This window comes from Nonomuraea sp. NPDC049309 (assembly GCF_043196965.1).
In the GTDB taxonomy this organism is placed as follows: Bacteria; Actinomycetota; Actinomycetes; order Streptosporangiales; family Streptosporangiaceae; genus Nonomuraea; species Nonomuraea fastidiosa.
The window spans coordinates 1-55216 of sequence record NZ_JBICSH010000011.1; the positions used below are offsets into that span (position 1 = coordinate 1).

The 55216-nt window shown below is 67.6% G+C and carries 46 protein-coding genes, 1 pseudogene and 6 CRISPR repeat arrays; of the genes and pseudogenes, 15 read left to right on the forward strand and 32 right to left on the reverse strand.

From position 1 onward, the window contains the following. The 4 genes from ACGFIM_RS38515 to ACGFIM_RS38530 form a co-directional block, all read left to right on the forward strand. Window positions 1–1137 (forward strand): hypothetical protein (locus ACGFIM_RS38515; RefSeq protein WP_393211549.1); only part of this gene is annotated, 1137 nt, incomplete at its 5' end. A gap of 46 nt (window positions 1138–1183) precedes the next feature. Then, window positions 1184–1735: a hypothetical protein gene (locus ACGFIM_RS38520; protein ID WP_393211552.1), complete on the forward strand. Its 552-nt coding sequence runs from the start codon at window positions 1184–1186 to the stop codon at window positions 1733–1735. Window positions 1736–1880: 145 nt separating this feature from the next. After that, window positions 1881–5318 (forward strand): ADP-ribosylglycohydrolase family protein, encoded by a 3438-nt coding sequence (locus ACGFIM_RS38525; protein ID WP_393211555.1) that lies wholly within the window; start codon window positions 1881–1883, stop codon window positions 5316–5318. Then, on the forward strand, window positions 5311–6093 hold the full coding sequence (locus tag ACGFIM_RS38530) for a carbohydrate kinase family protein (RefSeq protein WP_393211558.1): 783 nt from the start codon (window positions 5311–5313) through the stop codon (window positions 6091–6093). The genes ACGFIM_RS38525 and ACGFIM_RS38530 overlap by 8 nt, the downstream gene beginning before the upstream one ends. 253 nt (window positions 6094–6346) lie before the next feature. Here the strand turns inward: ACGFIM_RS38530 and ACGFIM_RS38535 are convergent, their stop codons facing one another. From ACGFIM_RS38535 to ACGFIM_RS38575, 9 genes are all read right to left on the reverse strand, one after another. Further along, entirely contained in the window at window positions 6347–6511 is a 165-nt protein-coding gene (locus tag ACGFIM_RS38535; protein ID WP_393211561.1) for a hypothetical protein, read from the reverse strand. Window positions 6512–6864: 353 nt separating this feature from the next. Then, complete coding sequence (locus ACGFIM_RS38540; RefSeq protein WP_393211564.1) at window positions 6865–8226, reverse strand: tyrosine-type recombinase/integrase; 1362 nt, start codon at window positions 8224–8226, stop codon at window positions 6865–6867. Further along, complete coding sequence (locus ACGFIM_RS38545) at window positions 8223–8414, reverse strand: helix-turn-helix domain-containing protein (protein ID WP_364068058.1); 192 nt, start codon at window positions 8412–8414, stop codon at window positions 8223–8225. The genes ACGFIM_RS38540 and ACGFIM_RS38545 overlap by 4 nt, the downstream gene beginning before the upstream one ends. Continuing rightward, window positions 8411–9736 (reverse strand): replication initiator, encoded by a 1326-nt coding sequence (locus ACGFIM_RS38550; RefSeq protein WP_393211630.1) that lies wholly within the window; start codon window positions 9734–9736, stop codon window positions 8411–8413. The genes ACGFIM_RS38545 and ACGFIM_RS38550 overlap by 4 nt, the downstream gene beginning before the upstream one ends. Before the next feature lie 246 nt (window positions 9737–9982). Further along, on the reverse strand, window positions 9983–10144 hold the full coding sequence (locus ACGFIM_RS38555; RefSeq protein WP_364068061.1) for a hypothetical protein: 162 nt from the start codon (window positions 10142–10144) through the stop codon (window positions 9983–9985). A gap of 12 nt (window positions 10145–10156) precedes the next feature. Beyond that, window positions 10157–10504 (reverse strand): hypothetical protein, encoded by a 348-nt coding sequence (locus ACGFIM_RS38560; protein WP_393211568.1) that lies wholly within the window; start codon window positions 10502–10504, stop codon window positions 10157–10159. Further along, a complete protein-coding gene (locus ACGFIM_RS38565; protein ID WP_393211571.1) occupies window positions 10501–11124 on the reverse strand; it encodes a DUF2637 domain-containing protein in 624 nt (207 codons plus the stop codon). The genes ACGFIM_RS38560 and ACGFIM_RS38565 overlap by 4 nt, the downstream gene beginning before the upstream one ends. A 5-nt stretch (window positions 11125–11129) precedes the next feature. After that, window positions 11130–12500 carry an FtsK/SpoIIIE domain-containing protein gene (locus ACGFIM_RS38570; RefSeq protein WP_393211574.1) on the reverse strand — a complete coding sequence of 457 codons (1371 nt, stop codon included), beginning with the start codon at window positions 12498–12500 and terminating at the stop codon, window positions 11130–11132. Beyond that, complete coding sequence (locus ACGFIM_RS38575) at window positions 12493–12828, reverse strand: hypothetical protein (RefSeq protein ID WP_364068065.1); 336 nt, start codon at window positions 12826–12828, stop codon at window positions 12493–12495. Before ACGFIM_RS38575 ends, ACGFIM_RS38570 begins: the two co-directional genes overlap by 8 nt. 144 nt (window positions 12829–12972) lie before the next feature. Here ACGFIM_RS38575 and ACGFIM_RS38580 point away from each other — a divergent pair, with 144 nt between their 5' ends. After that, the gene (locus tag ACGFIM_RS38580; RefSeq protein WP_364068066.1) at window positions 12973–13359 is read left to right on the forward strand and encodes a winged helix-turn-helix domain-containing protein; all 387 of its coding nucleotides are present in this window, start codon (window positions 12973–12975) and stop codon (window positions 13357–13359) included. 316 nt (window positions 13360–13675) lie between these two features. On the opposite strand, the gene ACGFIM_RS38585 is transcribed toward ACGFIM_RS38580, so the two are convergent. Continuing rightward, window positions 13676–13996, reverse strand: coding sequence for a hypothetical protein (locus ACGFIM_RS38585; RefSeq protein ID WP_364068067.1), 321 nt, complete (start codon window positions 13994–13996; stop codon window positions 13676–13678). Between the two features lie 936 nt (window positions 13997–14932). On the opposite strand from ACGFIM_RS38585, the gene ACGFIM_RS38590 reads away from it, so the two are divergent. From ACGFIM_RS38590 to ACGFIM_RS38625, 8 genes are all read left to right on the forward strand, one after another. Continuing rightward, on the forward strand, window positions 14933–15229 hold the full coding sequence (locus tag ACGFIM_RS38590; RefSeq protein ID WP_364068068.1) for a winged helix-turn-helix domain-containing protein: 297 nt from the start codon (window positions 14933–14935) through the stop codon (window positions 15227–15229). A 570-nt stretch (window positions 15230–15799) separates the two neighbouring features. Next, window positions 15800–16336: a CRISPR direct-repeat array (repeat unit 34 nt; unit sequence GTGGCATCCCGGCTCAAGGGCCGGGCCTCATTGC). A 763-nt stretch (window positions 16337–17099) separates the two neighbouring features. Beyond that, on the forward strand, window positions 17100–18269 hold the full coding sequence (gene cas7u, locus ACGFIM_RS38595; protein ID WP_393211580.1) for a type I-U CRISPR-associated RAMP protein Csb1/Cas7u: 1170 nt from the start codon (window positions 17100–17102) through the stop codon (window positions 18267–18269). A gap of 4 nt (window positions 18270–18273) precedes the next feature. Continuing rightward, a complete protein-coding gene (gene csb2 / locus ACGFIM_RS38600; protein ID WP_393211583.1) occupies window positions 18274–19662 on the forward strand; it encodes a type I-U CRISPR-associated protein Csb2 in 1389 nt (462 codons plus the stop codon). After that, window positions 19659–22571, forward strand: a complete 2913-nt coding sequence (gene cas3u, locus ACGFIM_RS38605; protein ID WP_393211586.1) for a type I-U CRISPR-associated helicase/endonuclease Cas3 — start codon at window positions 19659–19661, stop codon at window positions 22569–22571. The genes csb2 and cas3u overlap by 4 nt, the downstream gene beginning before the upstream one ends. Further along, window positions 22568–23509: a hypothetical protein gene (locus tag ACGFIM_RS38610; RefSeq protein ID WP_393211589.1), complete on the forward strand. Its 942-nt coding sequence runs from the start codon at window positions 22568–22570 to the stop codon at window positions 23507–23509. Before cas3u ends, ACGFIM_RS38610 begins: the two co-directional genes overlap by 4 nt. A 190-nt stretch (window positions 23510–23699) precedes the next feature. Next, window positions 23700–24620: direct repeats of the CRISPR family, unit length 37 nt; unit sequence GTGTCACCCGGCCTCAGTAGCCGGGCCTCATTGCGGC. A 767-nt stretch (window positions 24621–25387) separates the two neighbouring features. Next, window positions 25388–26087: direct repeats of the CRISPR family, unit length 29 nt; unit sequence GTGCTCCCCGCGCACGCGGGGATGGTCCC. A 438-nt stretch (window positions 26088–26525) separates the two neighbouring features. Next, the gene (locus ACGFIM_RS38615) at window positions 26526–28409 is read left to right on the forward strand and encodes a hypothetical protein (RefSeq protein ID WP_393211592.1); all 1884 of its coding nucleotides are present in this window, start codon (window positions 26526–26528) and stop codon (window positions 28407–28409) included. After that, a complete protein-coding gene (locus tag ACGFIM_RS38620; protein WP_364069506.1) occupies window positions 28409–28999 on the forward strand; it encodes a hypothetical protein in 591 nt (196 codons plus the stop codon). The genes ACGFIM_RS38615 and ACGFIM_RS38620 overlap by 1 nt, the downstream gene beginning before the upstream one ends. 4 nt (window positions 29000–29003) lie before the next feature. Then, window positions 29004–29306, forward strand: a complete 303-nt coding sequence (locus ACGFIM_RS38625) for a hypothetical protein (protein WP_364069504.1) — start codon at window positions 29004–29006, stop codon at window positions 29304–29306. A gap of 174 nt (window positions 29307–29480) precedes the next feature. Further along, window positions 29481–30666: a CRISPR direct-repeat array (repeat unit 29 nt; unit sequence GTGCTCCCCGCGCACGCGGGGATGGTCCC). A gap of 68 nt (window positions 30667–30734) precedes the next feature. Here the strand turns inward: ACGFIM_RS38625 and ACGFIM_RS38630 are convergent. From ACGFIM_RS38630 to ACGFIM_RS38680, 11 genes are all read right to left on the reverse strand, one after another. Then, window positions 30735–32108, reverse strand: a complete 1374-nt coding sequence (locus ACGFIM_RS38630; RefSeq protein WP_378785325.1) for a tyrosine-type recombinase/integrase — start codon at window positions 32106–32108, stop codon at window positions 30735–30737. Then, complete coding sequence (locus ACGFIM_RS38635) at window positions 32105–32311, reverse strand: helix-turn-helix transcriptional regulator (RefSeq protein ID WP_393211597.1); 207 nt, start codon at window positions 32309–32311, stop codon at window positions 32105–32107. The genes ACGFIM_RS38630 and ACGFIM_RS38635 overlap by 4 nt, the downstream gene beginning before the upstream one ends. Window positions 32312–32505: 194 nt before the next feature. After that, the gene (locus ACGFIM_RS38640; RefSeq protein ID WP_378785329.1) at window positions 32506–33828 is read right to left on the reverse strand and encodes a DUF3987 domain-containing protein; all 1323 of its coding nucleotides are present in this window, start codon (window positions 33826–33828) and stop codon (window positions 32506–32508) included. Further along, window positions 33825–34736, reverse strand: a complete 912-nt coding sequence (locus ACGFIM_RS38645; protein ID WP_393211600.1) for a bifunctional DNA primase/polymerase — start codon at window positions 34734–34736, stop codon at window positions 33825–33827. The genes ACGFIM_RS38640 and ACGFIM_RS38645 overlap by 4 nt, the downstream gene beginning before the upstream one ends. A 28-nt stretch (window positions 34737–34764) precedes the next feature. Continuing rightward, a complete protein-coding gene (locus ACGFIM_RS38650; RefSeq protein ID WP_378785332.1) occupies window positions 34765–34986 on the reverse strand; it encodes a hypothetical protein in 222 nt (73 codons plus the stop codon). 142 nt (window positions 34987–35128) lie between these two features. Beyond that, window positions 35129–37267 carry a cell division protein FtsK gene (locus ACGFIM_RS38655; RefSeq protein WP_393211604.1) on the reverse strand — a complete coding sequence of 713 codons (2139 nt, stop codon included), beginning with the start codon at window positions 37265–37267 and terminating at the stop codon, window positions 35129–35131. Further along, a complete protein-coding gene (locus ACGFIM_RS38660; RefSeq protein WP_378785336.1) occupies window positions 37264–38352 on the reverse strand; it encodes a DUF2637 domain-containing protein in 1089 nt (362 codons plus the stop codon). Before ACGFIM_RS38660 ends, ACGFIM_RS38655 begins: the two co-directional genes overlap by 4 nt. Beyond that, window positions 38349–38570, reverse strand: a complete 222-nt coding sequence (locus ACGFIM_RS38665; protein ID WP_378785338.1) for a hypothetical protein — start codon at window positions 38568–38570, stop codon at window positions 38349–38351. The genes ACGFIM_RS38660 and ACGFIM_RS38665 overlap by 4 nt, the downstream gene beginning before the upstream one ends. Before the next feature lie 166 nt (window positions 38571–38736). Next, window positions 38737–39003 (reverse strand): WhiB family transcriptional regulator, encoded by a 267-nt coding sequence (locus tag ACGFIM_RS38670; protein ID WP_378785339.1) that lies wholly within the window; start codon window positions 39001–39003, stop codon window positions 38737–38739. Then, window positions 39000–39197 carry a hypothetical protein gene (locus tag ACGFIM_RS38675; RefSeq protein ID WP_378785341.1) on the reverse strand — a complete coding sequence of 66 codons (198 nt, stop codon included), beginning with the start codon at window positions 39195–39197 and terminating at the stop codon, window positions 39000–39002. Before ACGFIM_RS38675 ends, ACGFIM_RS38670 begins: the two co-directional genes overlap by 4 nt. Before the next feature lie 87 nt (window positions 39198–39284). Beyond that, window positions 39285–39452: a hypothetical protein gene (locus tag ACGFIM_RS38680; RefSeq protein WP_378785343.1), complete on the reverse strand. Its 168-nt coding sequence runs from the start codon at window positions 39450–39452 to the stop codon at window positions 39285–39287. Between the two features lie 462 nt (window positions 39453–39914). On the opposite strand from ACGFIM_RS38680, the gene ACGFIM_RS38685 reads away from it, so the two are divergent. Further along, a complete protein-coding gene (locus ACGFIM_RS38685; protein ID WP_378785345.1) occupies window positions 39915–41120 on the forward strand; it encodes a hypothetical protein in 1206 nt (401 codons plus the stop codon). Window positions 41121–41124: 4 nt separating this feature from the next. Here ACGFIM_RS38685 and ACGFIM_RS38690 read toward each other — a convergent pair whose 3' ends face one another. The 3 genes from ACGFIM_RS38690 to ACGFIM_RS38700 form a co-directional block, all read right to left on the reverse strand. Continuing rightward, complete coding sequence (locus tag ACGFIM_RS38690) at window positions 41125–42039, reverse strand: phosphotransferase enzyme family protein (RefSeq protein ID WP_378785347.1); 915 nt, start codon at window positions 42037–42039, stop codon at window positions 41125–41127. 3 nt (window positions 42040–42042) lie between these two features. Continuing rightward, window positions 42043–42528 (reverse strand): GntR family transcriptional regulator, encoded by a 486-nt coding sequence (locus ACGFIM_RS38695; RefSeq protein WP_378785348.1) that lies wholly within the window; start codon window positions 42526–42528, stop codon window positions 42043–42045. Window positions 42529–42680: 152 nt separating this feature from the next. After that, a complete protein-coding gene (locus ACGFIM_RS38700) occupies window positions 42681–43004 on the reverse strand; it encodes a hypothetical protein (RefSeq protein ID WP_378785350.1) in 324 nt (107 codons plus the stop codon). 135 nt (window positions 43005–43139) lie between these two features. On the opposite strand from ACGFIM_RS38700, the pseudogene ACGFIM_RS38705 reads away from it, so the two are divergent. Continuing rightward, window positions 43140–43319, forward strand: a pseudogene (locus ACGFIM_RS38705) (winged helix-turn-helix domain-containing protein); the annotation flags it as partial. A gap of 218 nt (window positions 43320–43537) precedes the next feature. Beyond that, window positions 43538–43994: direct repeats of the CRISPR family, unit length 29 nt; unit sequence GGGACCATCCCCGCGTGCGCGGGGAGCAC. Between the two features lie 126 nt (window positions 43995–44120). On the opposite strand, the gene cas2e reads toward ACGFIM_RS38705, so the two are convergent. The 8 genes from cas2e to cas3 are packed head-to-tail and all read right to left on the reverse strand — an operon-like array spanning window position 44121 to window position 53272. After that, a complete protein-coding gene (gene cas2e, locus ACGFIM_RS38710; protein ID WP_378785351.1) occupies window positions 44121–44471 on the reverse strand; it encodes a type I-E CRISPR-associated endoribonuclease Cas2e in 351 nt (116 codons plus the stop codon). Continuing rightward, on the reverse strand, window positions 44468–45424 hold the full coding sequence (cas1e, locus tag ACGFIM_RS38715) for a type I-E CRISPR-associated endonuclease Cas1e (RefSeq protein WP_378785353.1): 957 nt from the start codon (window positions 45422–45424) through the stop codon (window positions 44468–44470). The genes cas2e and cas1e overlap by 4 nt, the downstream gene beginning before the upstream one ends. A gap of 3 nt (window positions 45425–45427) precedes the next feature. Then, window positions 45428–46117, reverse strand: coding sequence for a type I-E CRISPR-associated protein Cas6/Cse3/CasE (gene cas6e / locus ACGFIM_RS38720; RefSeq protein WP_378785355.1), 690 nt, complete (start codon window positions 46115–46117; stop codon window positions 45428–45430). After that, entirely contained in the window at window positions 46117–46821 is a 705-nt protein-coding gene (gene cas5e, locus ACGFIM_RS38725; protein ID WP_393211615.1) for a type I-E CRISPR-associated protein Cas5/CasD, read from the reverse strand. Before cas5e ends, cas6e begins: the two co-directional genes overlap by 1 nt. Next, on the reverse strand, window positions 46818–48017 hold the full coding sequence (cas7e, locus tag ACGFIM_RS38730) for a type I-E CRISPR-associated protein Cas7/Cse4/CasC (RefSeq protein ID WP_393211618.1): 1200 nt from the start codon (window positions 48015–48017) through the stop codon (window positions 46818–46820). Before cas7e ends, cas5e begins: the two co-directional genes overlap by 4 nt. Beyond that, complete coding sequence (casB, locus tag ACGFIM_RS38735) at window positions 48014–48664, reverse strand: type I-E CRISPR-associated protein Cse2/CasB (protein WP_393211621.1); 651 nt, start codon at window positions 48662–48664, stop codon at window positions 48014–48016. Before casB ends, cas7e begins: the two co-directional genes overlap by 4 nt. Continuing rightward, on the reverse strand, window positions 48661–50364 hold the full coding sequence (casA, locus tag ACGFIM_RS38740) for a type I-E CRISPR-associated protein Cse1/CasA (protein WP_393211624.1): 1704 nt from the start codon (window positions 50362–50364) through the stop codon (window positions 48661–48663). The genes casB and casA overlap by 4 nt, the downstream gene beginning before the upstream one ends. Then, a complete protein-coding gene (gene cas3, locus ACGFIM_RS38745; protein ID WP_393211627.1) occupies window positions 50354–53272 on the reverse strand; it encodes a CRISPR-associated helicase Cas3' in 2919 nt (972 codons plus the stop codon). The genes casA and cas3 overlap by 11 nt, the downstream gene beginning before the upstream one ends. 671 nt (window positions 53273–53943) lie before the next feature. Further along, window positions 53944–54826: direct repeats of the CRISPR family, unit length 29 nt; unit sequence GTGTTCCCCGCGCACGCGGGGATGGTCCC. Window positions 54827–55216 lie beyond the last annotated feature (390 nt).

A 55216-nucleotide genomic window follows, 5' to 3' on the forward strand; every position in this document is an offset into this window, starting at 1 on the left:
TTCCACGCGGCGTCGAGCAACGCGAAGTCCGCTCAAGCTCTGCTGAACCACACACCAGCCGGGTGGAAGCAGTCAGTCCTGTCGTACATGCTGACTGACCGCCTCGGCGCGTTCCACTTCCACGGCAACACCGACCCGTTCGCAGAGGCGCTGCGCAAGGCGACGACGGGAAAGGACTCGGTATCTCTGTCCCTGACCACTGAGGCTCTGAACACCCTCAAGGTGCACGCCGACAAGGTGTTCCGGCCGGATGACAACGACCGGCTCACCATTGCCGACCGCAAGCTGTACGACGAGTTGAGCTTCCTCAGGCGGCCTGTCGGCAGCGCCCTCGCCTCGCATATCGATCAGGTGTACGGCACCTACATCACCAAGTCCGAAGGGTTCGACGGCTTGAGCAAGGCCGAGCTGGATCGCCTGCTGGTGCTGGTGAGCAGCGATAGAGACGCCGCGGTCGAGCTTCAGGCCGCCGAAGCGGCTCGTGTAGTCGATCGGGTCAACGACCATTACCCGACCAGCGGCGACAAGGGGATCAAGGAGCAGCTCATCCCCGAGGCCAAGGTGTTCGGCCACCTGGTGGAAGCACGCAGGCTGGCTCTACTGGCCAACGCTTGGGACGAGGAGCAGACGAAGAAGGATGTGAAAGACACGCTGAATTCCGCGTTCGCGCTGTTCACTTCGCCCATCGGCGGCCTCGGCACGAAAGTCGCGGGAGAACTCGGCGGGCTGGTCGGCGGGAAAGGCGCCGAGGTCGCGTTCGACAAGCTCTCGGCCTACATCGTCAATCGCATGATTCAGACCAGTGTCACCTCAGGCGAGGCTCTGCGTACCGCCGCCGATCAGAATGAAATGGTTGACTGGTTGATGCAGAGTGCTGTCATCAGTGCGAGGATCGCTACGGGCGAGTGGTCAGAAGAGGCTATGAGGGACGCCAAGGGCTCCACTTATGTCACCGACGATCAGCCGCCGAAGCTCAAACCCATCCATGAAATCATGGCCGACCCCAAGACGTTCGACGACTTCATGGAATGGGCACGTCGGCATTCCGCCATCGAGAGCACCTCGAACGAGTTGGCCAACACTGTGCGCACAGCCCGCGATAAAACGCACGACAACCTCAACATCACTGGATATTGATATGCCATCTCGAATAGTCCGACCGTCTCGCGGCGCAGTCGTCGGCTTGGCACTGTTCCTCGCGCTGATTGCCGGCTGCACCGACGCCGATCCTGCACCTTCGCCCAGCCCAGAGGCCACGGCTTCGATCAGTCCGGTTGTGGACTCCTCACCCTACTGGTGCGACTTCCTTCCTCAGCAGGCAGTCCGGGAGATCACCGGCCTCGATGTGGCGATCGAGGAGCGTAAGACCGGCGTACCTACGACCCACGGGCAATGCGCGCTTCGCAATGACTATGACCGGCTTTCTCTCCTGTGGTCGATAAGAGACGGCGACAACGTCCTGGACACCGCACGCGAGAACTTCGGCGAACACCAACTAGCGGCTCTCCCGAAAGACCTCGGCACTGGACTTATTGCTTATACCGAGCGTATGCCACGCACGAGGCCGTACTACACGATGATGCTGTTCCGATGCGGAGACAAGCGACCGTGGATCAGTGTGGACCTGTCCGAAGTGAGGAATGGGCGAGACCCCGTGAGTGATTTGACGCAGTTGCTCACTATCGCCCGGAAACGTTACGGGCAGCTGCACAAATGTACACCCGAGCCAGCCTAACCAAGTGGAAGTGGCCCGGCGTCCGGTGTAAAACCGATCGAGGCAATCACCTTGGCAACCAGGGTTGCCGTACAACGCTTCTGAAACGCTCGTCTACCCGGGACGGGACACCACATTGCAACTCACAACCGCACAGGGCTGACCCATGCCGATCTTTCCAAACGGCGCAGCCCGTTCCATCGTCGCGCACGACCGCTCGCTCGAACTCTTCGCCAACCGCTTCGAGCTCACCCGCCACGTCGTCACCCTCATCAACGACGACCCACCACCCGAACGGATCCTCTACCTCCACGGCCTCGGCGGCAACGGCAAATCACTCCTCCTCCGCCACCTCGAAAAACGCTCCTGCCTGCGCACCGACCGCTGGGAGGACATCCGTGACGCCGACGACACCGAACTGCTCGACCGCCTCGCCGAACACGGCCGCCCCGTCCCGGTGGCCAGGATCGACTTCGGCGCGCGGCCGGCGGGCGAGAACCGGCCTCAGGAGGCGTTCTCCGGGCTGTTCATGCTCAAGCGCCAGCTCGCCCGGCACCGCATCGCCACCCCGCGCTTCGATTTCGCCGCCATCACCTACCTGCACAAGCTCGGCTTCGACATCGCCCACCGGATCCCCGAGCTGTTCCCCCGCAGCGAAGTCGACATCGCCCTCGACATCGCCGACGCCATCCTCACCCTGCCGATCCTGCGCGTCGGCCACCACCTGCTGCAGCTGCTCAACTCGCGCCTGGACGAGACCTTCACCCGCCGCCGCATGCGCCGCCGCCTCTCCCACGAAGACGCCGACCACATCCTCAGCCTCGTCCCCGAACCCGACCTGCTCCACGAACTACCGCGCTTCTTCGCCCAGGACCTGAACGAGGCCACCGCCGACCACGCCCGGATCGTGCTGCTCTTCGACACGCATGAGGCGTTCTACGGCGAAGCCATCGGTGACGCCGACAGCCTCATCCACGCCGACAAACTCATGCGCGATGAATGGCTGCGCTGCCTGCTCGGCCACCTCGACCTCGGCGCCGGAATCATCGCCATCGTCGCCGGCCGCACCCGCCCACCATGGCCCAACGCCCCCGTCTACCCCATCCCCGACCAGTACATCGACCACCGCCTCGTCGGCCATCTGACAACAGCCGACGCCACCCAGTACCTCACCCTCGCCGGCATCACCGACCCGGCAACCCACGAGGCACTGATCAGCTACGCCTCCACCGCGCCCAACGAGGTACACCCTTACTTCCTGGGCCTGTGCGCCGATGTGGCCCTGGCCGCCGGCCCCCGCCTCAACCCCGGCGACTTCGCAACCCCGATCGACAAAGAGCGCGACCTAGCCAGCCGACTCCTGCAATACACACCGGCTGAGGCCGAGTACGGCATCCTCGCCGTCAGCGCCTGCCGCGCCTTCACCGCCGAAACCTTCCACCACCTCGGCCAGGCCCTCGACTTCCCCTGCGACCGCAGCGCCTTCGCCAAACTGACGGCGTACTCCTTCATCTCCCCCATCCGAGGCGGCACGGCCAGCGGCACCGGCGCGTACACCATGCACTCCATCCTCCGGCGCTCCCTGCAACGCGTGCGCCCGGACGAGATCCGTAAAGCCCACGAGGTCCTGGCCCGGCACTACGGCGAGCGCGAGGAGTTCACCGCCGAGCTGGAAGCCGCCTACCACCTCAGCCACCTCGACTCCAGCGAAGGAGTCGCGGCCTGGGTCGCGCTGATGGACCGCAGCCTGGCCACCGGCCGCTTCGACCGCTGCCGTGCCCTGGCCACCCTCCTCAGCGACCTGCGCATCGACAGCGACGAGGACAAAGGCCGCTGCCTGTACCGGGTCGCCCGCGCCCACCTCGGCCTCGGCAACTGGGCCCAAGCCGAAGCCCTCATCGACGGCCTGCCCTTCAGCTCCGCCCACGCCGTCCTCGTCCGCGCCGAAGTGGCCTTCTGCCGCGGCGACTTCGACCACGCCGAACACCTCGCCCAAGCAGCACTCGCCCTCACCGGCGACGACGCCCGCGAAGGCTTCCTGTTCCGCCTCGCCGAAATCGAGCTCTACCGGGGACGCTTCGCCTCCGGCCGCCGGCACGCCACCGAAGGCATGAACACCTCCGCAGACCCGGCGCCCTGGCTCAAGCTCCTGGGCGAGATCGAGTACTTCTCCGGCAACGTCGAACGAGCCCACACCCTCATCAACCAAGCCCTGCAGGACGTGGCAGCACGCCCCGCCCACCAGCGCGACCGAGCCCTGTACGCCGGCCTCCTCCAAGACGCCGCCCTCGTCGCCGAAGCCACCGGCACCTGGCAGACCGCCCTCGACAGCCAGACCGAAGCCCTCGCCATCCGCAAAGCCTCCGAAGACGCCCGCGGCATCGCCCAGTCCCTGCACGGCCTCGGCAAGGCCCACTGCGGCCTCGGGCAGACCAGGCAAGCCGCACACGCCCTCGCCGAAGCCGGCCGCATGGCCCGCGACCTCGGCGACGGCCTCCTGGCCGCCAAAGTCACCCACAGCGAAGCCGACATCCGCCGCGCCGAGAGCGACCACACCGGCGCGTGGGGCCTGACCGTGAAGGCATTGCGAGAGTTCGAGCACCACGGCACCCCGTACGACGTCGCCTCCGCCTGCCTCTCCCTGGCCCGCCTCGCCCCACCGGGCCGCAAACGCATCCAGTACGCCGACCGCGGACGCCGCGCCATCGTCTGGGGCGGCTTCGGCGTCCTCACCCAGCTCTTCCCGGACCAGATGACCCCGCCCGCACACCGCATCCTCAACGGCCTGATCGGTTTCTGCTGCGGAGACGCCCTCGGCGTCCCCTACGAAGGCAGACCACCGCAGGACATCCACCTCACCGACACGCTCCCCACCCGGGACGACTGGCCGCTCGGCAGTACGTCCGACGACACCGAGCAGCTCATCCTGCTCGCCCGCAACCTCATCGACACCGGCGGCTCAGAGACGGCCTTCCTCCAAGCCCTGGCCACGGCCCTGCCGACCATGCGCGGCGCCGGCCCCACCACCCGCAGAGCCGTGGAACGCTTCGCAGCCACCGGAGCAACAACGGCCGAGGGCGGCGCCACCAACGGCGCCATGATGCGCGTGCTCCCCATCGGCTGGGCCACACCCGCCACGGAGACGGCCCGCCGTCGCGACCTGGCCGTACGCATGACGAAGACCACCCACGCCGACCCACGCGCCATCGCCACCGCCTGCGCCGTAGCAGCGATGGGATCGTGGGCCCTGGAAAACTGCCCCACCGAGGACCTCATCACCATCGCCCGCGAAGAACTGGACCACTTCGAGAGCCCCATGCCCACAGACTGGGCACCCGGCCCGGACGGCGTGACCCTCGACGTCATGGACACCTTGGGCGCGATCCTCCACGTCCTGCGTCTCCACGACGAACCGGTAGAAGCCATGCGGTACGCGGTCGGTCTAGGTGGGGACACTGACACCGTGGCTGCAATCGTCGGAGGCATCCTGAACTGCCGCCAGGACGCGGCGAACATCCCTTGGACATCGCAAGTCGCGCTTCCGCCAGAGCTGGACACCCTCGCCGAAGGGCTGCGCGCCATGCGGCAGGCCGCATATGGCTGACTTCTGGATCATCGGCCCCATCGCCTGGGACCTGGCGCTATACGTCGATCGCATCCCGCCCAGTGGCCATTTCGTCCAGGCGAGCGAGAGCGTCGAACGCCCGGGCGGCACCGGAGCCAATGTCGCCATCGCACTCAGCCGAGCCGGAGGCCGCGTCCACATGGTGGGTTACGTCGGGGACGACGCCGCCGGCCGCAACATGACGACGACTCTCACAGAGGCCGGGGTCAACGTCGACCACGTCCAGCTCCTACCAGGCCATACATCCTCAGTGGTCCTGCTCATCGAACCCGATGGCGAACGCACGATCATCGGCATCCACCCCGACCTGCTCCACACCATCACGATCCCCGTCAACGAGGTCTCCCCCGGCGACATCGTCTACTTCGCCGCCTGGCACGCCCCCTTCACCGCCCCCGCCCAGACCATGGCAGCCGCAGGAGCCCTCGTCACCAGCGTCCCCCCAGGCACAACCCCCGCCATGCGCTACCTGATCGGCTCCCGCAACGACTTCACCACCATCCCCGAGGACGCCACCGCCATCGTCACCGAAGGGGCCGGCGGCGTCACCGTCCACTCCTCCGGCCAGCGCACCCACTACCCCGCCATCCCCACCACAGCAGTGGACGTCACAGGAGCAGGCGACGCCTTCGCCGCCGGCTTCCTCTGGGAACTGGCCCAAGGACGCCCCCTCGCCGAAGGCGTGAAGCTGGGCCTTTCCTGGGCCGCGACTACCGTTCGGACGAAGTCGTCCATGCCGAACACGGGCCTGTAGCTATCCCAGCAGCACGTGGCATGCCCGGTTGCGGATCCGCTGCTCGGGCCGGGACGGCGGGAACATCTGGTCGCACCTGTTGCCGAACATCGAAAGCCTGCGCGGCGCGCGGTGAACGTGCCGACGTGCCTCGGCCCGCTTGGGACGGTGCACCCGGTGCTGCTGTCCCCCACGACTCCTCACCGGAGGCGGGAGCGGACGACGCACGGCTGGTGCGGCTCGTCGCCGATGCTTCCTGTCCTGTTTCGCAGCCTTAGGTGGACGCGGCCGGGCCTTCGCCTTCGCGGAGGGCGGCGGTGTTCGGGGAGGCGCGCTGGAAGGCGGGGAGGTCGGAGACGGCGTAGGCGTCGTCACCGGGGCCTCCGCAGTGGGCATCGCGGCGGTTGCTTTCTGCGGCGAGGAGCCGTTGGCCTGCCATGAGATCGACCAGACGCCGGCGCTGATGCACCCGAGCAGCCCGGCGACGATCACGGCCCTCGGCAGCCGCAGACGCCGGCCGCGAGGACCGGGCGGGGTCGGCGTGGCGTACCGTCTCCAGCTGAGCGAGTCGGACAAGGCGGTGGACCGGCGCCGGTCACGCATCGGCAGTCCGTACGGCGGGCGCCCCACGCGGCGCGGCTCTTCGGAGGTTCTCGGATCGCTGGTCATGGTCCTCCTCTCGCTGCCCGTGCACGTCAGCGTGGCCCAGCACGACGGGCACCTGTGGGAACGACTCGGGTATCGAAGGTCAAGGCCCCGGCCGGACCGGGGCCAAAACTGGTGAGAACGGGATCAGCCGTTCAGAGCATTGTGGATCTTGCCGTTGATCCGGTCCTGCTGCCCGTCGATGCATTTGGCATAGACCCGCAGGAGGACGTCGACGCTGTGACCGGCGCGCTTGGCGACCTCGACGGCCGGGACTCCGGCGTTGAGCCAGAGCGAGACGGCCGCGTGACGCAGGTCGTACGGGCGGGCGGCCAGCGACGAGGCGACCTGCTCCGGCGTGAGGGCGAGCCTCCGTGCCTCCTGCCAGACGTAGGAGTGCGCCGAGCTGGAGTAGGTGCCGCCGGTGCTCGTATGGAAAATGCGCCCGTCGTCGGCGGTGCCGTACGTCGCGATGTGCTCCCGCAGCATCGTGACGAGGACGGGCGGGATCGGGATCTCGCGCGTCTCCCTGTCGGCGCGGTGCTTGAGGCTGCGCGACTCGTGGGTCTCGCCGGAGTTGGTCCACCGTTTCGTGCCCTGCGGCCGGGCCTTCTCCAGCACGATCAACCCCCATCCCTCCTTGGGCAGCGTGCAGTTCCGCAGCCGCAGGTCGGCGGCCTCCTCCGGCCGGAGCGCCGCGTAGTACATGCAGGCGAACATCGCCTTGAGCCGCGCCCCTCGCTTGCGGCCGACCTTGGCCACGGCCTGCAGAAGCATCCGGGCTTGAGCCGGATTGACGACGGTGCGGGGATCGACGGAGGTGACCGCCTTTGGCACGTTCCATTTGATGCCGTCGAGCGGGTTGCTGCTGAACACCTTCTGCTCCACCGCATGCTCCAGCAGGTGATGCAGGACGGCTCGCTTTCGGCGCACCGTGTTCGCCCCTGCCGGGGTTCCGGAGAACGTGACCGTGATGGCATCGAGCGCCCTGCGCAGCACGTCCGCCTCCCCCAGCGCCGACAGAGGCAAAGACGCTCCTTCCAGCCAGCGCAACGCCGCGGCTTGCGACGGGTTCAGCGGGACGCGCCTGCTCTCCGGAAGGAGGGCGTGGATGCGCAGCACCTCGCGCAGTGCCTCGTCGGCGGGGCGGTACGGAGCGTCCTCGACCAAAGCGGGGATCAGCGTGAGCAGCGCGTACGCGTCTGTCTCGCGGGTCCGGGCCGCCGAGGAGTTCCAGCGCCGCAAGACGTACGCCTGCCCGAACTCCAGGAACGACGGCCCCTCCGGCTCGGCCGCCAGCATCGACACCGGCAGGCCGGTGGCGACGTCGAACTCCTCCCCTGCCTTCGCCGCCTGCCACAGGTCCGACATGAAGGCGTTGGCCAGCCCCTTGGTGCGGAAGCTCTTCGACCTCTGCTTGCCGGCCACCCGCCAGCGGGCGATGAACGAGCTGGCCCGGTCGGTGCGCTGCTGGACCTGGTCGAGCTTGACGTCGTACGTGGTCTTCACTTTCCCTCCCGCCGCGCGTTGAGCCAGGTCATGAGGTCGCTCCGCCAGATACGGAGCTCGTGGTTGGGAAGCTGGACGCAGGCCGGTGCCTGGCCGAGCTCCCGCCAGCGGTAGAAGGTGCGGCGAGAAACCCCGCCCAGTTCGGCGCAGACCTCCGGGACGGTCATCAGCCGGTCGTTCCTGGTCATCGAGGACCACCACCCACGCTCGGTAGGGGGACGCCGGTCAGCGCCGCCGCCAGGAGTTGCTCGCCCAGGGACAGGCCCTGTCCGGCGTACTGCCAATGCGCGACCACCAGGACGGTGTCCTCATCGAGGAGCGGCAGGCGCCCGGTGGTGATCTCCTCCGTACGCCGGTGCTCCTCGCGGGCAGCCCGCAGAGCGCCCAGGGTGGTGGAGTACCGGCGGCTCTTGGTGGAGAAGTGACCGCGGAAGCCGAGCATGTGAGCCCAGTGAGTGAGCCTCAGGTCGGCCAGCGCGACGTCGCTGCCCAGGCGCATGCAGGCGGCGATCAGGCGGCGGGCGTGGTCGCGAACGGGAAGGGCGTCGAGGTCGTCGAGCGGCTGGACGCGGCGGTCCAGGGTGCCGACGCATTCGGCAGCCTTGGTGGCGTACTTGGCGATGTACGCGGCCACGGCCTGCTCGGTGAGGTCGCCGTCCAGGCTGATACGGCGGATGTCGAGCTGCGTCCCCCAGCGGAAGGTCCGGCCCAGCGGTTTGACCTCCGCCGTCACGACGGCTGCCGCGTGACGGGCGGCCTCCTCAAGGGAGTCAGTCCAAGGTGGTGGCGGTGAGCTGGGCCCGTCCGGGCCGTCGAGGCGGATGACGGCGTGGAAGTGGACGACGCCGCGACGCTGGTATTCGGCGACCTTGGCGAACGCGATTCCGGCGTACTCGCCGAGCGCTTTGACGGTCAGGCCGTTGAGCCGGGCGAAGCGGCGGCGCAGCGCGAGCGTGAAGCGCCGCCACAGCTCGGGACTGATCGCGTTGAACAGGACCGAGCCGTCGTAGTCGTAGCAGTCCGGGCAGAGCGGTTCGCCCAGGCAGGGATCGTCGGCGCGGTGCCGTTGAGTGCAGGACATCGCCCGGCCGTGCGGGCAGGTCCCGGCGTCGCGGCGGGCGTGGCAGGGCAGGACCTTGCCGTTGTTCTCCCGTCGCGTGTGGACGGCTCCGAAGGACGGTGCGGTGAGGGTGATGAATAGGCACGGGTGCGTGCTGACCGTCTCCGGCACGCCCTTGCCGCCGACGAGGCCGGCCCGGATGAGCTGGTAGGTGTCGGCGCGGTAGACCTCGGCGCAGGCCGGGCAGCGGGAGGCGCGGCGGGTTTTGCAGGGCACGCGCAGGACGCCGTTCGGCTCGTGAAGGGTGCTGTATCGGTGCAGGAGGCGGCCGGTCGCGCGGTCGTAGTGCTCGACCTTGCCACGCAGGTGGATCGGCTGGCGGCAACCGCCGGCGCGCTTGATCTGGCGGGCCCAGCGGCTGAATTCTGGGTCGTGAAGCCGGGCGATCATCCCGGCGATGGCGTGTGGGTGGTGCAAGATGGATCCGTCCTATCCGGATGAGATCTGGATGGGGATGGCCCCTCACCTGGCGCGGAACTTGGCGGTTGTGTGGCCAGGTGAGGGGTTCTTCGGCTATGCGCCGTGGTTGTCGATGCCGGTGCCGGTGCAGTCGGCGCAGGTTTGGTCGTCGTAGAGGCCGGTGCCGTTGCAGGTGCAGCAGCGGCCGCGCGTGACGGGTTCTTCAGCGGTCATCGGTCACTGGTCCTTGCGCGGGCTGATCGTCAGATAGATGCGGTACTGCCGGGCCCGATGGCGGGCGGGGTAGGCGCGCGACATGGACGTGACGGTGAAGAGCTGCCGGAGGTGGATCATGCCGAGGGTGAGTTCGGCTCGGCTGCCTTCGAGGCGGATGCGCATGATGCTGTCCCCCTAGAGGTTGTCGATCTGGATGGACTCGCGGTAGCTGTCGACGGCGGCGTGGCGGGCACGCGCGGCGGCGAGGATGGCGGTGAACTCGTACCGGACCGGCCCGAACTCGATGGCCGTCTTGTAGTGGCCGTACGGCGTGAGGTCGGGGTCGATCTCGGTGCCGAGCAGGGCGGCGACCCGATCGACCTCGGCGCGCATCTCGTCGTCCGGTCCCTTGGCCGGGAAGGCATGGGCGATGACCGGGAACGGCAGGGGCAGCTCGGGCTCGGCCTTGAGGAGGCCGGCCAGGGCGATGAGGCCGGCGATGAGGGTGTCTCGGTCGTTCTGCATGGTGATCTGGCCTTTCATGTGGTGTGCAGGGTGTGGAGGAGGTCGGTGGCGAGCTGGTCGGACACGCCCAGGCGGGCGCGGAGCGCGTCCCGGGTGATCGCCTTGCCGTGCTCGGCGGCGACCCGGCGGGCGAAGTCGACGAGTGCGGGTGACGGTCCGGGCCGCTCGTCCTGGCCGGTGTCGAGGGCGGGACGATCAGGGGCGGGTACGGCTGGTGGCGCCGTCTCAGGGGCCTGGACCGGCGGAGCGGTGTCAGCGCCCGACGCCCGGCGTTCGAGCATCGAGACGGCGACGAGGAAGGCGGCCGGTGGTGTCGCGGCGGTGATCCAGCCCCAGACGGTCGGTTCGGCTTGGGCGAGGTTGGCGGCGAGTGACAGGACGATTCCTCCGGTCAGGACGAGGACGGGCCAGGAGATCGGGCCACGCCGGGCGCGGCCGGTCTTCTTGTCGCGCTGGCGTTCGCGGGCGGCCATGACGCAGGTCAGCTCGATGCAGACGGCCACGGCCCAGGCCATCCAGCCGGACTGGCCGTGCTCGCGGGCGGTGTCGCGGATGTGGGTGAACGAGCCCGCCCCGGCGATGACCGCCAGGACCAGAACGGGGCCGGTGTCGATGAGCCAGCGGGCCAGGCATCGCATCGGCCTCACGCCTTCCGCGGGTTCGGGATGGAGTCGAGGAAGTCGGCGAGGTCGGCGTCGCTCATCGGGGCGGCATTGCCGGAGACGAGGTCCTCCCATGACGGGGCCAGCTCGGCGTACGCGGTGGCGGCGTGTTCGGCGTCCTGCTCGCTGACGTAGAAGGAGCGGGCGCGGTACCACTGGCCGTCCTGCGAGGCGACGATCGCGACGCCCGGAGTCTCGGCGGGGATGGCCCGCGCCGAGGCGAGGGCGGCGGGGTCGAGGTCGCCGAGGGTCATGGTGGCGGTCTCGGGATCGTTGACCCGGTGGCAGATCCGCCCGGAGCACTGCGCGCGCAGGGCGGTGACGCCGGGACCGAGGTCGGAGCCGATGCGCTGCCCGGAGCAGAACAGGTAGATCCCGAACGCCCTTCCGAGCTGCGCGACCCGCAGGAGCGCGGTGGAGGTCCTGGCGACCTCGTCCTTCTCGCTCTTGTCGGCCATCAGATACAGCTCGGCCAGCTCGTCCACCAGGACCACGACGGGTGTGGGGCGCTGCTCGTCCGGCAGTTGCCAGATGTTGCGGGCGCCGGCCTCGCGGCACACGGCCATGCGGCTGGTCATCAGGCTGACAAGGTCGTCGAGGAGCGTGACGGACTCGGCCCTCGTGGTGGCCAGCGCCGAGAGCCTCGGCCCGTACGGCGTCAGCTCCACACCGCCTTTGAGGTCGAAACCGACCAGAGCGACCGGTTGCGGGGCGAGGCCCTGTACCAGGACGTTCGCGAGGTTGGACTTGCCGGACTGCGTGGCACCGGCGTTGAGCCAGTGCGGGACGGTCCTGAAGTCGATCACCCACGGCCCGCCGGTCTCCAGCCTGCCTACGATGACCTTGAGCAGTTCGGGCGAGGCGGGCACCGTATCGACCCGGACGAGCGGATCCCGCACTGTGGCGGCCAGGACGACGCGCCCGGGTCGCGGCGAGGAGACGCGAACGGCATGGACGCCCCAGGAGTGCGCCAGCCGTTCGGCGGCGTTCGCATAGTCGGCCGGGATCTGTCCTTCGAGGGTGTGGACGGTGACCCGCCATCCGTGCCGGGTCGGCTTGGGCAGCCACATGAACGGCCTGGTGTCCACGGCCACGCGCTGGAACCTGCGCCTGACCCGTACGACGCCGGTCGAGGCGACCATCCCCGGCACGGTGGTGAACCAGAAGCACTGCCGCTTCTTGGTCAGCCCGCAGCCGAGGGCGACCTTGCGCCAGGTGGCCCACACGCTGATCGCAGCGAGCGGGAAGGCGACCACCAGCCAGTACGACCGGTAGTGCCAGCGGCGCCAGGCCCAGAGCCCGGCCGCCGCAGCGGCCAGGACTCCGAGCACCAGGGAGAGCGTGTCAGACACGGAGGGGCTCCCCCGTGTCGGCCGGGACGATCGTGTCGGCGCGGTACGAGATGCCCCACCGGCCGGCCATCTCCCACACGTAGCCGACGAGGCCGGTCGGGTTGACCTGCTGGCCGGCGGTGATGGGCGGCTCGCCCGAGGTGCCGATCCTGACGAGCTCGATCCGGCCGAACTCGTCCTCGACCGACACGGTCACCTCGTACACGGTGTTGCCGTTCTTGTCGGTCTTGATCTCGCCCGTGTCCTTGTTGAGGAGCCGCGGCTTGGGCGACTTCACGCAGGTGATCACGAGCTTGGAGGTGTCGACAGGGATAGGGATAGTGCGCATGAGAGCTGATCTCCTTGAGTCAATGTTCTAGATACAAAGATACCTAGGTATCTAGACTTCGAAACTGAGTTAGCTGGTGGGAGCCCCAAGTTTCCCGAACCATTGCCCAGAGACCTAGGCACCTAGAACCGCTACTGTGGAGGTATGGCAACCACCGACCGGCGCCGGCCCTACCTGAGGATCGCCGACGACATCCGCCGCGACATCGCATCAGGCCGGTACGCGGTCGGCGAGCGCCTCCCGGTGGCCCGCGAGCTGGCCGACAAGTACGGCGTCGCCATGATGACCATCGGCAACGCCCTGGCCGTCCTCCGCGATGAAGGACTCATCGAGACCCGCCAGGGCGCCGGCAGCTTCGTCAGCCGTACACCCGACGACGACACCGCCGCCGGCACCACTCCGGGCGGATACAGCGAAGAGTTCCGCATCATCTCCGAGCAGCTACGCGAGATCCGCGAGCACGTGGAGAAGCTGACGATCAGGTTGGACGAGCTGGACGCTCGGACTCGCCCTGATCGAGACGAGAAGTGATCCTGCTTGCACGGCGCTGAAGCTCGGCCAGGTCCGCCGCGAGTTCTGCCAGCTCGCGGAGCAAGACCTGCCTTTCCATCTCACTGAGACCCACGAGTTGCTTCCCCGTTCGTGAAGGCAGGCCGCCGAAGCGACCCCGGGTTACCTGACGGGTGGGGATTCGGCCCACCACTGCGGTGAGCCGCGTTGTCGAGGCCGAGCATCCCGCCCACCGCCTCGGCGGGCATGATGCTGTCGTGCCGTCGGATGTCCAGCCCGTACGCCGGCGGCTCCCCCGATACCGCCGACGTCTCCTCCGGCCGGGCGCGAGGAGGCATCACTCGGCGCCCTTGAGACCGTCCTCTTCCTTGTGGGTGAGCGTCGCGGATCGCGCCGTACGCGTCTCCGCCGTCATGAACGAGTACACCGCGCGGCCTCGCCGGCCCGCACGGACCTTCGCCGCCGCGTCGACCTCAGCCTGCACCTGAGCGAACGACGGCGAGAGGAGCGTTTCCAGCACTTCCCCCGATACGTTGTTGACCGCCGTGGCCCCAAGCCACGGGCTACCTTCCGGCGACGACACGGAGCGCACCCGTCCAGCCGTAGCCTTGTCCCGCACCGCCGGGACCAGTCGATGCTTCATGCTCTTGCCGAGCACCCTGGACCTTCTCCTCACAGCTCGCAACCGCGCGACCGGGCGGTTGTGCGTACAGCGAGGACAGGACCTTGCAGGGCCAATCGCAACTCCTTGCGCGAGCTTGTCGGTACGCCAGAGTAACGGTTCGGCTACATTCCGCAGTTCCCGTGTTTTCGCAGCTCAGAGCCGCGGCTATGAGTCGGGAGGCAGATGAGCCACCCCCCGATAGCACCCCAAACGCGGCAATTACCGACACTCCCCCGCACCGACAAAGGGGCTACATCGCCGCAATGATCGCACCGATGAGCCTCTGCTGTGATTCACATCACATTGGCTCGCAAGCGAGGTCTTGCACCCACAGACGACCTCCGGGCGTCACCTGGCCTCACCGGTCATGAGCCGCTGCCACAGAAGCTGCGCCTCGGAAACCCTCACCCAAGGACTGTCCGCTATGACCACTGCAGCGCCCGTACGGTCATAGCGCCTGACGAACCCGCGCCCGCCGGCCACGCACTGCTCGAAGAACACAGGCACACAGTCGCAGGTGTACGCGCGTACGCGGACACTGCCCGCCCGCTTCTGCTTCCGCCCCCACTGGACCGGAACCGCGTCGGGACGAGGCGGGACGGGGTGCACGCCGTAACACTCACCGAACTCAGCCATCAGGCCACCACCCTTCGCGCGCCCACATCCGCGCCCGCCGACCGGACGTCCAAGAGCCACGGATACAGAGAGGGCGTTGGTGAGCGAGCATCGGACGTCAGCCGTGCAGCGCGCTCTAGCGGGACCCGCCTGGGAGCGCGCGAGATACCCCACCCGGAGGGGCTCGCGGCCGTCGCTCACCAACGCCATACCCTGAGGCTACCAAGCCTGTAAGTACCTGTCCACACCATGCAGCTCCATGGAACTGCGTGATCCGGTAAGAAGGGCCGTGAAACGCCCTCCTACTCTCATATCGTGGCCAGATATGTCGAGCACACGCGCACCTGGGTCTTCGACGAGGACCGCTCCCGCTGGGAACAGATCCTTGAGGTCCTGCTTGAGCGCATCGACTCGGCCGAGTGGGGGCCGAAGTTCAAGATCTCCGAGGTCAAGCTGATGGAGGAGTTCGGCGTCTCCCGCCCCACCATACGTAAGGCCATGGAGCGGCTGAGGGCCGCCGACAAGATCTACACCGTCCCCAACCTCGGCAGCTTCGTCAAACCCCACGACCAGGCCGGCGAAAGCACCCCGTCCAGCGACGCCAAGAGCTGAGCGAGACATGGCAGCTGTGAAGGCAGCCACGCCGATAGCCGTGCCCCCGCCGCATCGACAACCGCTAAGACAGCTACTCGACCGCAGCCACGGCTATAGGGCCACGGAACCGCAGGTCAGAGCCCTCACACCTTCGAACACAAGATCGCTCGATGAGGACTTTCTTCACGACTTCAAGGGCAGCCCGCCTCCGGCGGCCTGCCGCGCGCTGGGCGGTCGCTGGCCGCGCTGCGGCTCTCCGGCCGGTCGCGGCCAGCGCCGCCGCGCGACACAGGGGTCAACCCTGGAGCACCGATCCACATCTTCACGCTGCCCGCCGGAAAACCCGGGACGGTCCGCTCTCACGTCCGGAGGACGTCAATCGCTAGCCTGTTGGCCACAACGGCATGTTGATTGAAAACGCCATAGTTGAACCTGCTTAACCACATCTGCGCGTCCACTTCGGAACCGCAAGTGCTCACGATTTGCTGGGGAGGTTCCGAACCGCCAAAGCCGCCCTAATGTGCCAATAACGGACACTATCGCACGAGTCTTTTGACTACTCTTCGTTATCAACACAGCTCGGAAAGGGTGGCATCCCGGCTCAAGGGCCGGGCCTCATTGCAACCTATACACGCCATCTCCGAAGAGGGTGTCCGCCGTGGCATCCCGGCTCAAGGGCCGGGCCTCATTGCAACGCCGCCGGCCTGCGGGTCATCGCCGCCACGGTCCTGGTGGCATCCCGGCTCAAGGGCCGGGCCTCATTGCAACCTCGGGCTGCGGGGCGGGCGGCACAAACTCCGAAGTGGCATCCCGGCTCAAGGGCCGGGCCTCATTGCAACTCCCAGGTCATCCCAACTTTGACGTGCACGAAGAGGTGGCATCCCGGCTCAAGGGCCGGGCCTCATTGCAACGTTGGGGCGTGGCCGCAGGTGACTGGCTATGTCCTGTGGCATCCCGGCTCAAGGGCCGGGCCTCATTGCGGCACGATGCGCGACAAGCCGACGTCGCGCCCGACCCGGTGGTGGCATCCCGGCTCAAAGGCCGGGCCTCATTGCGGCCGGAACGTGCCCGAACTGATCCGGATGTACCGGGTGGTATCCCGGCTAAAGAGCCGGGCCCCATTGGGGCATTCGTGAAAGCCAGTTGAAGGACTGTAGGCGGAGCTCCCGACGTCCGACCCAACCATATGCCGAGTAGGGGGCGATCTCGACGTTTACTTGCCCCCAATCGCAGCTCGTCACGAGCAACTTCGCGGAGCTGGGAGGATGAGGCGGCGCAGCGACTTGGCAGGGCCGGCACCGTTCGCGAGGTACACGAATTCCATTCACAAACAGCGCGCACGTCCATGCTGTAGCTCCGAAACCCGAATTTCTTCTTACCCCTAAACAAGCGGTACTTCTGAGCCCTTGGCGTTCGCGTGCGACTTAAGCAACATCCACAAGGCGTGGGGAGTACTTCTTTCCGAAAAGCCTGCGCGATCTTTCTGGATTCGGCTACTGTCCGGATCAGCCTAATAGGACGATTGGAGGTGATCTGCATGCGGCTTACCCTTACAACCAGGCGTAGGCGTATCACGCTTGTACTGGCGAGAAGGCCTGGTCGATGAGCAGATGAGCAGGCTCCGACTGGCGTCATCAGCCGGAGCCTGCCAGGTGGGGCGCCGCGAACCAGGCTTCCCCACCTTCACCACTGTAGATGAAGCGTTCTCCGCGTTATCGAGCGCGGTCTCATTGCGGTTGAGCCCCTGGAGTACGGGTTCGCCATCCAGAAGTTTCTTCCGCAGGCAACGGCTGCGGCCTCGTTTCATGCGCAGGGGCGCAGAAATGTCGGTGCCGCCTGCCATTCTTTTCCCGCACTCGGAAGCCCCGGTGGCAAGGAGGTACCTGGAATGAGCACGAGCCTGGCGGCGCAGCTGGTGGCGGCCATAGGCGAGGACAGGGCTCACACTGCCGTGGTAGTGCGCGCCATCTATCAACCTGTGGGCGGCGCGGGCAATTCGGTGATGCCGCCGACGTTCCCGCTTGAGGAGCGGGAGCGGGATCTGACCAAGAAGTACCTCATAGCCGATCGTCTCGTCGATGGAGAGGTGGTGAAGACCGTCACCATCGATCAGGAGCAGTCGCAGGCCAATCGGGTGGAGGAGGCGCTGCGTGATGCCCGGGACAGCGGGCGGATCGAGCTGCCCATGTTGGAGCTGCGGGCGCCTACCTCTCATGGGGAGGTCCGCATCACCTCGTTCGACGCCCCTCACCGCTACGCCGACGCGTACTGGCGCGACTCGATGATCGACGGGGTCCGGTTCGACAAGAGCCCCATCGGACAGCGGCTGCGAAGTGTAGGCGCTGCCGATGCCCGGCCATTGTTCGAGCGTGAGCCCGCTTCGTTGATCTTCGGGGCGTGGGACTCTCACCGTAAGGGCCGCTGGCCGAAGTTCGCGCGCCTGTACACGGCGATCATGTTCGGGGTCGGCCCGGTCTTCGGCGCCCGGCGGGGTGGCCGGCTGGATCCTCTCAATCTCACCGGAGCGGTGGACAGCAAGGAAAAGGCCGAGAACGACTGGCAGTACGTGGCCGAAGGAGCGAAGAAGAGCGGTCAGAAGCTCAGCGAGATCGGCCATGGCAACATCGCTCCTAACCCTGTTCCCGGCGGCGTGACGGTTCGGGAGATCCGCCGTCTGGCGAGCATTTCGCTCGCCGGGGTGGAGAGGCTGCGCTTCGGGGACGTTTCGCCTGAGGCCGCTACGACCGCTCGTGCGGCCTTGGTCGCCCTGGCCCTGGCCGGGGATCGGCTGGCGTTCGCCCGTCCCTCGGTGTGGCTGCGTTCGGGCTGTGACCTGGCCAAGATGAGTGAGGAGATCGGGCTGGAACGCCCCGGTGGTGGCTTGGAGCCTCTGGACGTTTCCGTGTCCGCCGCCATCGATGCCTTCCACGAGCTGAAGGCGTCGGCGGCCAAGCTGGGTGTGGAGATGGCAACCGACGTGGTCTCGGTGACACCGATCCCGTCGCTTCAGAAGGCGATCGAGGCCACCGTCGCGCACGCCGCTTCTGACGAGGGCTGAGCCGATGCCTGTCACGGTTCAGGTACGGCTGCGTCATGGCCGTTACGACGCCGGCGGTATGCGGCCCGGGGTCGCCGAGTGGCCGCCGCACCCGGCACGGGTGTTCTGCGCGCTGGTGGCTTCGGCGCACTGCGCCGAGGACTGGGATGCGCTGCGCTGGTTGGAGCGTTCCGGCGCCCCCGAAGTATGGGCGGACAGGTCGGCCAGTGTGAGCCGTACCGACAGCTTCGTGGTGACCAACCAGACCGAGTCCGGTGGCGGGAGCCAGTTCTGGCCTGGCCGTACCAACCAGGCGCGCAGCCGTGCATCGACCACCCCTGCGGACGAGGTGTTCGCGATCGTCTGGCCGGAGGCCGACACCGCCGGTGATCTGCTCACGCGGCTGGAGCGGATGGCGCGGCGGGTGCCGTACGTGGGGCGATCCACGAGCCTGGCGGAGGTGACCGCACAACCGACGCTGCCCGTGGAGCGGCCGACGTGGTCACGTTGGACGCCGAGCCGTATCGGGGTGGCGGACACGGTCGACCTGCGGGTTCCCTATCCGGGTTATGTCGACGCGCTGCGCGAGCTCTACGACCTGGGCGGGCGCGCCTGGGAGGTGGCGCGTGCCGTTCCCTATGGCCTGCCGGCCGAGGAGACCCCGGCCATGGAGCCGGTGCGGGGGCCGTGGGACGACCTGATGATTTGGGGGTTCGCTCGGCCGACCACCCGGATCAGCGGCGGGCAGGTACTGCGGCTGACGTCCGTGTTACGGAAGGCGGTGCTGAGCCGGATCGGCACCGACATCCCTCCACAGGTGAGCGGTCACGGAGCCGATGACCGGCCACATGTCGCCTTCCTAGCGCTGCCCGATGTGGGGCATCAGCACGCCGACGGTCATCTGCTCGGCGTGGCGCTGGCGATCCCTCGGGACATGCCTGCCGAGGAGTGGAAGCAGCTCGTCCGGGCACTGATCGGAGCCGACCCGCTCGTTCGCTTGACACCCGGCTCCATGCCGGAGATCACCCTGCAGTACGGAGCCGATCCGCGGCGTCGCGGGCTTCGCGTCGAAACGTGGCAGGGACCTGCTGAGGGGGTGCGTTCGTGGGTGACCGCGACACCGCTGGTCACCGATGGCATGCTGCGGCCTCGGCGCCGTGTGGAGGATCTGGTGCTCAAGTCTTTGGCTCGGGTCGGCTATCCCGATCCGGTTGAATTGGAGGTCTCGGCCGCGCCGTTGACGACGGGTGCGGTGTGGCGTCCCCGACGGGAGACCTTTCCGGAAGGCCGGCCGAAGCGGCCGATGGCTCACGTGCGGGTGACGTTCGCGCGTCCGGTCGTCGGGCCCGTCATCGCCGGCTCGATGCGCTATCTCGGGCTAGGGCTGTTCGTCCCCGAGCGGGAGCAGCCATGACAAGCCTGCACCGACGGGACTTCGCCGACTTCTACGCCCAGGTCCACAGCACCCCCGACGGTAGCCGCCGCGAGCCGTTCCCTTGGCAGGAACAGCTGCTGGATCGGGTGCTCACTGACAGGTGGCCTGAGCTGATCGACGTTCCCACCGGCCTGGGCAAGACCTCGGTGCTGGATGTCGCTGTCTTCGCCGCTGCCTTGGACCGTGAGCGCGTGCCGAGGCGGTGCTTCTTCGTGGTCGATCGGCGGTTGATCGTGGACGAGGCCTACCGGCACGCTTGCCGTATCAGGGATGTCTTGGACACTGCGAGCGCCGACAGCGTGGCCGGCCGGGTCGCCTCCGCCCTGCTGCTGGAGAACGACGAGGAGCCGCTGGAGGTCACCCGGATGCGAGGCGGGGTGACCTGGTCATGGCGATGGGTGGAACGACCGGACCGGCAGGCCATCGTGGTCGGCACCGTCGATCAGATCGGCAGCCGCTTCCTCTTCCGCGGCTACGGCGTCGGTAAGCAGCTACGGCCGATCGACGCGGCCCTGGTCGGCACCGACAGTCTGATCATCGTGGACGAGGCCCACCTGTCCCAGCCCTTCCTCACAACCATGGCCGACGCCCTGGCCATGGACGAGACCCCGGATGAGGCCAAGCCGGTCGTGGTGACCATGACGGCCAGCCCAACCACCCAGGATCCCCACGTGCACCGCATCAGCAGCGCGGACGAAAACAATCCGGTGGCGGGAAAGCGACTGCACGCGAGCAAGACCGCCTATCTGGTCGAGATAGACGGGGCCACTAAGAGGAGTGACCAACCGGTCATAGCCACTCTCACGCGGTGGGCTGATCACCTGGCGGACAGCTACCCGGTCGTGGGTGTCATCTGCAACACCGTGGCTCGCGCCCGATCGGTGTTCGAGCACCTGAACAGCACCCACGCCGGCCGATGCATGCTCCTAACCGGTCGCATCCGCCCCGTGGACCGCGATTACCTCCTGCTGCAGTGGTACGACCGGATCAAGGCCGACCGCTCGCACGAGCCTGACGAACCTGTCTTCGTGATCGCCACCCAAACCGTCGAAGTAGGCGCAAATATCGACTTCTCCGCACTCGTCACGGAGTCGGCATCAGTGTCGGCTCTCATTCAGCGGCTTGGCCGCCTCAACCGTCTGGGTTCCGCTCCGGCAGCTCCGGCGATCATCGTGCACTCCGCAGCGAACGACGACGGCGTGTACGGGAAGGCGCGTCAGGACACCTGGAAGTGGCTGGCCACACTGCGAACACCCATGACGTTTCAGCCGGGCAAGGAGTCCCCCTCTCTGCCAGAGGAGGGGATCGATGTTTCTCCGGCGGCTCTGCGCCGCCTGTCCTCGACGATGTCCGAACAAGACCCAGAAGCCTGGAAAGAGCTGCAGGGAGCCAAGCCGTACACTCCGTACCTGTCGCCGGCGCACCTGGATGCCTGGGCGCGCACCTCCCCCGCCTCCTACCCGAACGATCCCTCGCCGGCGCCGTTCCTGCACGGACTGCAAAGGGACGTCCCACAGGTGTCCCTCGCCTGGCGGGAACTGACCGAGGACGACACCACCTGGCAGGACGCTCTGGAGGCCCTCCCGCTCTCAGCGGAGGAGAGCATCGAGGTGCCGCTGCTGGCCGTACGCCAGTGGCTGTCCGGCAAACAGGTCAGCGCCCGCTTCGCCGACGTCGAAGGCGAGCTGTCACCGGACGAACCCGTCCCACCAAGCCTCGACGGGGCGCGGCGAGTGGCCCGCTACAGCTCGCAGGAGTCGGTGGAAGTCATCGACGCGGACGAGATCCAGCCCGGAGACCGCATCATTGTGCCCACCTACTACGGAGGCTGTGACGCCTTCGGCTGGAATCCCGCCTCCCGGCAGGCCGTTCGCGATGTCGGCGACTTGTGCGGCGGCAACGGCAAGCGGCGAGTTTCGGTACGGCTCGGGCCGACACTGACCGCGGCGATCGCCGACCATGACGCAGACCTGGCCGCCGCCCTGAAGGAGCTGACCAACGAGGTCGAGCGTGACCGTCAGGCCGAGCAGCTCAACGCCGTGGCCTACTGCCAGCGGATCGAGAAGATGTTGCCCGCCCGACCGCAGATCATCGGCTCTCACGGCGAGGATCTGCCGCCCCACCTCGCTGTCCTGCAGCGCCTGGCCCAGGCGAAGAAGCCAAGGGTAAGCGACCACCTGGCTTCGGGCACCGTCGTACTGACCAGCGACATCACCGCCTATGGCGAAGACGACAGCGCCCAGGGCTCTTCCACCGCACGTACACCCATGCTGCTGGACGATCACCAACGAGCGGTGCGCAAGCGCGCCGAGGAGTTCGCGCGCAACCTGCGCCTGTCTCCCACCCTCGTGCGTGCGGTCGGCCTGGCCGCGCTCTGGCACGACGAGGGCAAGCGAGACCATCGCTTCCAAGCCATGCTGCATGGAGGCGACCGGTGGGCCGCAGCGGCGGCCGAAGCCGAAGCCCCTCCACGAATCTTGGCCAAGTCGGACATGAACCCGCTCGATCGCCACCTGTTCCGCATCGCTCAGCAACGCGCCCGCTATCCCACCGGCATGCGCCACGAAGCCCTGTCCGCCCAGATCGCCGATGCCCTCCTCGACAACACCACAGATGTCGATCGAGACCTGGTCATCCACTTGATCGCGGCCCACCACGGCTACAACAGGCCGTTGCTGCCGCCCGTCACCGATCCGGAACCGATCACCAGCATCCAACGGGACGGGCAGAAGATCGAGGTCGATACTGCCCGCTCCGTCGACTGGGCAGCACCCGGCCGATTCGCCAAGCTGACCCGCACCTACGGCAGATGGGGGCTCGCCCGGCTAGAAGCCATCGTCCGCCTGGCCGACATCTGGTGCTCGGCCCGCGAAGAGAGCGACGCATGAACACCGTTGAACTCCCCGCCCTGGACGGCCGCGACCCCTTGGGGTTCCTCGCCGCCCTCGGCCTCCTACGTGTCCTGGCAGAAGAGAGCGGCATCTCAGCCCGGTTGTCGTTCTCTGACACCACCGCCTGCGCCCGCCTGCACAGCCCTCTCCACACGACCGAGGACATCGCCGAAAAGCTGACTCAGGTCGTGCGCTCCATCGAGGAACCCGCCGTACTGCCAGGCATCGAAGCAGGCTTCCCGCCCCCCGCCGGGGTCGGAAAAGATCCTCTGCGGTGGACCCGCGAGAAATACCGACAACAGGCCAAGAAGATCCGCGACACCCACCGTCTCGCCGTCGAACGCTGGCTACCGTGCCTCACCACAGACCTGGCCATCGACGCCCAAGGCCGCGGCGCTCTGTCACCGTTCATCGCCCCCTCCGGCCAACAGAAGATCCGCACCTTCTTCGAAAAGCCGCTCCAGGCCGTACGGAGCAACCCCGACTACTTGCACCAAGCCCTGACCCGATGGCGCCGCGTCGAAGGCTTCACCGGCGAATACCTCGACCACCGGGTCCTGCGCAGCAGCGCCGACGACCCTCTAGGACGAGCCGGACAAGAAGCCGGCGTCCCTGGAGCCACCTGGCTGGCCACGATGGCACTCCCACTGTTCCGCCTGTCCGGCGACGGACAGAAACTCCGCAGCACGCTATGGCACCGCGTGCCCGGCGATCACATCATGATCTGGCCCTTGTGGAAACCTGCCCTCGACACCAACGCCGTACGCGCCCTCCTCGAACTACCCGCCTTCGCACCCATCGACGGTCACCCCACCGTCTCCAGGGCCGAATGGCCAGCTCTTGGGGTGTTCAGCATCCACGGCGCTCACCGCCAACGCATCCCCGGACGCAACTTCGACGGAGTACTCTCCCCCGTCCCCATTCAGGTCCGCTAAACGGATCGCATAGAGCAATCGCTTCTTGACAACTGCAAAACGTGAATCGAACTCGACGAGCTTCGGAACCACAAGTGCACACGCCAACCCCGGCACGTTCCTAACCGCAAACAAGCCTCATCGCACCCAAACCGGACGCCAACACCCGCCACTACCGACTACTGTCAGCGATAAACCCTGCTCATAAGCTGTGTCACCCGGCCTCAGTAGCCGGGCCTCATTGCGGCGGCTCAGCGCCGACGCCACCCCAGATCCGCTCGAAGTGTCACCCGGCCTCAGTAGCCGGGCCTCATTGCGGCGACTACCGCCACATCGGGGAGCGGATCCCGCTGCTGGTGTCACCCGGCCTCAGTAGCCGGGCCTCATTGCGGCCCCAACGCGGCGCATGACGACGTGGTCGACGTGGTGGTGTCACCCGGCCTCAGTAGCCGGGCCTCATTGCGGCACCTCCGCTGCGGGCGCGGCCGGGAAGCTACTGGCCACGGGTGTCACCCGGCCTCAGTAGCCGGGCCTCATTGCGGCTCCAAGATCCCCTCGTCCTTGGCGATCAGGTACAAGTGTCACCCGGCCTCAGTAGCCGGGCCTCATTGCGGCTTTGACGCCGGTGGCGGTCTGGAACAGCAGGCCGCACAGTGTCACCCGGCCTCAGTAGCCGGGCCTCATTGCGGCTGGATGGCGACGCTGTAGTGGATGGGGGTGGGAAGGGTGTCACCCGGCCTCAGTAGCCGGGCCTCATTGCGGCTTGAGCGTCCCGATGATGATCTGACCGTCCCACACCCACGTGTCACCCGGCCTCAGTAGCCGGGCCTCATTCCGGCCCCTGGTGGGCGCGGAACATGTTCCTGGCGGCCCCTGGTGTCACCCGGCTTCAACAGCCGAGCCTCACTGCGGCTCCAGTTGGTCAGCGGGCGTCGGCAGGTGCGAGGTCGTGTCACCTGGCCTCAGAGGCCGGGCCCCATTGCGGCACCCAGTACGCCTGCGGCAGCACGTCCAGCACCGGCATCTGTCCCCCGGCCTCAGAGGCCGGGCCCCATTGCGGCTTGCCGACCACGACGGCCTTGGCACGTTGGATATCGTGCCACCCAACCCCAACGGCGGGCCTCATTACGGCAACGGGTGCGCGGACGACGAGAACCTTGAGGACGGGGCGTCTCTCGGGCCACGGCGCAGCCACTGAGCTCACGTCGAGAGTACCTCTGACAATCGAAAGTGGATCGTCAGGCTGCCGCACCGCTTCCGGTGCGCGGACCTAACGGCCCTGCGTTCCGGGTCGGCTTGCCACCGAATACGCGATTGATGGAGATCGGCGATTCGGCAGGGAGTGGGCTCGCTCCCTGCTCGGATCCATGATCGGCGTGTTCTTACGACGGAAGAACCAAGCGTTCAAGATCACGTCGATCAGGAGACCACCTAGCTACCCTGATGGCCTGGTAACCGCCTACCGCACTGATTGCCAAGCATGGGGACGTGCGGGGGACGATCTTGCAAGGGTGACGTGGCGCAAGAGGCGTTCGTCCAGCTCAGAGCCCACACAGCGGTGGTTCTGCTCTCACTCTCCTAAAGCGGGTGCCGCAGGTTCGAATCCTGCCGGGGGCACCACGTCCGACCAGCACTAAAGTGCCCTTGACCAGCGGAAACGTCGGTCGAGGGCTTTTTCGTGTGTCCGGCGGCGTCCGGCTGTGACTGATCGTTTGCGGCTGCCTGTGCCAAATACGTGCGCAAGCCAGAGGCCGTGCGACACTCGTGTGCAGTCCAGTACTGCCCACCGACGGTGGACCCGCTCTCCACCCTCAGCCACTTGACATGTCCAGAATGCCCGAATCCACGAAAGTGCTCGAAAACGGCCTCACCGACTGGTAAAGGCGCAGGTCGGAGAGAGTGCTCCCCGCGCACGCGGGGATGGTCCCTTGCCGATCATCTCGACGCCCTTTTTGAACCCGTGCTCCCCGCGCACGCGGGGATGGTCCCTCGGCCATGTCGATGTGCTCGAACACATCAGCGTGCTCCCCGCGCACGCGGGGATGGTCCCTGGCAGCCCTGGCCAAGGCGCTCAAGCAGACCGTGCTCCCCGCGCACGCGGGGATGGTCCCGACGCGTTCGGCACGATTCACATGCTGGCCGTGTGCTCCCCGCGCACGCGGGGATGGTCCCGCGCCCGGGGTGGTGTCGCTGAGATCAAGCGCGTGCTCCCCGCGCACGCGGGGATGGTCCCTGGGAGCGGATCCACGCGTTGGGATCCGACCCGTGCTCCCCGCGCACGCGGGGATGGTCCCAGGAAGCCCTTGCCGGGGATCGGCAGAAAGACGTGCTCCCCGCGCACGCGGGGATGGTCCCTTGAGGCGGCCGTCGGGCGACGTCAGGTCCTCGTGCTCCCCGCGCACGCGGGGATGGTCCCTGGTCGAAACCTGCGGCCCAGCCCTCCTTGCTGTGCTCCCCGCGCACGCGGGGATGGTCCCTCAGCCAGGTCTTTTGCGCCGTGGGGCATGATGTGCTCCCCGCGCACGCGGGGATGGTCCGAGGGCCTCGCCCTGGTGCCGAACCAGTGGGCGGTGCTCCCCGCGCACGCGGGGATGATCCCAAAGTTGATGTGTGCATGCTCGGTTTGTCCATGCTTCGCGCGAGCGCGGTAGAGGTAGGGGACAGTTCTGCTTTGGGACGTGTTCTCATCGGGGGTGAACCTGGCGGGTCGCCTCATGCGTACGTTCTGGCGACTGGTCGGCTCTGAGGCGGGGATGGCCATGCTGGTGCGTTATGCGGCCTATGTAGGAAGGGATCGTTCAAGGGACAATCGATACGTCCTCGTACGCGCTGGAGACCCGACATGACGACCCCGCCGTCACCGACTCCTGCGCCGTCGCCCGAGCCTCCGCAACCGCAGCCACCCGCCCGCACCGAGTCGGCACCCACGCCCTCATCCACGCCAGAGCCTCCGTTGACACCCGCGCCTCCATCGCGAACCCCGCCGGCGACCCCGCAGCCGCCCGACTGGAACTACTCGGGCATCGATCCCAAGCTGATGCACGACTTCGAGCGCGACCTCGGCCAGGCCGAGACCACACTGCGCAGGAGCGAGCCCCACATCCGCCATCTCCTGCAGAGCCTCAACCTGGACACCTCGCGGCTGAGCGCGATACGGGAACTCGGCAACTGGATAGCGGCCAAGCGCCCGGAGTTACGTCGGCGCAACGACACCATTCAGGCCGTCACGACGCAATGGGGCACTGACACCACCGGCGGACTCCGTCCGTTCGACGAAGTGCTGTACACGAGGTCATCCGGCGACCCCGACGCCTACGCCGCCGCGTCCAAGCTGGCAGAGGTCACCCGGCGCGGCCCAGTGGATGAGAAGGTTCTCGCCGAGCTGGAGAAACGGGCCGGCAATGAGCAGTTCGCCACGAACCTCATGTACGCGCTCGGGACGGAGAAGTTCCGTCACCTCATAACAGCGCTGGCCTATCCGAAAGACCCGGACAAGAAACGGCTGCAAGCAGCGCTGGGCAAGGCGCTCGGCGCGGCCAGCACGCGACTGGACGCCTCCTGGCGCAAAGAACTGCTGTCCACCCTGCGCATTCCCACCGATCAGCACGGCCTGGCGCACCTGCTCAAGCACGGAACGTTCGACCGCGACTTCCTGGTCAGCGTCGCGGTGAAGCTGGAAGCCCTGGATCGTGAGACCTGGGGTGACAGAGTGTCGGCCACCTTGGACGACCCGATGGTCAGTGTGTGGGCGGCGCTCGCACGGCACCCGAGAGCGGCTCAGGACTTCCTCATCTCCGATCCCAGCGTGATGCGGCGCTACCTGACCGAGCGCCAGTTGGACGACAACGGCGAAGTCTTCGCCGATGCGCTGCACGCCGCCACCACCACCTACCGGGACCGCGACGGCACCCCGCAAGAACGATCGCCAGGATTCCACTCGGCGAAGCTGGCCAAGCAGTTCATCGACATCCAGGGCCAGCTCTTACAGGAGGGCAAGACACCGCTCGTGGCGACCGGACCCATCGCCGGCATCCTGGCCGCCTACGCCAACGACATCAGCCGCATCGGACGCCAAGCCGCAGTCGGCACCTCCGACGTCTACACCGCCACCCGCCGACACCTTCTCCCACAGGACCAGGTCTGGGGCGCACAGTTCGACCGAGAGAAGCTACGGGCGGTCATGACGGACCTCTTCCAGAGGGACCCCAAGGCCATGGCGACCGTGACCGCAGCGCAGACGGCATGGGCCAAGCAAATGCTCGATTACGGAGCCGCCCAAGCCGCAGCCGGGAAAGGCTACGACGCGTTGCGAGCCAACCTGCGAGAAGCCGCCGCCGGTTTCGGCATGATCACTGATGCCGGCGGTCTCGCCGAGATCCACAAAGCCAAGGACCTGGACGCCGCCCAGGAACGGAACATGAAACTGCTCCTGGCCGCCGTCAACACCGCGCTCAACATCCCGCAGGCCACCCCCTGGGCGATCGCCGCCGGCGTCCTCGGCTCCTGGAGCAGCGTGATCGAGGACTCGGCCACCACCGACAAGCACACGCTCAAAGCGACCCACAACGCCAACACCGCCAAAGAGCAGACACAGAAGCTCGTCGATCAGCTGGCCATCGACACGATGCTCAAGCACGGGTTGTTCGGCAAGAGCGATCCCCCTGACCCCAACCACCCCTGGAACTCCCTGGAAGGGCTGAAGGAAGGCGATGACCCTCGCAAGTCACCGAACAACTTCCTCAAGAACGACGGCAAATCACTGATGACGCCGGAAGAGATGGAGCCGTACGAGGGCGATGTCCACGACCGCTCCAACGCCTATGAAAGGTGGCTACGCGATGGGGCCGGCGAGACGTGGAAGGACCTCAAGAACCAGCTGAACCTCGGAGTCGACGAAGGCATGTCGGAGTTCAAGCCCTGATGCGAGCACAACGCACCTATCCCGCCGCGATCCTCGCCTCCGTCCTGCTCCTGACTGCCTGCCAAGCGCCACAAGAGCCGCAGGTGGACACGAGGGCGCTCCCGGCCACCGCCGCACCGCCCTTCGTCTGCGACTACATACCGCTGGAAGCCGTACGGCTGATGACCGGCATCCAAGACCCCCTCGTCAAAGGCGACTTCGACCTCACCGCCGGCCAGGAAGTCGACGGCAAGACGTACGCCACCGGCGGCTGCTACGTCTACCGACCCACCGGCGACAAGACCAAGGTGCTCCAGATCTCGCTCGCCCCCGCCGACTCCACAGACGAGGTCCAACAGGAGATCGACCAAGGAGCGACGCCCCTGCCCGACATCGTCCCCGGTGCCACCGGCTACTACGGCACCGTCGGCGACGGCAACAGCGGGAAGGCGATCGCCGTCCTCGTCACACAGCGCGACGAACTACTCGTCGACCTCATCCACGGCGTGAAAGGACGCGACAACGCCGCCGACACCGCAGCCCTGATGAAGCTCATCGCGCCCAAATTGCTCCCCGCCGCCACGGCCTCAGCCGGCGAGAGCAAGGACTGAACCGATGCCCACGATGGTGAGCAACCCGCTCCACGAAGCGATCCAGCATGCCATCCGCACCATCAGCCCACTCATCGAGAACATCAACGCCGACGTCGACCGCCCCTGCCGTACCTTCCACACCGGCAAGGTCTGGACCGGGCCCTCCGCCAAGCAGTTCGACGCCCAGCTCACCCACTTCAGCACCCGAGCCCGCACCGCCGGCCAGGCCATCCTGGACGACCTGCGCACCCTCCTCGCCCGCACCCCCACCCAGGTCACCGAAGAAGAAGCCGCCACCATCAAACGCACGTACCGGCTCACCTGAACGGCTCCAGCACCAGCTTCCAGGAAAGACCCGCCGACGCTCCCGCACGTGCGACACTCATGCCGTGCCACCGCATAGCTCCAACCAGCCACCTCGCGGAAGTCCCAAATGTCCGATTCGGTGAAAGTGCTCAAAACTCAGCCCACTGGCCGATGAATACGCAGGTCAGGAAGAGTGCTCCCCGCGCACGCGGGGATGGTCCCACGTCGGCGGCGGTGATCGTGTCGCTGGTGGTGTGCTCCCCGCGCACGCGGGGATGGTCCCCACCTGGAGGTGTGGGAGTCCGGCGGCGGCTTGTGCTCCCCGCGCACGCGGGGATGGTCCCGCCGTTTGGGGCTCATGACACGTTTCTTACCGGTGCTCCCCGCGCACGCGGGGATGGTCCCCCCCGTCACCTCGTGCGGCGCGATCGTGAGACGTGCTCCCCGCGCACGCGGGGATGGTCCCGTTCATGAGAGGCCCCCTCCGGCGGCGGTGAAGTGCTCCCCGCGCACGCGGGGATGGTCCCAGCCACCGCATCCGCTCGTGCCTGGTCTCGTAGTGCTCCCCGCGCACGCGGGGATGGTCCCGTTCCATCACGTCCCGGCCGCCCTCAAGCACCGTGCTCCCCGCGCACGCGGGGATGGTCCCGTCGCCACACATCCGCTGCTGAGGGTGGATGGGTGCTCCCCGCGCACGCGGGGATGGTCCTCGGTGTCGGGCAAGTCCGCCCGGGTCAAGGTGTGCTCCCCGCGCACGCGGGGATGGTCCCACGATCGGCTGCGGGGTGGAGTACTTGCTGCGGTGCTCCCCGCGCACGCGGGGATGGTCCCTTCACGCCGGACACTCTACGCTCCCGGGAACCGTGCTCCCCGCGCACGCGGGGATGGTCCCTTCGCCTTCGCCATCACGCCTTCCCCGAGAACGTGCTCCCCGCGCACGCGGGGATGGTCCCGTCCCCGAGTTTCACCGCTGCCTCGCCGACGTGTGCTCCCCGCGCACGCGGGGATGGTCCCGCCGCCAGCGTCCACCAGTTCGCCGGGTCGGCGTGCTCCCCGCGCACGCGGGGATGGTCCCTTGTCGTCGCGCTTGGGGCGGCCCTTGCCCTTGTGCTCCCCGCGCACGCGGGGATGGTCCCGGGCAGGTCATCACGCTGAACGAGACCGGACTGTGCTCCCCGCGCACGCGGGGATGGTCCCTGCGACTCGCCGCCCTTGGACCGGTCACGGTGGTGCTCCCCGCGCACGCGGGGATGGTCCCCATCGGGGCGTGCAAGGGCCCTCGCGCTGCGCGTGCTCCCCGCGCATGCGGGGATGTCCCTCGCCTTCGACGTACTCGGTCCGGGATACGCGGTGCTCCCCACGCACGCGGGATTGATTTCAGAAGTCCATGCATAGATGGGTGTGCTGGTGTCGGGGACGCCAGCACGCCCATGCGAAGAGGTAGCTATCAGGCCAGGGCTTCGGCTATGCGGCGTTTGGCCAGCTCGTCTTGGCCGACGATGCACTTGGCGTAGATCCGCAGCAGGACGTCCACGCTGTGCCCGGCCCACTCCGCGACCTGCGGTGCCGGCACTCCCGCGTTCAGCCAGGTGGAGACGCAGGCGTGGCGGAGGTCGTACGGGCGGGCGGCCAGTGGAGAGGCGAACTCCTTCTCGGTCAGGGCAGCCTTTCTGGCGTTTCGCCAGGCACGTCGGTAGGTGATGACGGGCAGGTCCCCGCCGCGTACGCCGTAGAACAGGCGGCCGTTGCCCTGGTCGACGAAGTCTGCCAGGTGAGTACGCAGGATGGCGGCCAGCGGTGGCGGGATCGGGACGGTGCGGCCGTGACCTGCGGCGCGGTGTTTGAGGGCGCGTTCCTCGCGTGCTGCGCCGCTGTCGGTCCACTGCCGCCCCGAATAGGGGGCGGCCTTGAGGAGGTGGATCTCGCCCCACGCGTCCGCCTCGTCCGGCGGTGGGAGGGTGATGTCGTCGCGGCGTAGGTTGATGGCTTCTTCCGGGCGTAGGGCGGCGTAGTACATGAGGGCGAAGAAGGCGACCAGGCGCCGGCCGCTCGGTTCCTGCGCGGCCACGGCGGCCAGCAGGGCCTTGGCCTGGTCGTGGTTGACGACGCTGCGCCGGTCGATCTCGTACGTGCCGGCCGGTGGCTTCCACTTCAGGGTCTTGAGCGGGTTGTCCGGCAGCAGTTTGAGCTCGACGGCGTAGTCCAGGGCGTTGGACAGCACCATCCGGTGCTTGCGTACGGTGTTGGCCGCCGCGCGCCGGCCGTCGAGGCAGGAGGTGGCGGCGTCCAGGAGGTCACGCACCAGGCCGGGATCGTCGATGAGCGCCGAGATCGGCTTGGTGTTGGCGGCGAGCCAGCGCAGCGTGGCCTGCACCTCCTCCGGCGCTTCCGAGCGGTGCTTGGTGTTGCAGGCCCAGCGGTGCATCGCGGAGCGAAGGGCCGCGTCCTCCGGCTTGCCCCGGCTCGTGCTGTACATGGCCCGCGTCGCGGCGGTGAGAGCGCGGGCGATGTCCTGCCGGTACTTCGGGGCGGCGGCCTTCCACTTCATGTCCACGTACCGGCAGACGAAGTCGTACCAGCTCATCTCTGCGCCGCTCCTGCGGCCCCAGGAGACGGGTTCGCCGGTGGCGCGGCTGAACGCCTCTCCTCTGCGGGCCGCCGACTGCAGCTCGCCGCGGTAGGTGTCGGCCTGGGCGGCTCTTCTGAAGGGTTTGCGCCACGCCTTGCCGCCGACCTTCCAGCGGACGTAGTAGGTCGTCGTGGTCTTGCCCTTGTAGGTCTCGGTCTTGTAGACGCGGACGTCGTAGGTGATGTCGTTCATCGGGCGACGTCCTCCATCGTGGCGAGCCAGCGGTCCAGGTCGGTGCGGCGGATGCGGAGGTCGCCGTTCGGGAGCTTCAGGCAGCGCGGGGCGCGGCCCTTGGCTCGCCAGTCGTAGAAGGTGGAGCGGGAGATCTGGAGTTCGGCGCAGAGGTCGGCGAGGGTGAGCATGCCTCGTTGGGCGGTGGTGGTGCCGGTGGCCAAAAGCGGCTCCTTGTGGATCACGATTGATCGGGTGCGGTACGGCCCCGTGCTCGGTGGTCTGCGGTAGGCCGTGGTGGTGAAGATCGGGACGAAGAAAGAAGAAAGAAGCGGGCGGTGTCGGGCGAGACGCCTATGTGGTGGTGAGCGGGTCCCGTTGTGGCCGGCGTGTGGAAGGTCGTCCTGTGCTGCGCGGGTCATGACGGGTTGTTTCTTCTTTCTTCGTTCGGGGTGCGGCGGTAGCGGATCGATGGGCGGCCGCCCGTGGGCTGGGTGAAGGTCTCGTACTGGCCGGTGGCGGTGAGGCTGGCCAGCAGCTCGTCCAAGGTCTGCTTGGGCACGTTGCGGGAGAACAGGGCGCTGATCTCCGAGCGGGTCAGGCCGGTGCCGGCGGCCTGGTCCAGGGCGCGGCGGATGCGGTCGATCTTCGGGTCGCGCAGTTGCTTGTCCAGGACGTAGACGGCTGAGGCGATCGAGTAGCGGACCAGCGCGGCGGCTGCCTCCAGGTCGGCGGTGGTGATGTGTGAGCGGGCGTCGAGGGCGGCGTACAGGGCGGAGATGCGCAGGCAGTACGGGGCCGAGCGGCGGGTGAACTCCGTCCAGGCGTGGTCCTCGTCGTCGGCGGCGGTGAACTCCTCGTACAGCTCGGCCGACCACAACGCGCGGGCGTCGGCGTCCAGGGCGATGCGGCGGATCTGGCGTGCCTGCTTGATGGCGTCGTGCAGCCTGCCGCTCAGCTCGGCCAGCACCTCCGGCGGCACGCCTTCCGGTATGGGCAGGCGTTTGCTGCGCTCGACGTAGATCGGCAGGAAGCGGTTGTAGCTGCCGCCGGCCATGTCGGCTTCGGCCACGCGCAGGCGGAACTCCTTGGGCGTGATGTGGCCGATGATCGCGATGTGCGGGTTCGAGGCCCGGTACGCGGTGCGGGTCAGCACGGCCAGCGTCCGTCCGTCCCATGCCTGGCGGAGCATCGTGCCGAGCGTGGAGCCCTCGCGCTTGGCCCGTGCCATGACGGTGGAGAACTCCGGCTCGGTCACCGACAGCCGCTTGTCCATCGTGCCGCCCGGGTCGTCCGGGCTCTCCGGGTCGCGGATGCGTTCGATCAGCCCTTCGCCGGACGACAGGCCGGTGACGCACAAGTCGGCGTAGCCGATGCCGGCGTGGTGCAGGAAGATCTCGGCGGTGTCGGTGGCCTGGCCCTTGCGGCCGGAGCCGGTGCGGCCGAACAGCAGGGGCCAGATCAGGAGCGGGTGGCGGGTGTTGCCGATCTGGACGTACGGGCCGGAGCCGATCACCGCGCCGCACGCGGCCAGGGCCGAGGCCAGCACGCCGACCGGGTCGGCTTCGGTGGACGGGTCGGCGGCCTTCACCAGTTCGCCGGGCAGGCCGTAGAACATGGCCGGGTCGGCGGCCGGCGGTGGGGCCGGCAGGCCCACGTCCAGGTCGCGGTGCAGGCGGGTGATGGCGGCATGGGCGTCGAGGTTCTCCAGGATGGTGTTCGCGTCGAGCGGGTTGGTCATGCGATCCCCCGGCGTGGTCGGCGCGCCCCGGCGGTCATGCCGGAGCGGATGGTGGCGGCGGCTTCTCGGGGGGACAGGCCGATGGCCTGGGCGGCGGTGTGCAGGGCGTCCTCGGTCAGGCGGTGCGGCAGCAGGCCCGTGGCGACGAGCCGGCCGAGGGCGAACGCGGCGGCGTTCAAGGTGTGGTTGCGGGTGCCCACCGGGGCGTCCAGCACGTGCTGGAGTTCGTTCTTGAGAGCGGTCAGGGCGTAGCCGGTGGAGCGGTCGCCCAGTGCGGCCAGGACGTCGGTGACGCGAACCGGCTGCACGTCGTGTCGGGGTCGGGTGAGGCGTTCGGCCAGCCAGGTCGGCAGGGGCGCGGGGTCGGTGGTGTGGATGGCGTCGTACGTGCCGGTGCCGTCCGGGAGATCGACGTGGCTGCCCGGTCCGACGACGTAGCCACCGTCGGCGCGGGTGTCGATCAGCCAGCCGAGGCCCTGGCCCTTGGCTCCTGAGGTGTTGCCGAGCGTCCGTCCCTCGGGTGCGGCGAAGTACAGGTGGGTGCCGCCGCGACGGGTGCGGACCTGGAACGTCTCCAGCGGCAACGGGCGGCCGGCCTCCTCGCACAGCAACGCCAGCACGTCGGCTCCGTCGTTCACGCCGGGCCGGTCGTACGGCGGCCGCTCCCCCGGCTTCGGAGTGTCGAGGTCGATGACGACCAGGCGGGACGGGCCGGTGGCGATACCGATGTTGTACGGGGTGCGGCCCCAGAAGCGGCGAATGGTGTCGGGGTCGGTCGTGTGGTGCTCCTTCCACTTCCAGCCCTTGAGCGGCACCTTGTCCCCCGGCGTGAGCGGGAAGACGTGCCAGCCTCGGGCGGCGGCGGCCAGCGCGTACGGCAGCGTCTGGCGGGTCGGGCGAGGTGTCATGCGGGGTGGTGCTCCTTGGCGGAAGGCCCTAGTGGTGCAGGCGGCGGACGTAGTTCCAGACGTGGCGGCCGAGGCGCAGGCGCAGGCCGGTGGCGTCGCAGCGGCGGCAGTAGCGGGCGCCCCGGCGGTGCGGGATGCGGCCCTTGCCGTCGCACTTGCGGCAGGGTCCGAACGGGCTCACGTAGCACCGCGAGGCGTAACAGAACGTGGCGATGATCAGGGCGATAGCGGCGAGCAGGACAGGGTTCACGAGGGCCTCCGAAGCCGGTTATCGGGCGTGGTCGAGGAGGGCCGCTAGCGTGCTAACGGCCTGGCCGATATGGGTTTTCGCTGCTAGCGGGGGTGCTAGCGATAGCAGGGTGAGGTGCTATCGCCAGCAGCCCCCTGACGGGTCAGCCGGAGCGCTTCCGGCGGTTACGCTCGGCGATGGCCTCGGTGAGGTCGTCCAGGCGGATGCCGCGCCGGGTGACGGGTTTGCCGTCGATGCGGCGGCCGATGTCGGCGACCCGGATGCCGTGCGGCTTGACCGCGCTGGTGAGCTGTTCGGACTTCCAGCCGGAGTAGACGTCCGGCCGGAGCTCGGCCAGGCGGGTGCACAGGGCCTCGTTCCAGGCGGCCGACTCCCCTGCCGGCCAGACCTCGGCGAGGTCGGCGAGCAGGTCGTAGACGTCCTGCCGCTCCTGGGTGCCGGGCTCGGGCAGCGTCCCGGCGAGGCCGCGGAGGTGCTTGGCCCGCTCGACGACCTTCTCGGCGTCGCGGGTGTCGAGGTAGAAGGAGCGCCGCGCGGCGGGCTTGCCGAGGCCGGCCAGGATGCCCCACCCGGCCTCCACGACCGGCTGGAACACCGTCGCGCGGTAGCCGTTCTTGTACATCGACGTGCCGAGGATCATGTCGTTCGCCGTCTGGTCGGCGACGCTCATGCAGTAGCGGGTGTTGACGTTGCGGGTGATGCCGGTCGGCAGGCTGTCCTTGTCCGGGATCTGGGTGCCCAGGAGCAGGATCACGCCGAGTGCACGGCCGAGCTTGATGACCTTCTCGCAGATCTCCCCGGCTTCCTTGCCGTACTGCGGGTGCAGGAACAGCTCCTGGATCTCGTCCACCGCCACGATCAGCGGATGCAGGCCCGAGCCCTTGAGCGAGGCCAGCTCCGGGGTGACCTTGTTCTCCGGGGCCTTGCCGAGGGCGTTGTAGTGGGCGATGCGCTTGGAACGGCGTTCGCACTCCTTGTACAGCCAGCCGAACATCGCGGCGCACCGGGCGATCGTCTCGTCGTCGAAGCCGTTGCCGTACTCCGTGCAGATCGGTTCCAGGACCTTGAAGTCCCCCACCCCCTTCAGCTCGTAGATCCGGATCTCGGCGCGCGGGTCGAGGGCGGCGGCCAGCACCGCGAGCCTCAGCCCGAACGTCTTGCCCGAACCCGGCTGCCCACCGAACAGCCAGTTGCGGAACATCAGCTCGGCGTTCACCGTCTCCATCCGCGGCGTGGTGGCGAACGGGAACGGCTTGAACACGTCCACCTGGCCGTCCCGCAGCAGCGGCCACGGCGGCTGCTTCATCTGGGACGACGGCTCGTAGCCGACCCAGAGCGCGAGCCGCCCGGGGTGGCCTGCGGCCGGTTCTGGCCAGACCTGGTCCAGCGGGAGCCGCATGGCCGAGGCGAGCCGGCCACGGCGGGCCACCACCTCGGCGGCCTCCACGCCGAACGGCAGATCCACGATGGCCAGGTGGCCGGGGCCGTCCCGGTGGATCTCCTGCGGGAAGCTGATCGCGTTCGGGTCCTTGCTCACCGCCTGCGTGATGCCGGAGATGCCGCACGACAGCAGCGCGCGGCGGACCAGCTCGGCGGTGAGCTTGCGATAGCGCGGCGCCTCGCTCACGCGGTCGGTGATCGGCCGGTCCGTCGGGCGGCCGGCTCTGGCCAGCAGCGGTACGGCCACCGCCAGCGCGGCGAGCCGCACCCAGCCGGGCACGTCCGCGACAAGGAGGGCCAGCAGGCCGGCCAGCGCGGGCACGCCGAGGACCAGCAGGACCGACCAGCGCCAGCGGGACTGGCGCTGCCGCTGCCTGTCGAGCTTGAGCCAGGTCTCGGCGTCGTTCCGGTCGGCCGCGTACTGGCGCAGCGCCCAGTTGCCCTCCTCGGCCGTGGCCCAGTGGAGCAGCCGGCCGATGGTCTTGAAGATGCCTGGGATGGCGTACCAGAGGGCCTTGGCCAGGTACTTCGGCGAGCGGACGGAGTGGTAGGCGATGACGTACGCGGCGTCGCGGAGCTGCCAGGCGATCATCGCCCGGATGGACTGCCAGGTGCGCAGCCAGGCCGGGATGATCGGTGCGCGGCGGTGCGTGATCCGCGGCGTGGCCTGTATCGCGTCGTCGTCGGGCGGGTCCACCGGCGGGCCGGTGGTCTCTCCTTCGACGGCGATGGTCTCGTGGTCGAAGTAGTCGTCCTCTTCCGGCTGACGGACGCGGCGACGGGAGTCGAGCGGTACGACCTCCGCGTCACCGGGCTCGGGTGTGTGCTGGTCGTGGGTCATGATGAGTACGCCTCGTTCGCCTTGATGGGTGCGGGGTGGCGGGGCGCGGCCACTGTTCTTGGCGGAGTGGGGGCCGTGCCCTTCGTCTTCGTGGTCGCGGTCGGACCCTGCGGACCGTCCGTGGTCGGACCGGGCGGGCCGCCCGCGGACGGTCCGGCGGTCGCGGCCCGGTCGGGCGGTGCCTCCGACCGCAGGCGGGCCAGGAGCGCTCCGGCGCGGTCGGTGGAGACGGACCGTCCGGTCCTGCGGATGGCGTCGCGGAGCCGGTCGCGGGTGAGCGGTACGCCGCGCGCCTCATGGTCGGCGGCGATCCGCAGGCCGAGCGGCATCAGGTCGGTCACGTCGGCGCGCGGCCGTCGTGTGCTCCTCTTCGGTGCCCGGCGCTTGGGCTTGGGTGACGGCGCCGCCGGGCGCTCGGGTGCCAGGTGGACGTGCTGCGGTGCCAGCTCGCCGAGGCGGTAGAGCGCTCGTTCGCGCCGGGTGGCCTTGAAGCGCCACAGCCTGCCGTACCGGTCCTGCAGGTCCGTACGGGCGAGGATGCGGTCGCGCTCGCGGCCGAGAGCGGCCGGGTACGAGCGGATCTCCCACAGCACCATCCGCCGCCACAGCGCGAACGTGGACGGAAAGGCCAGCAGCCACCGCGAGAGCCGGATGGACTCCATGCGGTCGGGCCTGGCCAGGTCGGCGTGCTTGCGGATGGCGTACGCGCCGACCTCGACCGCCACCACCCACAGGCCGGGCAGCATCGCGTGGGCGATGATCCCGAACAGGGTGTCCTTGCCGGACACGTTCAGGTAGACCGTGGCGGCCGTCAGCGTCCAGGGCACGACCCTGAGCAGGCGAAGGCGCATGCCGAGCCGGGCCAGGACGATGTCCAGCGCTGAGAAGGCGGCGATGCCGAGATCGATCCCGAGTGGAACGATCCAGGCGAACCATCCGAAGGACGGCTTCGCGGCCTCGGCCACCGTGGTGAAGCTCATGACGAACCCGAGCAGGCCCACGCCGGCCACAACGGCGGCGGTGACCGCGACGGCGGTCTGCTCTCCTTCGGTCAGCGGGCGGGGTCCGCAGACGGCTGTGGTCATCGGCCCCACCGTCCCCGGCAGCGCGGGCAGTTCGGCCGGTCGCACCAGTTCTCCGGATGCCGGGACCAGATGCGCAGCACCTTGTCCGGCGAGCCGGCGGCGGTGACGGCGTAGCGCGTCACCTGGCGGATGCGGTAGCGCTCCTGGGCGACGCGTACGAGGTCGCAGGCCAGGAACCCGGCGGCGAACACCGCCACGTGGATCAGTACGGTGATCATGCGGACCCCCTTTGAGAGCGGACGAGGATGCGGCAGACGCGGCAGCCGGGCAGGCACCGCGTACCGTGAGCCGGGCAGATCTCGACCTGGCGGCCGACGCCACAGCCCCGGCACCGGTACGCGCTGCGCGAGCGCTGGCCACAGTCGGAGCACTGGAAGCGAGCCATCAGAAGGCCACCTCCCGCAGCTCGTCGATGGTGAGACCGGCCCAGATGCCGGCCTCGGGCGACACGGCCAGGGCGTAGGCCAGGCAGGCGGCGCGGGCCGGACACACCCGGCACACCGCCTTGGCCTTCTCTTCTCGCGCCTCCCGCTCGTGGTCCGGCTCGGGCTCGAAGGAGTCGGGGCCGGTGAAGAGGCCGGCGGCGTCGCCCTCGCAGGCGGGGCCGGCGTTGAGCACCTCGTCGCAGAGGTCGTACGGAAAGCCGCTCATCGGAGCACCGCCAGCAGGGTCGCGAACGCCTCCGCGACGGCGAGCCGGTGGCAGCTCGGGCAGATCGGCGGCGTGGGAGCCTCCTCCTCAGGGGAGATCTCCTCGGCACCGCCGCAGACGAGGCAGGTCCACTGGACGGACGCCCAATGCACCTGGCGGGCGAACAGGTCAGGGTTGCTGAACCCGTGAGTCATGATGGAAGAACCCTTCTTGGGATGCCGGGGCGCGGATCAGGTTTGGCGACGTGGACCGCGCCCCGGCTTTGTTCTGTCTGGTGCAGGTCAGCCGAGAGCGTTGCTGAACGTGGTCAGGGCTTCGGTGATCTTCTGGATGCCGTCGACGGCGACGTTCACCGCCGATGCGGCTTTGCGGGGCTGAGTCACCACGAAGTAGGCCGCGAGGATCATCAGCACCGTGGACAGGTAGCGCCGGGGGCGGAGAGCAGGCATGAGCAGTGATCCCTTCTGGTCGTCGTCGGGCCTGTCTCTCCTGGTCGGCCGGGCTCTCATACGAGAGCCTGTCCTGTACAGGTATAGAACAGGCTTGGCGGCTCGGTCAAGCTCCTTCCGGGAGCCGCCGTGTTCGTGGCACTAGAAAACCCCGCAGGTCAGGGGGTACGCAGCGTTCAAAAGACGGTGCAATTGAGCGTTGGGGGGTGCACTCGCGCCGGGAGGGGGTGCAAACTGTGGGCGACATCGTGATCACGGAGGGTCATCAACCCCTTGCGCGCCGGGAGTGCCATGAAGCTCCGAGAGCCGAATCACCAGCTCGCAGCGGTCATGCAGCGTGCCTCGTGCTCCAATAAGGCGCTGGCGAGACGGGTGCAGGAGGTGGCCGCCGCGCACGGAGCGGACGTTCGCTGCGATCACGTGTCGGTTCGACGCTGGCTCGACGGAATGCACCCCCGCGGCATGACGCCGCACTTCATCGCCGAGGCGCTCAGCAGGAAGCTGGGCGAGCGGGTGAGCGTGCGCGACATCGGCATGCTGTACGCCGAGGCGATCCCTTTCTCACCCGGTGGGCACAAGCAGGCCGACCCCCTGTCCGGCGGCGTGACGGCGCTCGTCTCCGGCGACCTGTCGGCGAACCCCCAGGTGGTCGAGAGCGACGTCTCCCCGGACTCCTGGAACGACTCCATGGTCACGTGGCTGGTGAACCCCGTACCGATCCCGAGACGCGCCCCCGAGGGACGGGCGGTCACCGCCTCCAACGTGGAGGCCATCCGCGAGACGACCGCGATGTTCGCCAAGCTCGACTACCGGTTCGGCGGCGGCCACGCCAGGTCAACCGTCGTGCAGTACCTCGCCATGGAGGTCGAGCCGCTGCTCAAGCACGTACGGCCGGACACGACGCTGGGCAAGCAGTTCCTCTCCGAGACGGCGGCCATGCTCCGGCTCGCGGCCTGGATGGCGTACGACACCGGCCTGCACGGCCTCGCCCAGCGCTACATGACCAAGGCCCTCCACCTGGCCCGCGAGGCCGACAACCGCATGCTCGGCGGACGCATCCTGGCCGGCATGAGCCACCAGGCCAACTACCTCGGCCACTACGGCATGGCCGTCAACCTCGCGCGGGCCGCGACAATGGGCGCCCAGGGCGCGGCCACCCCCACGGCGATGGCCCTGTTCAGCGCCATGGAGGCGCGGGCGCTGGCGTCGCAGGGCGACGAGGCCGCGTGCAGCCGGGCGCTCAGCGAGGCCGAGCGCTGGTTCGAGAAGCGCGACCCCGAGGACGATCCGGTGTGGCTGCGGTACTTCGACGAGGCCGAGCTGGCGGCCGAGTTCGCGCACTGCTACCGCGACCTCGGCCACCACCACCGGGCGCGCGATCGGGTGCTGGAGAGCGTGCAGCTCTCCGAGAGCCTTTACGTACGCAGCCTCTCCTTCGTCCGCACCATCCTGGCCACCAGCCATGTGGCCGACGGGGAGCTGGAGCACGGGCTCGCCGTGGCGCGCGAGGTCGTCACGACCGTGGCCGACCTGCGATCGGCCAGGACGCGCCGCTACGTGCGAGATTTCATGAAGCAGCTCGCCCGCTTCGGGAACGATCCACGAGTGCGCGAGTTCCGGACGTTCGCCGAGACCCGGCTCGCCCATGCGCGGGCGGAGGCTCGCTGACTCGTCAAAAGGGCTGCCAGACGCGCGGCAACTCGTCGTGCCGCAGCGAGGCCACGCGCCTCTCGAACTCGGCACGGGCCTCGGGGCTGTGATCGACGTTCTGCATGAGCCAGGTGGTCATGGTGACCTCCCGGATGCGGCGGATGGTGTGGAAGCCTGGCCATTCGGTGATGTCGAAGCCGTACGCCTCCACAGCCTGTGCGTACTCCTCCGGCAGCATCCACCCGAAGCCGCGGAACGGCAGGCCGAACCCGGTGCAGACATCCCACTCGCGCGGCCCCCAGGCGAACGCCTCGAAGTCGAGCAGGATCACCTCCCCGTCAGGGCGGCGCAGGAGGTTGTTCTTGTGCCCGTCGCCGTGGATGTGGCCGGCGGGCAGGGCGAAGTCGAGCCTGCTGTACTCGGCGTACAGGTCCTTGACCCGCTGCCGCAGGAACGCGATGTCCTCCTCCGCGACGGTCGTGGCGCTGTCGAGACGATCCTCCACGCGGGCCAGCGGATCGAACAGCGGCAGCAGCAGATCCGTGGGCTTGACCACGTCGTGCAGCTTCCTGAGCATCACCGCCGCGTCGGTGAAGCCGGGCGCCGGCCCCTCACTGACCTCGTACCGCCAGAACGTCACCACCCGCCCGTCGTGCACCGTCGCCTGCGGGCAGTCCGGAAACAGCCGCACGCTCGGGAAGTCGGCCTCTTCCAGCCACCTGGCGACCCCCACCTCCTTCCGCACGTCCGGAAGGAGATCGGCGCTGCGGGCGATCCGCACCACGACGGGTGCCGAGGCGAGCCGGTACAGCGCGTTCTCCCCGAGCCTGATCAGCGCCGCGCCGCGGCTGTCCAGCCCGGCGTGCTCGCAGGCCGCGACGAGCGCCCGGTACGCGTCCTGCTCGCGGAAGCCCTGGGGGGTGGGGGTCTTGGTCATGGATCAGCCCTTCTTGTTCGTGTTGCCCGGTGGCGAGCCGGTCGCCACGTAACGGCCTTTGCTGGGGATGACGACGATCAGGCCCTCCTGCTGAAGCACTTCCAGGGCCTTGCGTACCGTGATGCGCGCCGTGCCGAACCTTTCGGCGAGGACAGGTTCACCAGGCAGCCGCACATCCGGAGGGAACTCGCCGGCCTCGATGGCGGCGCGAAGCTCGCCGGCCACCTCCTCGTAGCGGGTGGCAGGTTTGACGTCCGGGGTGGCCTCGCCCCGCACTCTGCGGCCCCGGCCCATCTGGCTCACGACCAGGCCCTCGCGCTCCAGTTCCGCGAGCGCCTGCCGTACGGTGCCGCGCGCGACGCCGTACGCCTGCATGAGGGCCGTCTCGGACGGGATCATCCCGCCCGGTGGGTACTCGCCGCCGGCGATCCGCCGGCGGAGATCGTCTGCCAGGGTGGCGTAGGCGGGCTGAGCTTTGCCGTGAGTCATGAGGCTCCCTTGCCGAGCAACAACACGCTCAAGGCTAGGACGACCGCTCACGCGCGGTAATGCACGCCGACTCAACGGCCGGCGAAGTCTCGCCCTGGGCCGCCCATCGGGTCGTCTCGGGGGCCGCCTGGTCCGCCCGCGACGCGATGCCATCACCGCGCCTGGCCGACGATCAGCAGCCCCCAGAGCCGCTCGGCCTTGGCCCGATGCCAGGGGCCGGCGTACGCGACGACCTCGGGCTCGCTCCGGTTCCTGCGCCGGAACCGGTACATGCCGCCGGCCGCGAGGAACTCGTACGAGGTCTCCCGGCAGGCGCACGTATATGCGATGACCCGCTGCCGGTCGATGCTGTTCACCTTCCGCGTCTCGCTGCGCCAGCCGAGCCAGACCTCCGGACGCGCCGCCCCGTCACAGGGGTGCGCGGCGAACCCCGGACATGGCCAGTCCTCCTCTTCCGGACTTGTCGGTTGTGCCATTTGCCCGCCCTCCCGCCTCGCGGTGTGGCAACGTTCGTGCACGTAAACGCTTATGAGCATATGCCTACCAGAGCACATGAGGAAGTGGTGTTGTGATGATGAACGGTTGTGATCGACTTCGGTTCCGATCGTCCGGTGCACCGCCAGCTGGCCGACATCATCCGCGCGGACATCGCCGCGGGCCGGCTGAAGCCCGGTCAGCCGCTCCCCTCAGAAACCCGGCTGATGCAGCAGTACGAGCTGGGACGGGTGGCTGTGCGGCAGGCGCTCGCGGTGCTGCGGAGCGAGGGACTGATCGTCACCGTGAAGCGTGAAGGCTCCTACGTCCGGCCGCAAGTGCCCGCTGAACGGGTGCCCGTCGAGCGCTCGGCCGAGGTGACGGCCCGCATGCCGTCCCCGGAGGAGCGCAAGCAGCTGGACATCCCCGAAGGCGTTCCCGTGTTCGTCATCAAGCCGCCGCGGAAACGCGCCCAGCTTCTGCCCGCCGATCGAACAATCCTCGTTTGGGAGGACGTCTCTTCAGGAGAGTGGGCGTAGGTCATCCCCGCGTGCGCGGGGAGCACAAGCGTCGTGTGCGTGTTCGGCGTATACGACAGGGACCATCCCCGCGTGCGCGGGGAGCACGCGAGCACGCTTCCGGAAAGGAGGAAATGCGGGGGACCATCCCCGCGTGCGCGGGGAGCACGGGCAGCGGCTCACCCTGTCGCAGAGCTTCCGGGGACCATCCCCGCGTGCGCGGGGAGCACGCCTCCGCCCCCTCCTGGTCTTCCCGTTCCTGGGGACCATCCCCGCGTGCGCGGGGAGCACTACACCCGGGACGGGCTGGTGAGGCGGTAGGGGGGACCATCCCCGCGTGCGCGGGGAGCACACGATGCAGCTGTCTCGCTCGTCGTCGTTCGGGGGACCATCCCCGCGTGCGCGGGGAGCACCTCACCGCGACCTTGGATTCGTACGCCCGTGAGGGACCATCCCCGCGTGCGCGGGGAGCACTCTCGCTGACCTGCGGGGTTACCTGGACTCGAGGCCGTTTTCGAGCACTTTGAGATATTCGGACATATCACCCACACAGCCCGGCAAGCCAGTGCTAAGCGATGAGACACCGCCTATACGACGTGGTCAGCGCTGTCCATACCGACGACGCCGAGCTACTTTGCTCCAGTTGCGAGGCGGTTCGGGCTCTGGCCGCTCTTGTCGTTCTTTCGGCCTTCGGAGCAAGACAAGCCCCTCGTGGTCGATCGGGTGCCACTTGTGGTCATGCGTTTCGAAGGCGAATCCCTGCTCGTTGTCCGTGGTGTACGCAAGAAGCGCGCGGCCGGTGTCGGCGTACTGCTGAACCTGTAGCCAGAGCTGCTCCCGTATCCGCGCTGACGGCCCTCCGATGAACACGCCTGGGGAGATTTCCATGAGCCAGCGGGTCAGGAACCCCCGTAAGCCAGCCGGGCAACGGGTGAGCACGATGACGGTCACCAGGGCACCTCATCGGCGTAGTTACGGCCTGACTCCACTTCGACGCCGTGATCACTCTGCAGGAACACTTGATCACGCTCCTCGTCAGAGGCGATCTGCTCGGCAGCGGCATCGACCAAGAGCAGATGCTTGATATCGGTCACGCACCGTTTGAGCAGGCCGACCTTGTTGATCCTGTCGCGGATGGCGCGGCGAGTGCGCGATCCAACGTCCTCTGGTCCATGCGCCGCTTCTTCAAAGGCGACAGGGATGGCGATGTCTGTCTTGTAAAGATCAGCAATATCGAGGACGAAGGCGAGTTCATGGCCGGAGTGGATGAAGCCCAGCCCGGGAGAGCAGCCGAGTGCGGCGACCGTGGTTTGAGCCACGCCATACATGCATTGGGCCGCAGCCGTGACCGCCTGATTCAGGGGATCGCTAGCACTGAAGTCGCCCGGCGTGTAGACCCGGCCGTGCCACGCAAGACCGACGCGTTCAGCTTCCTGACGGTAGCGTTCCTTGACCCGGCGGCCCTCTCGTCCGAGCAGTTCGTGCCGCGTGAAGCCCGACGGGTCCTCACCGGGGAATCGCATGCGGTACATCTCCCGAGCCACCTCTAGCCGGGTGCGCCTATTGGCCCATAGGGCCGCTTGGGCCTCGACCAGTGAGGATGACCGGTTGAGCGACCGCCCACCGGAGTAGAAACGTACGCCCTGCTCACCCACCCACACCACGCCGGCCCCGCAGTCGCCGAGCAGGCTCATCGCCTGGTGGGTGACGCGGGTACCGGGGCCTAGCAGCAAGGTGCCGATTGTGGCGGCAGGGATGTGCGTGACGCCGTTTGCGTCCTCGGCGGTGATGGCGTTGTCCTCCCGATGAAGGATGCAGCGTTCCAAGTAGATGAACGAGATACGGTCACCCATCCGGGTGAGTTCGCGTGGCGAGGACTGACCGCGCTGGCCGACGGTGGCCATCGTTCACCCCTTAGCGAGAGTCATCAGACCGCAGCCGTACGCCTTGGCCCTGCCTAGCCCTACAGTGAGGGTGCGGCGAAAGGCCTCCGGATCGGTCACCTGGAGTCTGCCGTCGAAGGTGACGGTGACAAGGGTGACAGGCTTCCGCTGGCCGGGCTTGGTGAACTCGAGTTGCCGGCGGTCGTGCACGGTGAGGTCGTAATGATCCAGCTCGGTTTGCAGGCGCTGCTCAGGCTCCTTCTCCAGAACGGCGAAACCGGCCTTCTCCTGGCGTTGCAGGAGCCAGTCCATCTGATGGCGCCAGCCGACGTGCGCGGTGACCTTGGTCGGCTCGTCGGCCTTCCGGCGGATACTGTGGACGGGGTTGGCAGTCAGGCGAAACGCCCAGGTGTCGCCCTTGGCCAGGCGGGACAGCAGGGGTTCGTAGTCGTAGGTCTGCCAGCGTCCGGTTTCCGGCCACCCTGCTTCTTCCACGAGGTGGGTGAGGTCCGGCTCAGCAGGGCTGACGAGGTACAGGTAAGTCTCTGCGCGGCCGTTGCGGTCGATCCGCCACAGCACGCGGGGACCGCCGTCACCCTGCGGCGGGGGTTCGGCGAAGGCGAACATGACTGCCGCGTGCAACCTCTGCGGAGATGAAAGCAGGCGTCGGGCACCGATGCGAGCGGTATTGAAACGAAACCGGGTCAGGAACATCAGACGCTCCCGAGAGCGGCGATGGGGTCGTGGGCGAGGCGGGCGATGGGATTGATGACCTTCGCTCGTGGTGGCCGGTGGACGCCACGCAGTCGGTACTGCCGGTGTACCGGATCGAAGCTGACCGGTTGATCCCGCAGAGTGTCTGTGGGACCGTCCTCGATCACGGCCTCGAGCAGAAGTTCCAGCTCCACTTCACGTTCATCTCGGTACCGTCTTTGGTACCAGGGCGAGGCACGCCACGGCTCCTGGCGCAGTGCCGCTTCCACGGTGAGTTCGTCACGAACGCTGAGGTACACAGGACGGGACGGCGGGCATGAGCGTCGCCCCAGATATGGCAGAAAACCAGGTTTGTGCAACGCTTGCCGAAGCGTATAGATCAGCCCGGCATCGCCTTCGACGCCGGCGACGAAGACAGCGTCCGCGACATAGAACCGTTCCGACACCGGAGCCGCTTCGCCGGTCACGAAATGGTGGGCGGTCTGGAAGTCACGCAGCAGAATGCCCGGCTGGTCCACCCGGACGCCGAAGCGAAGGGCTGCCAGATCGCTTATGTCCTGCGTGCGTTCACAACCGAGGGCGGCCGCCAGCAGCCCGATCACGGCGCTCTTGGTCGGTGCCGCTTCCGTAGTCCGGCGAGCGAAGCGTGAGGCCGCACCCCACGCCTGGAGTGGGCCGGCGAGCTGCAGCAGCAGGACGCTCATGCCTGCTCCTGCCTCCGCACGACCTCTGCTCCTACAGCGGCGATCAGCTCGGGCATGGGGAGACTGTCACCCAGCCGGGTCAGTGCTGCTGTGGTCTCGCCGACGTGCATTATCCAGGTCGAATCGCTGTCACTGATGCCATAGCTGGTTTCGATGTCGGTGAGGTACGACACGAGTGCCTCGGTGGCCTGTCGCATGTGGCCGCCGGTTTCCGGATCCGCCCGGCAGGGCTCCTCGAACGCGGCGACGAGGTTGATGGGCCGCGCCTCCCGCAGCTTGATCACGACCGCATCGGGCAGGGTGTGATTGCCGAAAGTGTTGATCTTCCCGGTCGGAAGAGACGTCAAGAAGCACTGTACGAACGCCTCGACCGCCTGGCGGACCGGTTCGGTGACCGGCTCGTCATCGCGCAACCCTTTGCCAAGGTTGCGGCGTAGCAGGTCGACGTCCACTGCTGCGTAGCGGTAGAGGGTGGCGGAGTTGAACTCGACCGTGCCGATCATGCCGGCGCCCTTGTCGTCGTCCTTGCGCTTCTTGTAATCGTCGACCGCCGTGTAGTAGTCGGACTCGTTGTCCACCCGGTGCACGCTGATGGCGTGTGCCACCTGAGCCGCTGCGTCCACGTTGATGTCAGTGTCGTCCGCGATCATGCGACCGAACAGCGCGATGTCGACCGAGTGACGGGCTTTGGCGATCTGCTTTGCCTGCTCCTTGACTGCCTTGTCTTTGAAGTACGCCTTGTTCCCTGAGCCATAGCCCTTCACCGCCAGTTCCGCCAGGCCGTCGAGCTGGCGGGCGCTAAGGAATATGAGGTACTTCGATTCCGGAGCCGCCTCCCCCGCCTCACCACGTTCAGCCTGCTCTTTCCGCTTCGGTACCTCGAGCTTCGAGCCAGTGGCAGCCTGGATGGTCTCGGCCGCGATCGACCACGCGTCGGCTTGCGGGATGGAGTCGTCGAGCTTGCGGATGCGCTCGGCGAGGAGTTCGGCCACCCGCCTGGTCCGCACCCCGAGCGCACTCGGGTCAAGCAGGGTGTGGAAGCCTTGCCGAGTTGCCCTCTTCCATGCCTGGCTGGAGACTCGGGCCCGGCGCACGCCACCGTACATAGCCGTTTTGGGCGTACCGGTTTCGTCCCGGTTCAGGCAGCTCGGCGGGACGGTCTGTAGCGCGTGCACTTCGAGGATGGTTCGAATCATTGGGTGTCCTTATCGGAGGAAGCCGCTGTATCGGCATCAGGGCGCGAACTAGGACGGTAAGAGTGGAAGCTACGGCCCCAGCGCTGCCGCACCCGGCGGAGCCCGTCTGGGCTCTGGGCCTGGTAGAGCTGCCGGGCCAGGACTCCGTAGTCGAGCGGAATCGAAGCGTTGCCTAGCAGGATGATGAGGTGCCGGAGTCGGTCGATGAGCACTGCGGGCGTGGTGGCGGTGCCGAGGCGGACAAAGTGCTTACGGATGGGCTCATCCAGCGAGCCCTTGGGCATGAGCTGCCTGACCGCCGCACCGAGTTCAGCGCCTGCCCGGTGCATCGGAATGGGCTTTGACTGCTGGTGCAAGGCGTACAGGGTGATGGCCGCGAACAACGCGAGCTCAGCCCGGGTCGCTTGCCGCTCTGGAAGGTGCTGGTCGCTGTAGAGCCGCTCGATGCCGGCCTTGCCCCACAACTCCGGCACGTCCTCAGGAAGCTTGCCGGCCCCGTACCGCAGCTGCGCCAGCGTAGCGACGGCAATACTGCGGTCCGCCAGGTAGCCCTTTTGCAATTCGATCACATATTCGGCGGCCACGCTGCTCACATAGTCAGCAATCGCAGGCCGTGTTGCGGCCGTGCCCGGCGGGGACGAGGTCATGATGTAGCCTCCACGGGGTCAGAAACTTCGCCGACGTCCGGCGGTAGGGGCTCGCGTTCCTTCGGCCGCGCGGCGGGTAGAGCGGCCCGCAAGCGAGCGCGGAAGAGCAGGTCGGCGGCTGAGGCGTTCAGCCACAAACTCTGGCCCTTCTTACTCTCGACCACCCGTCCCTCCCAGGCGGGGTCTCCAGCCATGCGGAGCAGTTCGTCGCCCAAACGGCTGACCAACTCGTACGCCCGCTGCTGCCACGCCGTCCGGAGCTCCTGGGCATCGTCATCCGGTTTGATGGCGGCCAGCCACGTACGGAACGCTCCATCCAGGGCTGCGAACCCTTCATGCCGCGCTGACTCCTTACGGGGTTCGGCCTCATCCCCACCAGCGCGGGCGAGGTCCGCCGCGAAGTCTCCGAGGATGCCGACGGCCTCTTCGGCGTCGTATACCGCGTCGATCGCCGTCTGGCCGAGACGGTGGTCGTGTGCGTGGAGCAGCACCACCGGCATGGTCACAGCATCATCAGTGATCTCGTCGATGACGGATTGCTGCGTGCCATAGTGGGCACCGATCAGGCGCGCCCGGATGAGAAATTCCGACGGAAGATCGCTTTCGACGGTCAGCCGGGCGACCCAGTCGAGGATTCGCGGGCGGACGATGGCCGCGGCCTCGCCCCGCTGCTCACCGCCGACCACCCGGCCTGCGACCAGGGCCCCTAAGCCGCGCCAAGCGCTGCGGCTGACCTCGTGCTCCCTCGGGAGATACACCTGGGCAAGTCCGTACTTTTTCTCCTGGGCAGGACTCCGCCGCCAGGCGGTCATCGGCTCGTGCTGGTGCCTGTTACGCGGAGCGAGCGGATCGCCGTAAGTAAGGATCACTCCTGTGACTTTGCGGCCATCGTGGAAGAGCCGTACACGACGTGACTGCCAGGTGTAAAGATCGCGAATGCCGGCGGGGCGGCGGCTCAGCTCCAGCTCGTCGGTTTGCCCAGGCCCGTCGGGTGGGCGCCGCCAGGCGGGCCGATCCTGATCTGGTTTGATGCGGAGGTTGTCCGTGTCGAAGGCAACGAGATTCAGCAGCAGTGTCTGACTCAGGGTGTCGCCTTCGACGAAGACACAACCCAAATTGCCTGCCCAGGCCACCCCCTGCGGGTAGACTCGCCCGCCCTTAACCCGAGGATCGCCGACGACACCGGTCTTGATCCCGGAGGTATCGAAGGCATGGGCATGCACAAGCCAGCGGGCGGCCTCAGCAAAGGGTAGATGCTCAACCCCCCGGCCACGCATGGTGAAAAACGGCAGACCGTTAGGCACGTCGGCGACAATCCGGTCAAGCGTGTTGACTTCGCCTTTCGCCGTCCGAAGCTCTGCCGTCTGGTAGAAGGGCTGGCTGGGATGCAGCAGGTCGAATCGTTCGCGGTGCTGGTCCAAGTAGCTGAAGATGCGGTCTATGGGAAGTCCGCTGTCCCACAGCTCCTGCCAATCGGTGATGTCCGCCGGTCCGTCGATGGCGTCGTGCAGAATCGCCAGGAGCAGCCGCAGGAGCGCGAACTCCTGAGTGGGCACATCGCCCACCAACCGTCGAACGTTTTGCGCCTGCGCGAAAACATCGAGCAGAGAGAGCTCTTCCTCGCCGCCGTCACAGCGCTGGACTGGCAACCAGGGTTCTTGTGTCAAGTCGAAGGTTGCCGGGGCCGGCTCACTCAGCACGAGTCACCTCCAAACCGTCGGTGGACGTGTAGCGCAGGTCGTAGCCTGCCAGCCGTGTACGACAGTTCTCGTCCAACACGAGAATCAGCTCTCCTGCCAGCCAAAAGCTGTCCTTGCTCTGCCAAGCGGGAACGTAATTGCGTTCCAGCTCTTCGATTGCCTGGTCCAGAACCTCGGGGATTGAGAACTGGTACGGCAGGCGCAGGCCACAACCGGCCACGATTCGACCGAGGCCCGGCTGCGGCACCGCGTCCCTGGGCAACTCCAATCCATCGCGCTTCCCGGACAGGCCGGGCAGCGTCGTCCAAACTCCATCGGCGCGACGCTGTACCACCAGGACTTCCAACGTTTCGCGGGTGTCGCGCACTTGTGCGCGGCCACGACGGGTGTCGTCGGCATCTCCCACCCCGGCATCGACCCAGCCGAGCAACGGACGACCGGCCCGCCTGACCTCCCTGATCTGAAAATCCTGTGCCATCTCCTTCTGACGGGCCTCAAGCAGCTCTTGTGCCGTTGCCGCCTTGGCCATCGCGTCCTGCCATTGTGGGGGCCCGACCGTGCCAGCGCCGTAGGCATCCTGCACCAACGGGCTGATGTCCTCTGGCAAGCGCACGACGTGCCCATTTGGGCCCGTACCAGATAGGAACGAGTCAAGGACCGCAGCAGACCGCAACAGCGCGTGATCGCGGTAGATCAGCGTGGAGCCGCGTACCGGTTTCGGGGGCAGTGTGTCCCAGTCCGCGCCGGTCACCAGGCATCGCGCTGTGCGCAGCCTTTCCGGACGATGGCTCTGGTTTTCGCCGCGAACGTGCCGATGAAGGCGTCCCATCCGCTGCAAGAGCAAGTCCACCGGGCATAGATCTGTGACCAGTAGGTCGAAATCAATGTCCAACGACTGTTCCGCCACGGAGCTAGCCACGACGATATGAGGCCCCGTGGGACGGTGTTGCCTGCTCTTCTCTGGCGGGCCGAAACGCTGCAACAGGTCACTGTCTTTGTCCGCCCGGTCGAGGTCCACGAAACGAGCGTGTGCAACGCTGACATGTTCCTTGCCGAACAGCTCCCGTAAATATGCTGCTGTTTCCAGCACTCGATCGACGGTGTTTCGAACGACCAGCGCACATCCTCCGCCGCTGAGTTCTTGGGTAAGCCGTTGTCCCAAGGCCGTCAGGTCATCATGCAGCCTCTCCATGTGGACCTGAGTTGCCCGCCCTGACGCTGCGACCGGCTCCGGCGCGATTCTGCCGTTCGGCTCCACGGTGGTGATTAGCGGGTATCCGAGAGCCTGCTCCACCGCGGCCAGGTCAGCGTCGTTGGAGGCACTGCCCGCATACGCTTCGGCCAGCTCGCGACGGCGAGCGGCAGGCAGTGTCGCCGACAGCACGACTACCGGCACACGATAAGAACCCAGCCATGACAGCACCCGGTCAAGGTAGGAGTTCATGTATGTGTCGTAGGCATGCGCCTCGTCGATGACGACAACCTTTCCCGCCAGAGCCAGGTGACGCAACGCCAGGTGGCGGCTCTTCAGCCCCATGAAGAGGAGCTGATCGATCGTTCCAACGACGAACGATGCAAGCATGCCTTTCTTACGCCCGCGGAGCCACTGATGAGCCACTAACTCAGCCGAAGCCGCAGACCGATCGGCAGAGGGACGCCACTCGCCGCTACCGCCGTCCAGCTCTACACCGCGTACATTACGGCTGCTCGCTCGCACCAGTGCCGCATAGTCCTCGTTGAGCGCGGCCTTGGAATGCGCCAGGAGAACCGACCGCTTGCCCGGCTGCGGTCGCAGATCAGGGACGCGCTTCAACCAGTCCAGCATCCGCGGAAACATGGCGTTGCCCGTGGCCATGGTCGGCAGCGCGATGAAGCAGCCGCCGGCACCCGACCTGGCGGCGAAGATCTCCGCCACCGCCAGCGCTGCCTCGGTCTTGCCCTCCCCCATGGGGGCCTCGATCACCATCAGCCCGGGCGCTGACATGCTCCGCGCCAGCTGCACGGCATGCTTCTGAACTGGGCGGAGGCGGCTCCCGGCCGGAAAGCTGAACCTCGACGCGAACACCTCTTCTGGAGAGCCGGTCGGCTCGGACGGTCGCCACAATTCAGGCAGGTCCAGACCATGCCAAGCCGACTCCGCCCGATCCTGATCACGAACCTGCTCCGCATCGGGAAAGTACGGAAACAGGTCCGGGTTGCTAGCGATCCAATCAGCCACGATGACCAGGCCCGTCAGCAGCGCCTGCGCGGGCTGGGAGAGTCGTACGCTCCGCCATCTGGCCAGCCTGTCGCCGACGTCACACACGTCGGCGCAGCGATCCAGCAATTCCCACTGAACCTGACGCCAGAGGACCGCACATCCTGGCGTCCTGACGAGGTCAGGATGATCGACCAGCGCCTTGATGTCTGAGGCCGTCGGCGGTACTCCGTGATGACCGCCAATGATGATCCCCACCTGCAAGGTGTCGGTCCTGGACCAGCCATGGCGCTCAACAAGCCACTCCTGCATGAGAGCCTGTCCAACCAGACCGTGCGGCCCTAGTTTCCGGTCCACGAATTGTTTGTGCAGCGGCATGTCGAGCCCCACCGAACGCATCGCATCGGCGAGCGACTCCACCTGACATGCAAATGCGGGGCTCGCCTTACCGATGTCATGCGTCGTCGCCAGCCACACCGTCAATCGACGCCCGTCATCTAGGCCAACCGGCAAGCACTCCGCGATCGTCCGCTTCACCTGCAGGGAGATCCAGCGGTCCCAGAGGAAACCTGCGACCATGCCGCTATCTGCCATATGCCGCCATAAGGGCAACCACCCATCGGTGTCCCGATCATGCTTCGCCCAGACAGACCGCGCTTCTATGGACAAGCCATCAGCAAACGCTGCACGGGGCGCTTCGTCGCGGAGCATAAGGGACATTAAAGTGCATGAGCGGGCCACAGAGGTGGCTTTACAGAAAGAAAGGTGCGGCCTGCCTGTGGAGAAGTGACCTATATATCCCAACAGTGCACAAATGCAACCTAGAGCGACCAGAGAGTAGCTTGATACACAAACCGATTGTTATGCGTTTTCCTTGGAAGTGCTGGCTCTGGGACTCCTCCCTGGCATCTTCGCAGGCCAGGCAGAGCTCTCCCGCGCACGCGGCGATGGACCCAGCCGGCTTAGGGCCTGTCTCGAAGTATTGATCGGCGGCGTGTCGGAGCCGGGCAAACGACGAGGTCGCCGGTAAGGGTTCATCGACCAAGAAAAACCTGTCCCCGGAGACCTCGTGGCCACCTTAGCGGTGACGCGGCGGTTCAACCCTCACCGAACTTCTCGATCAGCACAGCCTTCTCAGCGCTCTTCCAGTCCCACCGGTAGGTGACGACCGGCAACTCCTCGCCAGGAACGCCGTAGAACCCTTGGCTGCGCCGAATACGTAAGCAAGCCAGAACCCATGCGACACTGGTGTGCAGTCCAGCACTGCCGACAGGCGGTGAAACCACCCCCTTCCCTAGCTGCTTGTTATGTCCAGAATGTCCAATTCGGTGATAGTGCTCGAAAACGGCCTCGCCAACCGATAAAAGCGCAGGTCAGTGAGAGTGTTCCCCGCGCACGCGGGGATGGTCCCTGGCCCCAAGTCGCCGAACCGGCCCGCGCCATGTGTTCCCCGCGCACGCGGGGATGGTCCCGAGTCCACGATCAGGGCCGTGGGCTTGCAGGGGTGTTCCCCGCGCACGCGGGGATGGTCCCGTCCGACACGGTCGCACTGCCCCGATTTTCGAGTGTTCCCCGCGCACGCGGGGATGGTCCCATGCGGCGGTGGCACGTCGAGTCGAGCGGGGTGTGTTCCCCGCGCACGCGGGGATGGTCCCTGGCTGGTCTTCCATCAGCCGCTCGATCTCCTGTGTTCCCCGCGCACGCGGGGATGGTCCCGCCTCCGCATCCGAAAGACCCTGAAGCATTCCGTGTTCCCCGCGCACGCGGGGATGGTCCCGTGCTGGGTACTCCGCCGAGGTCGAGCGGATTGTGTTCCCCGCGCACGCGGGGATGGTCCCTCCGGGGCCGTCCACCGCCCATCAGGGCCGTAGTGTTCCCCGCGCACGCGGGGATGGTCCCGCCACGGTCGGCGAGGCCGTCGCCGCCGGCCTGTGTTCCCCGCGCACGCGGGGATGGTCCCGACGGCGACAACCTGTACGTCTTCAGCACCTCGTGTTCCCCGCGCACGCGGGGATGGTCCCAGGGGGTCGGGCGCGCGCCCGCCCGATCCCCCGTGTTCCCCGCGCACGCGGGGATGGTCCCGGCGTGGCGCCGGTCCTCCGCATCCGCACGAGGTGCTCCCCGCGCACGCGGGGATGGTCCCCTGGCCCGCTGCTCTGGGGTGAGGCCCCGTTCGTGGTTCCCGCGCACACGGGGATGCTGCCTCTCGGATCGAGTACAACGGCACTGGTTTTGGGTGCTCCCCGCCCACGCGGGAGTGGTTCCGCTTCTACGATCGGAGAGACATCTCGGCGGCTGTGTTTACGTCCGGTACTCCCCGCCCGCGAGGAGCACCTCTTCGTCCGGCCCGACCACTCCCAGCATTCCTCGTGCTTTACCCCGTGGTATGGTCACCCCTCGAGAAGACATGCTGGAGTCCTTCCGCAGCTTCGGCAATCGCAGGAAGCCACCCATCGCAAGACGTCTCGCTAGCACCTGTGCCAAATACGTGCGCACATCTTCATCAGTCACCCCAACAAGACCTAGCTGAGCTGGGAAAACGTCGTACGCGCTCAGCTGACTCCTAAAGCGGGTGCCGCAGGTTCGAATCCTGCCGGGGGCACCACGTCTGACCAGCCATTTCGGCCTCTGACCTGCGGTTTCACAACCGCAGGT

Excerpts from the sequence above, each read along its gene's own strand:
- ACGFIM_RS38675 (WP_378785341.1), bottom strand. The coding sequence starts at position 39,197 with ATGACTCACGGGTTCAGCAACCCTGACCTGTTCGCCCGCCAGGTGCAT.
- ACGFIM_RS38665 (WP_378785338.1), bottom strand. The coding sequence starts at position 38,570 with ATGATCACCGTACTGATCCACGTGGCGGTGTTCGCCGCCGGGTTCCTG.
- ACGFIM_RS38700 (WP_378785350.1), bottom strand. The coding sequence starts at position 43,004 with ATGGCACAACCGACAAGTCCGGAAGAGGAGGACTGGCCATGTCCGGGG.
- ACGFIM_RS38695 (WP_378785348.1), bottom strand. The coding sequence starts at position 42,528 with ATGACTCACGGCAAAGCTCAGCCCGCCTACGCCACCCTGGCAGACGAT.
- ACGFIM_RS38535 (WP_393211561.1), bottom strand. The coding sequence starts at position 6,511 with ATGGCAGGCCAACGGCTCCTCGCCGCAGAAAGCAACCGCCGCGATGCC.
- cas7e (WP_393211618.1), bottom strand. The coding sequence starts at position 48,017 with ATGATTCGAACCATCCTCGAAGTGCACGCGCTACAGACCGTCCCGCCG.
- ACGFIM_RS38685 (WP_378785345.1), top strand. The coding sequence starts at position 39,915 with ATGACGCCGCACTTCATCGCCGAGGCGCTCAGCAGGAAGCTGGGCGAG.
- ACGFIM_RS38580 (WP_364068066.1), top strand. The coding sequence starts at position 12,973 with ATGGCAACCACCGACCGGCGCCGGCCCTACCTGAGGATCGCCGACGAC.
- ACGFIM_RS38545 (WP_364068058.1), bottom strand. The coding sequence starts at position 8,414 with ATGACCAGGAACGACCGGCTGATGACCGTCCCGGAGGTCTGCGCCGAA.
- ACGFIM_RS38660 (WP_378785336.1), bottom strand. The coding sequence starts at position 38,352 with ATGACCACAGCCGTCTGCGGACCCCGCCCGCTGACCGAAGGAGAGCAG.
- ACGFIM_RS38620 (WP_364069506.1), top strand. The coding sequence starts at position 28,409 with ATGCGAGCACAACGCACCTATCCCGCCGCGATCCTCGCCTCCGTCCTG.
- ACGFIM_RS38555 (WP_364068061.1), bottom strand. The coding sequence starts at position 10,144 with ATGCGCATCCGCCTCGAAGGCAGCCGAGCCGAACTCACCCTCGGCATG.
- cas5e (WP_393211615.1), bottom strand. The coding sequence starts at position 46,821 with ATGAGCGTCCTGCTGCTGCAGCTCGCCGGCCCACTCCAGGCGTGGGGT.
- ACGFIM_RS38550 (WP_393211630.1), bottom strand. The coding sequence starts at position 9,736 with ATGATCGCCCGGCTTCACGACCCAGAATTCAGCCGCTGGGCCCGCCAG.
- ACGFIM_RS38575 (WP_364068065.1), bottom strand. The coding sequence starts at position 12,828 with ATGCGCACTATCCCTATCCCTGTCGACACCTCCAAGCTCGTGATCACC.
- ACGFIM_RS38610 (WP_393211589.1), top strand. The coding sequence starts at position 22,568 with ATGAACACCGTTGAACTCCCCGCCCTGGACGGCCGCGACCCCTTGGGG.
- ACGFIM_RS38680 (WP_378785343.1), bottom strand. The coding sequence starts at position 39,452 with ATGCCTGCTCTCCGCCCCCGGCGCTACCTGTCCACGGTGCTGATGATC.
- cas7u (WP_393211580.1), top strand. The coding sequence starts at position 17,100 with ATGAGCACGAGCCTGGCGGCGCAGCTGGTGGCGGCCATAGGCGAGGAC.
- cas6e (WP_378785355.1), bottom strand. The coding sequence starts at position 46,117 with ATGTTCCTGACCCGGTTTCGTTTCAATACCGCTCGCATCGGTGCCCGA.
- ACGFIM_RS38560 (WP_393211568.1), bottom strand. The coding sequence starts at position 10,504 with ATGAAAGGCCAGATCACCATGCAGAACGACCGAGACACCCTCATCGCC.
- ACGFIM_RS38670 (WP_378785339.1), bottom strand. The coding sequence starts at position 39,003 with ATGAGCGGCTTTCCGTACGACCTCTGCGACGAGGTGCTCAACGCCGGC.
- ACGFIM_RS38625 (WP_364069504.1), top strand. The coding sequence starts at position 29,004 with ATGCCCACGATGGTGAGCAACCCGCTCCACGAAGCGATCCAGCATGCC.
- ACGFIM_RS38565 (WP_393211571.1), bottom strand. The coding sequence starts at position 11,124 with ATGCGATGCCTGGCCCGCTGGCTCATCGACACCGGCCCCGTTCTGGTC.
- ACGFIM_RS38615 (WP_393211592.1), top strand. The coding sequence starts at position 26,526 with ATGCACGACTTCGAGCGCGACCTCGGCCAGGCCGAGACCACACTGCGC.
- ACGFIM_RS38690 (WP_378785347.1), bottom strand. The coding sequence starts at position 42,039 with ATGACCAAGACCCCCACCCCCCAGGGCTTCCGCGAGCAGGACGCGTAC.
- cas3 (WP_393211627.1), bottom strand. The coding sequence starts at position 53,272 with ATGCTCCGCGACGAAGCGCCCCGTGCAGCGTTTGCTGATGGCTTGTCC.
- casB (WP_393211621.1), bottom strand. The coding sequence starts at position 48,664 with ATGACCTCGTCCCCGCCGGGCACGGCCGCAACACGGCCTGCGATTGCT.
- cas3u (WP_393211586.1), top strand. The coding sequence starts at position 19,659 with ATGACAAGCCTGCACCGACGGGACTTCGCCGACTTCTACGCCCAGGTC.
- ACGFIM_RS38530 (WP_393211558.1), top strand. The coding sequence starts at position 5,311 with ATGGCTGACTTCTGGATCATCGGCCCCATCGCCTGGGACCTGGCGCTA.
- ACGFIM_RS38525 (WP_393211555.1), top strand. The coding sequence starts at position 1,881 with ATGCCGATCTTTCCAAACGGCGCAGCCCGTTCCATCGTCGCGCACGAC.
- ACGFIM_RS38645 (WP_393211600.1), bottom strand. The coding sequence starts at position 34,736 with ATGACACCTCGCCCGACCCGCCAGACGCTGCCGTACGCGCTGGCCGCC.
- cas1e (WP_378785353.1), bottom strand. The coding sequence starts at position 45,424 with ATGGCCACCGTCGGCCAGCGCGGTCAGTCCTCGCCACGCGAACTCACC.
- ACGFIM_RS38630 (WP_378785325.1), bottom strand. The coding sequence starts at position 32,108 with ATGAACGACATCACCTACGACGTCCGCGTCTACAAGACCGAGACCTAC.
- csb2 (WP_393211583.1), top strand. The coding sequence starts at position 18,274 with ATGCCTGTCACGGTTCAGGTACGGCTGCGTCATGGCCGTTACGACGCC.
- ACGFIM_RS38655 (WP_393211604.1), bottom strand. The coding sequence starts at position 37,267 with ATGACCCACGACCAGCACACACCCGAGCCCGGTGACGCGGAGGTCGTA.
- ACGFIM_RS38640 (WP_378785329.1), bottom strand. The coding sequence starts at position 33,828 with ATGACCAACCCGCTCGACGCGAACACCATCCTGGAGAACCTCGACGCC.